This is a genomic window from Spirillospora sp. NPDC047418, assembly GCF_040643275.1.
Lineage (GTDB): Bacteria > Actinomycetota > Actinomycetes > Streptosporangiales > Streptosporangiaceae > Spirillospora.
Window position 1 is genome coordinate 1 of the sequence record NZ_JBEYTW010000063.1, and the last position, 50659, is coordinate 50659.

Genomic DNA, 50659 nt, shown 5'->3' on the forward strand with positions numbered 1-50659 from the left:
GGGGCGTGGGGGGCCGTGGCGGAACGCCGATCGGGGGGGGGTTGACAGACCCGAAACTAATAACATCACTTCGAACTCGTCGCGGGGGGCGTGCGCGCCGGGGGGGGCCATACGCGGCCCCCGCGGGCGCGGGGCGAGCGGTCGGGGGTTATGGAATTGTTGTGTCCCGGTCAGCCGGCCACGGCGGTGAAATCGCGTGCACCGATGAACGCGGGGCGGGGCGCGGGCGCCGAGAACGGCTCGACGCACGTGTTCTCCACGCTGTTGAACACGATGAACACGTTGGAGCGCGGGAAGGGGGTGATGTTGCCGTTCGAGCCGTGCATGCAGTTGCAGTCGAACATGGTCGCGGAGCCCGCGGTTCCGGTGAACAGCTCAATCCCGTGCTTGTCCGCGAGGATCGAGAGGCTGTTCGGGTCGGGCGTACCGATCTCCTGGCCGCGCAGGGACTCCTTGTAGTGGTCGTCGGGGGTCTCTCCCACGCACGCCACGAACGTCTTGTGCGAGCCAGGCATAATCATTAGCCCGCCATTGTGCACGAAATTCTCCGTGAGCGCTATGGAAATGCTCACCGCGCGCATCCGCGGCATGCCGTCCTCGGCGTGCCAGGTCTCGAAGTCGGAGTGCCAGAAGAAGTCCTTGCCGGTGAAGCCCGGCTTGTAGTTGACGCGGCTCTGGTGCACGTACACGTCGGAGCCGAGGATCTGCCGCGCCCGGCCGACCACGCGGGGGTCGCGGACGAGGGCGGCGAAGACCTCACTGGTCTTGTGCACCTCGAAGATGGAGCGGACCTCGTTCGAGCCGCGCTCGGTGACCGTGCGCTCGTCGGCCAGGACCTCCGGGTCGGACGACAGCCGGCGCAGCTCGGCGCGGTAGTCCTCGACCTCCTCCGGCGCGAGCAGCTGGTCGACGGTCAGGAAGCCGTTGGACTCGAACGCGTCGAGGGTGGCGTCGTCGATCGGCCCGTCCTGCGGCCCGCCGTACACGACCGGGTCCTGCCGGTACAGCAGCGCCGCCTCGGCGGCCTTCCGGGTGGGGTAGGCGTCGTCGATCGTCGGATGGGACTCGATGATGCTCATGCGTCCTCCTCAGTCAGCAGCGGGTAGACACCGTTCTCGTCATGGACCTCCCGACCGGTGCAGGGGGGGTTGAAGACGCAGACGGTCCTGACGTCCGTGTGCGCGCGCAGGGTGTGGTGCTCGTGGCCGTCGAGCAGGTACATCACGCCGGGGCGGATCTCGTGCTTCTCACCGGTCTCGTCGTTGGTGAGCTCGCCCTCGCCCCCGATGCAGTAGACGGCCTCGATGTGGTTCGCGTACCACATCTTCGTCTCGGTCCCCGCGTAGAGGATCGTCTCGTGCAGCGAGAAGCCGACGCCCTCCTTGGCGAGCACGAACCGCCGGCTGCACCAGGTGGGCGCCTGGACGTCGCGCTCGGTGCCGACGATCTCGTCAAGGGAACGAACGATCATTGATCTCCTCTTTCCGTGTGCGGTCGGCCCGGTTCAGACCGTGACCTTCGTGCGGACGGCCTCGACCGAGTCCGCGATGATCTCCAGGCCGCGGCTCAGCTCGGCCTCCGTCGTGGTGAGCGGCGGCAGCAGCTTGACGACCTCGCCCTCGGGGCCGGAGGTCTCCATCAGCAGGCCGCGGGCGAACGCCTCGCCGCACACCTTCGGCGCGATCTCGGCGTCCTTCATCACCAGGCCCCAGGCGAGGCCGCGGCCGCGGACGGAGTCGACGGCGCCGGCGTGCGCGAGCGCGATCTCCTCCAGCGCCGCCTGGACCTGCTGGCCCTTGGCGAGCGTCTGCTTCTCGAAGTCGTCGCCGGTCCAGTAGTCCTCCAGCGCGGCGACGGCGGTGACGAACGCGGGGTTGAATCCGCGGAACGTGCCGTTGTGCTCTCCCGGGTCCCACACGTCCAGCTCGCGCTTCATCAGCGTGACCGCGAAGGGCAGCCCGTAGCCGCTGAGGGACTTGGACAGGCAAACGATGTCCGGGGTGATCCCGGCCTCCTCGAAGCTGAAGAACGACCCCGTGCGGCCGCAGCCCATCTGCACGTCGTCGACGATGAGGAGGATGTCGTGCCGGCGGCACAGGTCCTGCAGGCCCCGCAGCCACTCGGCGGTGGCGACGTTGATGCCGCCCTCGCCCTGCACGGTCTCCACGATGACGGCGGCGGGCTTGTCCAGGCCGCTGCCGCTGTCGTCCAGCATCGTGTCGAACAGCAGGAAGTCGGGCGTGCGCCCGTCGAGGTAGTTGTCGTAGGGCATCGCGACGCCGTGGCCGAGCGGCACGCCCGCGCCGGTCCGCTTCATCGAGTTGCCGGTGACGGCGAGCGCGCCGAGCGTCATCCCGTGGAAGGCGTTGGTGAAGCTGACGACGGTCTCGCGGCCGGTGTACTTGCGCGCGAGTTTCAGCGCGGCCTCGACCGAGTTGTTGCCCGCGGGGCCGGGGAACTGGACCTTGTAGTCCAGGCTCCGCGGCTCCAGCACGTACTCGTTGAAGCGTTCCAGGAACTCCCGCTTGGCGGTGGTGTACATGTCGAGGCTGTGCACGATCGCGTCACTGGCGAGATAGTCCAGCAGCCGGCGTTTCAGCTGCGGGTTGTTGTGCCCGTAGTTGAGCGTCCCGGCGCCGGCGAAGAAATCGAGATACGTTTTACCGTGCTCGTCGGTCATATGGCTGCCCTGCGCGGTGGCGAACACCGTGGGCCAGCCTCGGCAGTAGCCGCGGACTTCCGATTCCATGCGGGCGAAAACGTCCATGTCTGCCTCCCAGGCAGGTCGGGGTGGGGAGCGGATGAGGGACTGCGGTGGTCAGTTCGCGGCGGCGATCGGGCCGATCCTGAAGAGCACCTCGGGCTCGTGTCCCCCCTCGGGGAAGTGCTCCGCGCCGAACAGCGGGCTGCGGGCGAGCTCGCACCCGCGGTCCCGGGCGAACGAGGCGAACATCGCGGTGGACGCGGCGTTGTCCGGCGTGACCGTGGCCTCCATGTACCGGTGCCCGCGGGGGGCGAGCCGGTCGGCGAGGCGGTCGAGCATGCGGCGGGCCAGGCCCTGTCCGCGGTGGGCGCGGTCGACGGCGACCTGCCAGACGAAGAAGGTGTCCGGCCGGGCCGGGCGGACGTAGCCGGTGATGAAGCCGCACGGGCCGGCCCCGTCACGCGCGACTACGGAAGTGTCCCCGAAATCGCGGCACCAAAGCGTGTAGCTGTACGGCGAGTTGACGTCCAGGACCTGTGAGTCCCGGGCGAGCCGCCATAGCTCCGGGCCATCGGAGAGGCTCGGCTCCTGGAGTTGCACTTCCGCGTTCGTCTCGTTCGGTTCGGGGCGTCGGGTCGGTGATTCCAGGGGTTGCGCTGCCATGTCCAGGCAACTTAGCGAATCTCGCACCGTGATCGCACATAGATGTTATCTGCGAGATGTTTAGCCCCGCTTGGCCCTGGGTAGGGTTAAGGGCTTTGCCGAATTCGGTGCAATTTCATTCGGACTTGAACGGGCGGTCCTCCGCCTTTCCCGGTGATACGCAGGAGGTACGGGCGGGTGCGCCGGAGAGGGCGCCGGGACGTTTCCTGAACGCAACCTTAATGTTTTGACATCGCTTGGCGATGCGTTCTGTGTATCGGTTGTGTGAGGTAAGTCACTCGGATCCGGTGTCAACTCCGCCGGTGCGGCGGGCGTCACGTCGCGTCGCGCGAGGTCGTCCGGGCGCGGGCGCCGTGGGACGGGTGGGGGACGCGGAATTCAGGCGGGTTCTGAGGGCCCGCACTTGCTTGCCTTCAAGGGGCAGGTTCACTCACGGCGAGGTAAGGCTCTGGTTGCCGGATAGTAAGAAAAATGGGAATTTCGGTCCGGGGCGGGCCGACCGGGCCCGCCGCCGGCACCGAAAGCCGTCCGGGTTGTGGCCGTACTCGTTATCGCGTTATGACGCGTCCGATTCTCCGGCGAACCGGTCGGTCGCCTCGATCAGATGGTGGAGTATGCCCGGTTCGCTGAACGCGTGGCCCGCGTCGTCCACGATATGGAAGTCGGCCTCCGGCCACGCGCGGTGCAGGTCCCACGCCGTCGCCGCCGGGGTGCAGACGTCGTAGCGGCCCTGCACGATCACCGCCGGGATGTCGCGGATCTTGTCCACGTCCCGGATGAGCTGCTCGTCCTCGAAGAAGCCCCCGTTGACGAAGTAGTGGTTCTCGATGCGGGCGAACGCCACCGCGTAGTCCGGCTCGCCGAACCCGCCGGCCAGCTCCGGGTCCGGCCGCAGCGTGATCGTCGAGCCCTCCCAGGTAGCCCACGCCCTCGCCGCCGCGATCCGCACGTCCCGGTCCGCGGAGTTGAGCCGCTCGTGGAACGCGGAGATGAGGTCCTCCCGCTCGTCCTCGGGGATCGGCTCGACGTACTTCTCCCACAGATCGGGGAACAGCAGCGACGCCCCCTCCTGGTAGAACCAGTACAGCTCGAACGGCCGCAGCGTGAAGATGCCGCGCAGCACCAGCCCGGTCACCCGCCCGGGGTGGGTCTGCGCGTACGCCAGCGACAGCGCGCTGCCCCAGCTCCCGCCGAACACCAGCCAGCGCTCGACGCCCAGGTGCTCGCGCAGCCGCTCCATGTCCGCGACGAGGTTCCAGGTGGTGTTCGCCTCCAGCGACACCTCCGGGTCCTTCGCGTGCGGCAGGCTGCGCCCGCAGTTGCGCTGGTCGAACAGGACGATCCGGTACGCCTCGGGGTCGAACTGCCGGCGGTGCGCCGGGCTGCAGCCGGCCCCCGGCCCGCCGTGCACCATGACCGCGGGCCTGCCCGCGGGGTTGCCGCAGACCTCCCAGTAGATCTGATCTCCATCGCCGACGTCGAGCAGCCCGGAGTCGTACGGCTCGATCGGCGGATACAGGGTGCGAAGCTCCATGGAGCGGGATTGTCCCACCCGCGGCGCCCGCCGGCCGGATGTGACCCGCGGCACCGTCCCGCGGCCCGCCGCGCGGCCCATAGCGGCCGCCACCAGGCGTCCTGCGTGCGGGAACGCCGCGCGGGCGGCGAGAAAGTAAACCCCAAACTGGGCAAACGCTCCGCTGGTCGGGACTAGAGTGCCTTCAGTGAGCGAAGCGAGGGCCCGCAGGGCCGGGTGCGGAGCGAGCGAGATGTGCACAACGACCCCCGCGAACGCGGCCGCGCGCCGCCGGGCGAGGAGACACGTGAGCGAAGTGACGAGCCGTCCGAGGAAAGCGGCGAGCAGGATGGGCGGCGCCATGCCGGTCACCGGGCTCCCGGCCGTGAGGCGAGGAGAACGGTGAGCGAGCTGAACGGATCGGGCGGCAACCGCGGCGTCCCGGACGCGGCGGCGCCCTGGCCCGCCATGGGCCGCGACCCCGGCCGCGCGCCCGAGGCGCCCGCCCTGCCGGCCGCCCAGCAGCCGATCCAGATGGCCAAGCCCGGTCAGCCGGGCCAGCCCGGGCAACCGGGTCAGCACGGCCAGCCCGCGCAGGGCGGCCAGCACGGTCAGCCCGGCCAGCACGGCAGGCACGGCGGCGGCGAGTTGGTGCTCGCCTCCGAGGAGCAGCCCGGGGCCCAGCCGTGGGACATCGTCGAGCGGCTCCGCCAGATGGCCGACCTCATCGGCGACGCGCTCGCCGCCGGGGAGCGCAAGGTCAACGAGGCGCAGAGCGAGATCACCTCGCAGGTCGCCGCGGTCCAGCAGGAGAAGGAGTCGGCGCAGCGCGACGCGGCCGCCGCCTGGGGCGAGGTGCAGCGCGCCCGCGGCCAGGCCGAGCAGGCCGACCGCCGCGCCGTGGAGGCCGAGCGGCGCTTCGCCGAGGCCCAGAACGAGACGGCCGCGCAGGTCGCGGCCGTACAGCAGGAGAAGGAGACCGCGCAGCGCGACGCCGCGGCCGCCTGGGGCGAGGTGCAGCGCGCCCGCGGCCAGGCCGAGCAGGCCGACCGCCGCGCCGTGGAGGCCGAGCGGCAGGCCGCCGACGCCGAGCGGCGCGCCGCGGAGGTCCAGAACGAGGCGGTCACGCAGATCGCCGCGCTTCAGACCGAGAAGGAGAACGCGCAGCGGGACGCCGCCGCCGCGTGGAACCAGGCCCAGCAGGGGCGCGTGCAGGCCGACCAGGCCCGCGCCCAGGCCGACCAGGCGCGCGCGCAGATGGAGCAGGTGCAGGCCCAGGTCGAGCAGGCCGAGCGCCGCGTCGCCGAGGCCGAGGCCACCGTCCGGCAGGCGATCCAGCAGCGCGACGCCATGAGCGAGGCCCGCGACGACGCCCTGCGCGCCGTCGAGGACGCCGCCGGCGCCCGCCGCTCCGCCGAGGCCGAGCGCGACCGGGTCGCCGAGCAGGCCGCGGAGCTGTCGCGGGCGCTGGAGACCGCGCACGGCGAGCTGGCGCAGATGCGCGCCAAGCTCACCGACGCCGAGATGACGGCGCAGAACCTGCAGCACGCGGTCGTCGGCGCCGGCAAGGAGGCCGACGAGTCCCGGCGCCGCGCCGAGGTCGCCGAGCGCCGCGCGCAGGAGAACGAGCGCCGCGCCCAGGAGGCCGAGCGCCGGGCGCAGGACGCCGAGCGCCGCGTCCAGGAGGCCGCCGTCCGCGCCGACGCCGCCGAGGCCGAGCGCCAGCAGGCCCTCGACACGGCGGGCCAGTCGCTGGAGGCCGCCAAGAAGGCCGAGCGGGAGCGCGACGGGAGCGCCAAGGCCCGGGAGGCCGCCGAGCGGACCCGCGAGGCCGCCGTCCAGGCGCAGGCCCGCGCCGAGTCCGAGCTGACCCTCGCCCGGGGCCGCGCCGACCAGGCCGGCCGCGAGCGCGACAAGGCGGTGACCGGGATGCGGCAGATGGCCGCCGAACGCGACGCCGTCGCCGAGAAGCTCGCCGAACGCGACCAGTGGGTCGACCAGCTGGCCCAGGCGGTCACCGAGCAGCGCGCGCAGATCGCCGAGCTGTCCCAGGAGCGCGACGCCGCGCGGCAGGCCGCCGACCAGGCCCGCTCCCTGATCGACGAGCTGACCCGCCAGCTCCGCACCATCATGCCCAGCGCCGCGACGCCCCGCCTGTAGTGCGGTGGCGGCCGCGGCGGCCGGGGATGTCGCGGGGCGGGTCCGGTCCGCCGGATTCAGTTGTTATCCTGGTGGCCCGTGGACGGTGAGACTCGTCCGCCTCATCACGACCACGGGAGCGCCTTCTTGCCATCGGCAGCCATTGGTAGATCACGTCCTACCAAGCATCTCTTCGTCACCGGCGGTGTCGCCTCCAGCCTCGGCAAGGGACTGACGGCGTCCAGCCTGGGGCGGCTTCTGACGCTTCGCGGCCTCCGGGTCACCATGCAGAAGCTCGACCCCTACCTCAATGTCGACCCCGGCACGATGAACCCGTTCCAGCACGGCGAGGTGTTCGTCACCGACGACGGCGCCGAGACCGACCTGGACATCGGGCACTACGAGCGGTTCCTGGACACCGAGCTGCACGGGTCGGCGAACGTCACCACCGGGCAGGTCTACTCCAACGTGATCGCCAAGGAGCGGCGCGGGGAGTACCTCGGCGACACCGTCCAGGTGATCCCGCACATCACCAACGAGATCAAGGACCGGATCCGCGGGATGGCGGACGACACCGAGGTCGACATCGTCATCACCGAGGTGGGCGGGACGGTCGGCGACATCGAGTCGCTGCCGTTCCTGGAGTCGGTCCGCCAGATCCGGCACGAGATCGGCCGGGAGAACTGCTTCTTCCTGCACGTGTCGCTGCTGCCCTACATCGGCCCGTCCGGGGAGCTGAAGACCAAGCCGACGCAGCACTCGGTCGCCGCGCTGCGCTCCATCGGCATCCAGCCCGACGCGATCGTGTGCCGGTCGGACCGGCCGATCACCGACGGGCTCAAGCACAAGATCAGCCTGATGTGCGACGTGGACCGCGAGGCCGTCGTGTCGGCGGTGGACGCGGCGTCCATCTACGACATCCCGAAGGTCCTGCATTCCGAGGGCCTGGACGCCTATGTGGTGCGGCGGCTGGACCTGCCGTTCCGCGACGTCGACTGGGGCGCCTGGGACGAGCTGCTCCGGCGCGTCCACAAGCCGGCCCGCGAGGTCACGATCGCGCTGGTCGGCAAGTACATCGACCTGCCGGACGCGTACCTGTCGGTGACCGAGGCGCTGCGGCACGGCGGGTTCGGCAACGACGCCAAGGTGCGCATCCGCTGGGTGAAGAGCGACGACTGCGAGACCCCCGAGGGCGCCAAGCGGGAGCTGGACGGGGTCGACGGCGTGCTCGTCCCCGGCGGGTTCGGGGTCCGCGGCATCGAGGGCAAGCTCGGCGCCGTCCGGCACGCCCGGGAGAACCGGGTCCCGCTGCTCGGCATCTGCCTCGGCCTGCAGTGCATGGTCATCGAGGCGGCGCGGACGCTCGGCGGGCTCGCCGACGCGGGCAGCGCCGAGTTCGACGCGAGCACCGCCCACCCGGTCGTCGCGACGATGTCCGACCAGCTCGACGTCGTCGCCGGGGAGCGCGACATGGGCGGCACGATGCGGCTCGGCATGTACCCGGCCGACCTCGCCGACGGCTCCATCGTGCGGGAGCTGTACGGGGAGGCGAAGGTGTCCGAGCGGCACCGGCACCGCTACGAGGTCAACAACGCCTACCGCGACCGGCTGGAGGAGGCGGGGCTGCGGTTCTCCGGCCTGTCCCCGGACGGGCGGCTCGTCGAGTACGTCGAGCTGCCCCGCGAGCGGCACCCGTTCTTCGTCGGCACGCAGGCGCACCCGGAGTTCCGGTCCCGCCCGACGCGCCCGCACCCGCTGTTCACCGGCCTCGTCACCGCCGCGCTGGACTACGCCGAGCAGCGCGGGTCGGGCGCGTGAGCGCCGGGCCCGGCGTCGGGGACGTCCGCGACCGGCCGGAGCACTGGCCGGTCGTGGAGAGCTCCACGGCCTTCACCGGACCGGTGTTCGGCGTCCGGCACGACCGGGTGGAGATGCCGGCGGGCGGCGGCACCGAGGTCGTCGGCCGCGACGTGGTCGAGCACCTCGGCGCCGTCGGCGTCCTCGCCCTCGACGACCGCGGCCGGGTGCTGATGCTGCGCCAGTACCGGCACCCGGTGCGGCGGATGCTGTGGGAGGCGCCGGCCGGGCTGCGGGACGTGGACGGCGAGCCGCTGCACGAGCTCGCCGCCCGCGAGCTGCTGGAGGAGGCCGGCTACCGCGCCGGGCGCTGGGACACGCTGGTCGACGTGTTCACCTCGCCCGGCATGGCGGACGAGCGCGTCCGGATCTTCCTGGCCCGCGACCTCGCCGAGGTGCCCGCCGACCAGATCGACTTCGAGCGGGTCCACGAGGAGGCCGACATGCCGGTCGTGTGGGTGCCGCTGGACGAGGCGGTCCGCAAGGTGCTGGCCGGCGACCTGCACAACATGATCGTCTGCATGGGGGTGCTCGCGGCGCGGGCGGCCCGCGACGCCGGCTTCGCGGGGCTGCGGCCCGCCGACGCGCCCGAGGACTGAGCCCGATCAGGCCCCCCTCCGGCGGGCGGAGGGGGCATGATGGGCGGGTCCCCGCAGCCCCCGGCCGGAAGAGGTGCCGCACTGTCCCCGAGCACGTCCCCCCGGAGCACCGCCCCGGACGCGGGCACGGGTTCCGCGCTCGACTCCGCCGTGCGGGCGTACCTGGCGCATCTCGCCGTCGAGCGGGGCCTGGCCGCCAACACGCTCAGCTCCTACCGCCGCGACCTGCGCCGCTACGCGCAGGTGCAGGACGCCCGGGGCCGCGCGGCGCTCGGCGAGATCACCGAGGACGACGTCCGCGCGTTCCTGGTGGGCCTGCGGGAGGGCGGCGAGGGGCGGCCGCCGCTGTCGGCGGGGTCGGCGGCGCGGGCGCTCGTCGCCGTGCGGGGCCTGCACCGGTTCGCGCTGCGGGAGGGCCTGGCCGTCGGCGATCCCGCCCACGGCGTCAAGCCGCCGACGCCGCCGCGGCGGCTGCCGAAGGCCATCTCGCTGGAGGACGTGGAGCGGCTCCTCACCGCGGCCGGGGCGTCCGGCGACACCGCGCGCGGCCTGCGCGACCGGGCGCTGCTGGAACTGCTCTACGGGTCCGGCGCGCGCATCTCCGAGGCGGTCGGGCTGGACGTCGACGACCTCGACCTGCGCGACGGGTTCGCCCGCGTCGCCGGCAAGGGCGGCAAGGCGCGGGTGGTGCCCATCGGCGACTACGCCCGCGAGGCCGTCGACGCCTACCTGGTGCGGGCCCGGCCCGAGCTGGCCGGGACGGGCCGCGGCGGCCCGGCGCTGTTCCTGAACGCGCGCGGCGGGCGGCTGTCGCGGCAGGGCGCGTGGATGGTGCTGCGCGCCGCCGCCGACCGGGCGCGGCTGTCGGAGGTGTCGCCGCACACGCTGCGGCACTCGTTCGCGACCCATCTGCTGGACGGCGGAGCCGACGTCCGCGTCGTCCAGGAACTGCTCGGGCACGCGTCGGTGACGACGACGCAGGTGTACACGCTGGTGACGGTGCGGCTACTGCGCGAGGTGTACGCGACCTCGCATCCGCGGGCGCGGAACTGACCGCGGGGCGGGCGGGACACGGGCGCACACAGGGACGAATGGGACGGACAGGCCGCTGTACAAATCCCGACGTTCGGCGCGCGTCGGCTTGTGGCCCGGGGTGGACGGCCCTAGAGTCCCCGTTCTGGATGGCATTTCCGGGCCGCCGGGGAGGGATCTGGTGACCAGCACTAACGGCGCGGACGGAGTCCTTTCCTCCGCCGCCATAGAGACCGACCCGAGCCGCGCCCTCGGGCCCACGCAGCGCCCCGTTCCGGTGTTCCCGGAGCCGGAGCCGCTGGCCGGGCACGGCCCCGCGCGGATCGTGGCCGTCTGCAACCAGAAGGGCGGCGTCGGCAAGACCACCACGACGATCAACCTGGGCGCGGCGCTCGCCGAGTACGGCCGCCGCGTGCTGCTCGTCGACTTCGACCCGCAGGGCGCCCTGTCGGTCGGGCTCGGCAAGGGCGACCCGCGCCAGCTCGACGTGACGATCCACAACCTGCTGCTCGAGCACGACACCGAGTGGGAGGACGTCGTCATCGAGACCGGCGTCGACGGGATGGACCTGCTGCCGAGCAACATCGACCTGTCCGGCGCGGAGGTCCAGCTCGTCCACGAGGTCGGGCGCGAGTACATCCTGCAGGGCACGCTGAAGTCGGCCGTCCCGCACTACGACTACATCCTCATCGACTGCCAGCCGTCGCTCGGCCTGCTCACCGTCAACGCGCTGGCCGCCGCCGAGGGCGTGCTGATCCCGCTGGAGTGCGAGTACTTCGCGATGCGCGGCGTCGCGCTGCTGATGGAGACCATCGAGAAGGTGCAGGGCCGGATCAACCCGGAACTCGTCATCGACGGCGTCCTCGGCACCATGTACGACTCGCGGACGCTGCACACCCGCGAGGTCCTCGGCCGCATCGTCGAGGCGTTCGGCGAGCAGGTCTTCCACACCGTCATCAACCGGACGGTCCGGTTCCCGGACGCGACCGTCGCCGGTGAGCCGATCACGTTCTTCGATCCGAACTCGATGGGCGCGAACGCGTACCGGAGCCTGGCGCGGGAGGTCCTCCTGCGGTGGGCCGAGACCGATTGAGGCCGTCCGGCGGCCCCCGCACCGGTTGACCGGGCGGTAGCGGCCGCCCGCCGGACGCGCCGTCACCGCTCGTGATCGCCGGTGGCGCGAAGCGCGCCCGGGGCATGGGACGATGGGGCCGGTGAGCACAGCGCGGGAGGAGCACTCCGCTACCGTGAGCGACGTGGACCAGACGTCGCCGGAGCCCGAGCGGGGGCCGGAGCAGGAGGGCGAGCAGGAGCAGGGCTTCCGCGTCCACCTGGACAACTTCGAGGGCCCGTTCGACCTGCTGCTCGGCCTGATCTCCAAGCACAAGCTCGACATCACCGAGGTGTCGCTGCACAAGGTCACCGACGACTTCATCGCGCACATCCGCTCCTACGGCCGCGACTGGGACCTCGACCAGGCCAGCCACTTCCTGCTGGTCGCCGCGACCCTGCTGGACCTGAAGGCCGCGCGGCTGCTGCCGTCCGGCGAGGTCGACGACGAGGACGACCTGGCGCTGCTGGAGGCCCGCGACCTGCTGTTCGCGCGGCTGCTGCAGTACCGCGCCTACAAGGAGGTCGCGCGGGTCCTCGCCGCGCGGATCGCGGACGCGAGCCGGCGGTTCCCGCGCCTCGTGCCGATGGAGCCGAAGTTCGCGAACCTGCTGCCGGAGGTGCTGCTCGGCCTCGGCCCGGAGGAGTTCGCGCGGCTCGCCGCCAGGGCCCTCGCGCCGAAGGCGCCGCCCGCGGTGTCGGTCGAGCACATGTACCAGCCGAAGGCCAGCGTCAAGGAGCAGGCCGCGATCGTCGTGGCGATGCTCCGCCGGCTGCGCCGGACGACGTTCCGCGTCCTCGCGGCCGACGCGGAGGGCACCTACGAGGTCGTCGCGCGGTTCCTGGCGCTGCTGGAGCTGTACCGGGAGCAGGCCGTCACGTTCGAGCAGGACGAGCCCCTCGGCGAGCTGCACGTCACCTGGACCGGCACCGACGACGGGGACGTCTCCGTCGGCGACGACTACGAGGGCGCCCCGAAGAAGGACCCGGCCGAGAGCGGCGGGGCGGGGGAGAAGGGCGAGGGGGACGATGACTGAGGAACCCGGCGCGGCCGCGCCGGAACTCCCGGGGCTGCGCGCCTCGATCGAGGCGATCCTGCTCGTCGTGGACGAGCCGGTCACCGTGCTGATGCTGGCGCAGCTGCTGGAGCGGCCCCGCGGCGAGGTCGCGGAGACGCTGCGGGAGCTGGCCGCGGAATACACCGGGCAGGGCCGCGGGTTCGACCTCAGGGAGGTCGCCGGCGGCTGGCGGTTCTACACCCGGGACGTGTGCGCCCCGGTCGTGGAGCGGTTCGTCACCGACGGGCAGCAGGCGCGGCTGACGCAGGCCGCGCTGGAGACGCTCGCCGTCGTCGCCTACCGGCAGCCGGTGAGCCGCGCCCGCGTGTCGGCGATCCGCGGGGTCAACAGCGACGGCGTCATGCGGACGCTGACGCTGCGCGGCCTGATCGAGGACGCCGGGCAGGAGCCGGAGTCGCAGGCGCACCTGTACCGCACCACCGGGTACTTCCTGGAGCGCCTCGGCCTCCGCGACCTCGACGAGCTGCCCGAGCTCGCCCCCTACCTGCCCGATGACCTGCCAGAAGACATAGTGGATAGCTGAGGACACGTGAGCGACAACGAGGGCGTGCGGCTGCAGAAGGTGCTGGCCGAGGCCGGGATCGGCAGCCGCCGCCACTGCGAGGAGCTGATCGGCGAGGGCCGCGTCACGGTGGACGGGAAGAAGGTGTTCCGGTTCGGTGAGCGCGTCGACCCGCGCAGCGCCGTCATCCACGTGGACGGCAGGCGCGTCGAGACCCGCGCCGAGATGCGCTACTACGCGATCAACAAGCCGCGCGGCGTGGTGTCGACGATGTCGGACGAGCGGGGCCGCAAGTCCCTCGCCGACTACGTGGAGGTCCCCGAGCGGCTGTTCCACGTCGGCCGGCTCGACACCGACACCGAGGGCCTGATCCTGCTCACCAACGACGGGGAGCTGTCGCACCGCCTCACCCACCCGTCCTACGGGGTCTACAAGACCTACCTGGCGGAGATCCACGGCCCGATCCCGCGCGACCTCGGCAGGCGGCTGAAGGCCGGGGTGACGCTCGACGACGGGCCCGCCAAGGCCGACAAGTTCCGCATCTTCGACCAGGTCGGCCGGCGCGTCCTGGTGGAGATCACCCTGCACGAGGGGCGCAAGCACATCGTCCGGCGGCTGCTGAAGGAGACCGGGTTCCCCGTCCAGCAGCTCGCCCGCATAGAGTTCGGGCCGATCAAGCTGGGGTCGCTGCAGCCGGGCGGGATGCGCGCGCTGACCGTGCGCGAGGTCGGCGAGCTGTACAAGGCCGTCGGCCTGTAGGGACGCCCGGGGCGAGAAGGCCCGGCACGAGGAGGGGAGACGACTGTGGCGGTACGCGCGGTCCGTGGGGCGACGCAGATCGACGCCGACGACCGGGACCAGATCCTGGCGGCGACGACCGAGCTCGTCTCCGCGGTGATGGCCCGCAACGAGCTGAGCACCGACGACGTGATCAGCGTCATCTTCACGGTGACGCCGGACCTGACGGCGGAGTTCCCGGCGCTCGCCGCCCGCAAGCTCGGCTTCCACGAGGTGCCGCTGCTGTGCGCGACCGAGATCGGCGTGCCCGGTGCGCTGCCCCGGGTGATCCGGCTGATGGCGCACATCGAGACCGGCCGCCCCCGCTCCGGCGTCCAGCACGTCTACCTGCGCGGCGCGACGGCCCTGCGGCTGGACATCGCGCAGTAGGGTTCTGGCGTGAGTGAGGATGCGGTGGTGCGGCGGATCGTCGTGGTCGGGACGGGCCTGATCGGGACGTCGATCGCGCTGGCGATGCGCGAGCGCGGCGCCGAGGTGCTGCTGACCGACCGGGACGCGGCGGCGCTGTCGCTGGCGGTGGAGCTGGGCGCGGGGGAGGCGCTGCCGGACGGTGCGCGCGCGGAGCCCGCCGACCTGGCGGTGCTGGCGGTGCCACCGGCGGCGGTGGCGGTGACGCTGCTGGACGCGCAGAAGCGCGGCCTCGCCGCGGCCTACACCGATGTGGCGAGCGTGAAGGCGCTGCCGCTGGCGCAGGCGGCGGAGCTCGGCTGCGACCTGACGACGTTCGTGGCGGGGCACCCGCTCGCGGGCAGCGAGCGGTCCGGGCCGAGCGCGGCGCGCGCCGACCTGTTCCTCGGCCGGCCGTGGGCGCTGTGCGCGACCCCGGAGGCGACACCGGAGACCGTCGAGGTCGTGACGGGGCTGGCGAGGGCGTGCGGGGCGATGCCCGTCCAGGTGGACGCGGCCGAGCACGACCGGGCGGTCGCGCTCGTCTCGCACGGCCCGCACGTGGTGTCGGCGGCCGTCGCGGCCCGGCTGACCGGCGCGGACGAGGTGGCGCTGGGCCTGTCCGGGCAGGGCGTCCGGGACGTGACACGGATCGCGGCGAGCGACCCGCGGCTGTGGATCGGCATCCTGTCGGCGAACTCCCAGCCCGTCGCGGACGTGCTGGAGGCGGTCGCGACCGATCTCGCGGTGGCCGCGTCGCTGCTGCGCGACGGCAGCGAGGAGGCCGCCGCGCACGTCGCGGACCTGCTGCTGCGCGGGAACGCGGGCCGGTCCCGGATCCCCGGCAAGCACGGCGGCGACCAGCCCGCCTACGCGACCGTCCAGGTGGTCATCCCGGACCGTCCCGGCGAGCTGGCGATGATCTTCCAGGCGGCGGGGATCGCGGGGGTCAACATCGAGGACGTGACGATCGAGCATTCGCCGGGCCGCCCGCTCGGCGTGCTGGAGCTGTCGGTGGTCCCGGAGGCCGCCGAGCGGCTGGCGGCGGAGCTGCGCGCCCGCGGCTGGTCCGTGCCCGGCTGACCGGCGACCGGACCGGAGCGCCGCCCGAGCGGCGAGCGGCCCCCGGTCCCCGTGCCGGGGGCGAGGACCGCCGGAGTGACGCGTGCGCGGCGGCCGGGGCCGCTCGCCGGGGGCGGGGACGTCTGCCGGAGTGACGCGTGCGCGGCGGGGGACCGGTAGCCTTGTACGTCGGGGCTTGTCCGGGGGGATCCCGTGCCGGGGCGGCGATGGGCCGCCGCCCGCTCCGCCCGCCGATCCGTGGTCGGCGGGTGCTCCGACGAAGAAGAGAGGGAGCGATCGTGTCGCTCGTCATCGCCATGGACGGACCCTCCGGTTCGGGCAAGTCCAGCGCGTCCAAGGGGGTCGCCCGCGCGCTCGGGCTGCGCTACCTGGACACCGGTGCGATGTACCGCGCCATGACGTGGTGGATGCTGGAGAACGGCGTCCCGGTCGAGGACGGCGCCGCCGTCGCGGCCCGCGCGCTCGACCCGGAGATCGCCTGCGGCACCAACCCGGACGCACCCGCGATCATGGTGGACGGCACGGACGTGTCCGGCCCGATCCGCACCCGCGAGGTGACGAACGCGGTCAGCGCGGTCAGCGCCGTCCCGGCGGTCCGCGCCCGGCTCGTGGAGCTGCAGCGGGAGGTCATCGGTGCCGGCGGCATCGTGGTAGAGGGCCGCGACATCGGCACGGTCGTCGCGCCGGACGCGCCCGTGAAGGTGTACCTGACGGCCAGCGAGGAGGCGCGCGCCGCGCGCCGCGCGAAGGACCTGGCCGCCGACCCGGGCGCGTCGGTGACGGTGACCCGGGCCGAGCAGGCGCGGCGGGACCGGCTCGACTCCACCCGGAAGGCGTCGCCGCTGACGAAGGCGGCCGGCGCGCACGAGATCGACTCGACGGGGCTGAGCCTCGCCGAGGTCATCGAGGCGGTCGTCCGCCTCGCCAAAGAGCATGAGTGAGCGTGTGAGCGATTACGAGATCGAGACGGTCGAGGCCGTCGAGGACGTCGCCGCGGATGCGGGCCCGGCGCCGGTCGTGGCGGTGGTGGGGCGGCCGAACGTCGGCAAGTCCACCCTGGTCAACCGGATCCTCGGCCGCCGCGAGGCCGTCGTGGAGGACGTCCCCGGCGTGACCCGCGACCGGGTCGCCTACGACGCGGCGTGGAGCGGGCGGCGGTTCACCGTCGTCGACACCGGCGGCTGGCTGCCCGACTCGTCCGGCCTGGCCGCGGCGATCGCCGAGCAGGCCCGGCTGGCGGTCGACCTGGCGGACGTGGTGATGTTCGTGGTCGACGCGACCGTGGGCGCCACCGACGTCGACGAGGCGGTGGTGGAGATCCTGCGCCGGTCCGGCAAGCCGGTGGTGCTGGTCGCCAACAAGGTCGACAACATGGGCACCGAGGCGGACGCGGCGGCGCTGTGGTCGCTCGGCATCGGCGAGCCGCACCCGGTCAGCGCGCTGCACGGGCGCGGCAGCGGCGACCTGCTCGACGCGGTGCTGGAGGCGCTGCCCGAGGAGCCGCCGGCGGAGTCGTTCGTGCCGGAGGGCGGGCCGCGCCGGGTGGCGCTGCTCGGCCGTCCGAACGTCGGCAAGTCGAGCCTGCTGAACAAGCTGGCGGGGGAGGAGCGCGCCGTCGTCGACTCGGTGGCGGGCACGACCCGCGACCCGGTCGACGAGCTGATCGAGCTCGGCGGCCGGACGTGGCGGTTCATCGACACGGCGGGGATCCGGCGGCGGCACCGGGAGAACCAGGGCGCCGACTTCTACGCGACCCTGCGCACCCAGTCGGCGCTGGAGCGCGCCGAGGTCGCGGTGGTGCTGGTGGACGCCGACCAGCCGCTGGCCGAACAGGACCTGCGGATCATCTCGATGGTGGTCGAGTCGGGCCGCTCGCTGGTGATCGCCTACAACAAGTGGGACCTGCTGGACGAGGAGCGCCGCCACTACCTGGACCGCGAGATCGACCGGCAGCTGCACAACGCGCGCTGGGCGCCGCGGGTGAACATCTCCGCGAAGACCGGCCGGCACGTGGAGAAGCTGGTGCCCGGCATCGAGACCGCGCTGGAGGGCTGGGGCACCCGCGTTCCGACGTCCAAGCTGAACCAGTTCTTCGCCGACCTGGTGAACTCCCACCCGCACCCGGTGCGGGGCGGCAAGCAGCCGCGCGTGCTGTTCGCCACGCAGGCGGGGGTGCGGCCGCCGCGGTTCGTGCTGTTCACGTCCGGGTTCCTGGAGGAGGGCTACCGGCGGTTCATCGAACGGCGGCTGCGCGAGGAGTTCGGCTTCGACGGGACCCCGCTGGACATCGCGATGAAGATCCGCGAGAAGCGCGGCAAGGGCCGCAAGTAGCGGAATCGGGCCGCGGCATGTCAGGATGCCCTCTACGGGACGCGGGTAAGTCTTCCATTACTCGCTGATCCCGGATGGACACCGGTTTCGTCCGGAGGGCCTGCCCTCCGGGCATCAGGGCGCGGGTCGAGGGGTGCGACGTGAAGCTCTTGCTACTGCTCTCCGTGGCCGCCGTATGCGTGGCGCTCAGCTTCGCCTGGCGGGAGCCGTGGATCGGCGGAGTGGGCCTGCTGATCGCCTTCGTGGCCATGTTCACCGACCGCGACGACGTCCGGACGGACGACGAGCGCGGCAGTTACGAGACCACCAAGGCCGTCCGCAACATGCGGTCCCGCGACCGCAAGTGACGCCGGCGGACGGCCCCGGCGGCCGTCAGCGGTCGTAGCGCGGTTCGCCCGCGACGTGCTGGTCGCCGGGCCGCGGCGGCGGCGGCCCCTGCCGGCCCTCCCGCGCGTAGCGTCCGTGCACGATCGGCTGGGTGGTGCCGGCCGGTGCGGGTTCGGCCGGCGGCGCCGGTTCCCGCGCGCCGACGACGGCGAACCTGCCGAGCGCGAACGCGGCGAGGAACACGATCACAATGCCGAGCCCGGTGGACCCGGAGAGCCGCTCGGCCAGGATCTGGCCCTCGGTGGTGCCGAGCGGCGCGCCGATGCCGGGCACGTCCCACAGCGTGGCGAGGGGCGGGCCGACGGCGAACCAGGCGCCGCCGAGGGCGGCCAGCCAGCCGCCGAACATCGCGAGGGCGCGGTTGGCGCTGGAGAGCAGGATCAGCCCGCCGAGCACGGCCGCGGCGGCGGGCGCGACGCTCAGTTCGAGCCGGTCGGTGGTGTACACCCAGGTGTCGTCGGGCGCGAAGCCGAAGCCGAAGTAGGGGCCGGCGAAGGGCAGCAGGCCGCCCCACAGCCCCAGCAGGATCAGCAGGACTCCACTGAGGACGCCGCGGGTGCGCGGTGCTCGCATGGTCCCAGTCATGATCATTCCTCCTGACCGGGCGTCCGAATTCTGTTTTGAGACTCCGTTTACCCGGAGCCGCGCGATCCACACGGTCAGCAGACCCGCCCGTGGCCAAAAAGGGGAGCATTTTCATGAAAAGCGACAGGGAGCTCGGCGTCGCTGAATGAGGTGCCGACTCGCAGCTGCGAGCCCGAAGAAGCGTTGATGCTTGCAGGTTCTCGGATCAATGCCTTCTTCTGCTCGCATCTGCGGTCGGCTACGCTGGGCCGGTGACCACGTTCAGGATCAGTGAGGCGGCCGCGCTGCTCGGGGTCAGCGCGGACACCGTCCGCCGCTGGGTGGACGGCGGGCGGCTCCCGGCGTCCCGCGACGAGCACGGGCACCGGCTCGTCCCCGGCGCCGAACTCGCCGCCTTCGTGCGCGACCAGGCGCGCGGGGCCGCGCCGCCCGACCAGCCCGAGCGGTTCTCCTCGGCGCGCAACCGGCTGCGGGGCATCGTCACCGACGTGGTCAGGGACGGGGTGATGGCGCAGGTGGAGATCCAGGCGGGGCCGTTCCGGGTCGTGTCGCTGATGAGCCGGGAGGCCGCCGACGACCTCGGCCTCCAGGTGGGCGTGGTCGCCGAGGCGGTCGTGAAGTCGACGAACGTCGTGGTCGAGGTCGCGGAACCGGGAGCGTCATGATCAGGCGCGCGGCGGTGGCGGCGGCCCTCCTGCTCGCGGCGGCGGGCTGCGGCGATGTCGGGAACGGCCCGTCCGGGGCGGGCGGCGGCCGGGACGGCGGCGGCGCGACGCTGACGGTGTTCGCGGCGGCGTCGCTGACCGAGACGTTCACCGCGCTCGGGAAGGCGTTCGAGGGCTCGCACCCCGGCGTGGCGGTCCGGTTCAACTTCGGCGGCAGTTCGACGCTCGCGCAGCAGATCACGCAGGGCGCGCCGGCGGACGTGTTCGCGTCCGCGAACCCGGCCACGATGAAGACCGTGACCGACGCGGGCGACGCGTCCGGGCGGCCGCGCGTGTTCACTAGGAACCGCCTGGTCATCGCCGTCCCCAAGGACAATCCCGGCAAGGTGGCCACGGTCGGGGACCTGGCGCGGCCCGGCCTGAAGGTGGTCCTGTGCGCCGTGCAGGTGCCGTGCGGGTCCGCCGCGAAGGCCGCGCTCGACGCGGCCGGGGTCGAGGTCGAGCCCGCGTCCAGGGAGAGGGACGTCAAGGCCGTCCTGACCAAGGTCGGGCTCGGCGAGGCCGACGCCGGACTCGTCTACCGCACCGACGTGAAGGCCGCGGACGGGAGGGTCCGGGGGATCGAGTTCCCCGAGGCGGCGAAGGCCGTCAACGACTACCCGATCGTGCGGGTCGCCAAGGCCCCGAACGCCGCCCTCGCCGCGGACTTCATCGAGCTGGTGCTCGGCGGGCAGGGCGAGGCGGCGCTGACCCGGGCGGGCTTCGAAGCGCCATGAGACCGGACGCGGTGCCGGGCGGGCGGCCGCCGTGGGTCCTGCTGCTGCCCGCGCTGATCGGGCTGGCGTTCCTGGTGCTGCCCCTGTTCGGGCTGCTCGTCCGGGCGCCCTGGTCGACGCTCGGCACCCGGCTCGCCGAGCCGCAGGTGCTGGACGCGCTGCGCCTGTCGCTGCTCACCGCCACCCTCGCCACCTGCCTGTGCGTGCTGTTCGGCGTTCCGCTGGCCTGGACGCTGGCGCGCGTCCCGTTCCCCGGCGTCCGGCTGGTCCGCGCGCTGGTGACGGTGCCGCTGGTGCTGCCGCCGGTCGTCGGCGGCGTCGCGCTGCTGCTCGTGCTCGGCCGCCGCGGCCTCGTCGGCGGCTGGCTGGACTCCGCGTTCGGGATCACGTTCCCGTTCACCACCGCCGGCGTCGTGCTGGCCGAGACGTTCGTGGCGATGCCGTTCCTGGTGATCAGCGTGGAGGGCGCGCTGCGCGCCGCCGACCTGCGCTACGAGGAGGCCGCCGCCACCCTCGGCGCCGGCCGCTGGACGGTCTTCCGCCGCGTCACGCTGCCGCTCGTCGCGCCCGGCGTCGCGGCCGGCGCCGTGCTGTGCTGGGCGCGGGCGCTCGGCGAGTTCGGCGCGACGATCACTTTCGCGGGCAACTTCCCGGGCCGCACGCAGACGATGCCGCTCGCCGTCTACCTGGCGCTGGAGACCGATCCGGAGGCCGCGATCGTGCTCAGCCTCGTCCTGCTCGCCGTCTCGGTCGTCGTCCTGGCGGCCCTCCGCGACCGGTGGGTGGGCGGCACGTGAGCGCGGGGCTGGAGGCCCATCTCGTCGTGCGGCGGGCGGGGTTCGACCTCGATCTGGCGCTCACCGCCGCGCCGGGCGAGGTCGTGGCGCTGCTCGGCCCGAACGGCGCCGGGAAGAGCACCGCGCTGCGGGCGCTGGCCGGGCTCGTCCCGATGGCGGGCGGGCACGTCCGGGTGGAGGGCGAGGACCTGCGCCCGCTGCCGCCCGACCGCCGCCGCATCGGCATGGTCTTCCAGGACTACCTGCTGTTCCCGCACCTCAGCGCGCTGGAGAACGTCGCGTTCGGGCCGCGCTGCCGGGGCGCCGGACGCCGCGCCGCCCGCCGCGTGGCCGCCGGATGGCTGGACCGCGTCGGGCTCGGGGAGTACGCGTCGGCCCGGCCGCGCGCGCTGTCGGGCGGGCAGGCGCAGCGGGTGGCGCTCGCCCGCGCGCTGGCCGTCGATCCGGGCCTGCTCCTGCTCGACGAGCCGCTCGCCGCCCTCGACGCCCACACGAGGCTGGAGATCCGGGCCGCGCTGCGCCGCCACCTCGCCGGGTTCGCGGGAGCGGCCGTGCTCGTCACCCACGATCCGCTGGACGCCATGGTGCTGGCCGACCGCATCGTGGTGGTCGAGGGCGGCCGGCTCGTCCAGGAGGGGACGCCGGCGGACGTCGCCCGCCGGCCCCGCACCGACTACGTGGCGCGGCTCGTCGGGCTGAACCTGTACCGGGGCAGGGCCGAGGGCGGGACCGTGGTGATCGCCGACGGCGCCGGGACCCTGGACACGGTGGACTCACCCGAGGGTGAGGTGTTCATAGCCTTCGCGCCATCGTCGGTGGCGCTGTACCGGACGCGTCCCGACGGCAGCCCGCGCAACCTCTGGCGCGCCCGCGTGGCGGCGGTGGAACGGCAGGGCGACCGTGTCCGGATCCGGCTGTCCGGGCCGCCTTTCGACGCCGTCGCGGACGTGACTCCGGCCGCCGTCGCGGAACTCCAATTGTCGGAGGGCAGCGCGATCTGGGCGGCCGTGAAGGCCACCGAGACCCACGTTTATCCAGCTTGAGGTGCCCGTACCGAACCACGCCGGGGTGGCGGGCGTCACGTCCGTCGCCGCGTGAGAACAATCACAAATCGGGCAAGAAGCCTCAAATGCGGACGGGATTGGTCCAGACCAAATGGCAAAAACGACGGGTCTTGTTCATCATGCAAACATCCTGCGAACAGCTGAAGGAGTAGCCCGTGTCCATCCAGGTCCCCGGCCTCGACCAGGCCCCAACCGGCCACACCGAACTGATTGAGTGGGTACGCGGGATCGCCGAGCTGACCAAGCCGGACCGCGTCGAGTGGTGCGACGGCTCGGACGAGGAGTGGGAGCGGCTCACCGGCCTCCTCGTCGAGCAGGGCACGCTCACGCGGCTCGACCCGGCCAAACGGCCGAACAGCTTCCACGCCGCGTCCGACCCCACCGACGTCGCCCGCGTCGAGGACCGCACGTTCATCTGCTCCGAGCAGGAGCAGGACGCCGGTCCCACCAACAACTGGGTCGCCCCCGCCGAGATGAAGGAGACCCTGGCCGGCCTCTTCGACGGCTGCATGAAGGGCCGCACCATGTACGTGGTGCCGTTCTGCATGGGCCCGCTCGGCGGCACCATCTCCCAGCTCGGGGTCGAGATCACCGACTCCGCCTACGTGGCGGTGTCCATGAAGATCATGACGCGGATGGGCGCGGGCGCGCTGCGGCTGATCGAGGAGCGCGGCTCGTTCGTCAGGGCCGTCCACTCCGTCGGCGCGCCGCTGGAGCCCGGCCGGGCGGACGTCAAGTGGCCCTGCAACTCCACCAAGTACATCACCCACTTCCCCGAGACCCGGGAGATCTGGTCGTACGGCTCCGGCTACGGCGGCAACGCCCTGCTGGGCAAGAAGTGCTACGCGCTGCGCATCGCCTCGACGATGGCGCGCGACGAGGGCTGGATGGCCGAGCACATGCTCGTCCTCAAGCTCACCCCGCCGGAGGGCGAGACCCGCTACGTCGCCGCCGCCTTCCCGTCGGCGTGCGGCAAGACCAACCTCGCGATGCTGGAGCCGACCATCCCCGGCTGGAAGGTCGAGACCATCGGCGACGACATCGCCTGGATGCGGTTCGGCGACGACGGCCGCCTCTACGCGATCAACCCGGAGGCCGGCTTCTTCGGCGTCGCCCCCGGCACCGGCGAGAGCACCAACGCCAACGCCGTGAAGACGCTGTGGGGCAACAGCATCTTCACCAACGTCGCGCTCACCGACGACGGCGACGTGTGGTGGGAGGGCCTCACCGACGAGCCGCCCGCGCACCTCACCGACTGGAAGGGCAACGACTGGACGCCGGAGTCGCCGGCCCCGGCCGCCCACCCGAACGCCCGCTTCACCACCCCGGCCGGGCAGTGCCCGATCATCGCCGACGAGTGGGAGGACCCGAAGGGCGTCCCGATCTCGGCGATCCTGTTCGGCGGCCGGCGCGCCTCCGCGGTCCCGCTCGTCACCGAGTCGTTCGACTGGCAGCAGGGCGTGTTCCTCGGCGCCAACATCGCGTCCGAGAAGACCGCCGCCGCCGAGGGCGCCGTCGGCGAGCTGCGCCGCGACCCGTTCGCCATGCTGCCGTTCTGCGGCTACAACATGGGCGACTACTTCGGCCACTGGCTCGACATCGGCAAGGCCACCGACGCCGAGAAGCTGCCGCGGATCTACTACGTCAACTGGTTCCGCAAGAACGCCGACGGCACGTTCATCTGGCCCGGCTTCGGCGAGAACAGCCGCGTCCTGAAGTGGATCGTCGAGCGGTTGAACGGCAAGGCCGACGCCGCCAAGTCCCCGATCGGGCACCTGCCGACGCGGGACGCGCTCGACACCGACGGCCTCACCATCGACGACGCCGACCTGGAGACGCTCCTGTCGGTCGACACCGAGGTGTGGAAGCAGGAGGCCGCGCTCGTGCCGGAGTTCTTCGAGAAGTTCGGCGACCACCTGCCGAAGCCGCTGTGGGACGAGTACCACGACCTGGTGCGCCGCCTGGAGCACTGAGCCGGAGCGCCGGCCCGCCGCACGGCGTGAGCCCGCAGGCCGGTCGCGGACTTTGCGGAGTCCGCGACCGGCCTTGGCGTTGCCGGGACCGAACACGGGCCATCACTTGGGGAAGTTCCCGACCCAGGAGGCCCGGCATGCTCGATCTGATGACGCGGCACTGGTGGGTGCTGGCGCTGCGCGGCGCGTTCGCGATCCTGTTCGGGATCGTCGCGCTGGTGTGGCCCGGCATCACCGTCTTCGCGCTGGTGCTGCTGTTCGGCGCGTACGCGCTCGCGGACGGGGTCGTCGCGGTGACGCAGGCGGTCCGCGGCACGACCGGCGGCCCGCGCGGCCTGCTCGCGCTGTCCGGGATCGCCGGGATCGCGCTCGGCATCGCCGCGCTGGTGTGGCCGGGCATCACCGCGTTCATCCTGCTGATGCTGATCGCCGCGTGGGCGGTCGCGACCGGCCTGCTGGAGATCATCGTCGCGGTCGCGCTGCGCCGCGAGCTGCGCGGCGAATGGGTCTACGTGCTGACCGGGGCGATCTCGCTGATCTTCGGGATCCTGCTGTTCGCCTGGCCGGTCTCGGGGGCGATCGCGGTGGTCTGGCTGATCGGCCTGCTCGCGCTGCTGTTCGGCGCCGCGATGCTCGGCGTCGCGTTCCGGCTGCGCCGGCTCGGCCGGACCGCCGAGCGGCGGCACGGGGTGCGCGCCGCCCCCGGCCCGTGAGGGCGGCAGACCTCAACCGGAGTTGAGGTCGCGTAGGATGCGGGCCATGACGCGGCTGGAGCACCGGGTGCACGAACTGACCGTCGGGCAGCTCGCCGAGCGGAGCGGCGTGGCCGTCTCGGCGCTGCACTTCTACGAGGCCAAGGGGCTGATCGGCAGCCGCCGGACCGCCGGGAACCAGCGCCGGTTCACCCGCGACACGCTCCGCCGGGTCGCCTTCATCAAGGTGTCGCAGCGCGTCGGGATCCCGCTCGGCGCCATCCGCGACGCGCTCGCCACCCTGCCCGAGGAGCGCACCCCCACGGTCGCGGACTGGGCCCGGCTGTCGGAGACGTGGCGCGGCGAGCTCGACGACCGCATCCGCCAGCTGGAGAGGCTCCGCGACGACCTCACCGACTGCATCGGCTGCGGCTGCCTGTCGATCAGCAGGTGCGCGCTGGCCAACCCCTACGACCGGCTCGGCGACGAGGGCCCCGGCCCGCGCAGGCTCCTCGCCGACCGGACCCGCCGGACCGGCGGGTCTGGGGCGGCCGGCGGGACCGGGGCGACCGCGTTGACCGGCGGGACCGGGGTGACCGGGGCGGCCGGCGGGTCTGGGGCGGCCGGGGTTCCCGCGGAATGCGCGGCTCCCTGCGCGCCGGGCGACTGAGCGCCCGCTAGCGGCGGAGCGGGCCGCGGATGTGCGGTTCGAAGCGGCGCGGCGCCGGTTCGCGGCCCGGCGGCTGCGTCGGCGCCGGACGCGCCTGGATCGGCTCGATCGGCAGCTCCACCGGCGCGTCGTCGCCGAGCGTGAACTTCTCGCCGTGGTGCCACAGCGCGAGGCCCGGCCCGTCCAGCAGCTCGTAGCGGGCCTCCTCCGCGGCCACCCCGACCTTGATCAGGCTGCCCCGGTAGCGCATCCGGAACGCCAGCCGGCTGATCCCGCCCGGCAGCCGCGGCGCGAACCGCAGCTCGCCCCGGCGGGCCCGCATCCCGCCGAACCCGGCGACCAGGCCGCTCCACGCCCCCGCCATCGAGGCGATGTGCAGCCCGTCGCGGGTGTTGTGGTTGAGGTCGTGCAGGTCCATCAGCGCGGTCTCGCCGAGGTAGTCGTGCGCGAGGTCGAGCTGGCCGACCTCGGCCGCGACGACCGCCTGCGTCTGCGCCGACAGCGAGGAGTCCCGGACGGTCAGCCCCTCGTAGTAGGCGAAGTTGCGCTCCTTCTGCTCCTCGGTGAACGCCTCCCCGCACAGGTGCAGGGCGAGGACGAGGTCGGCCTGCTTCACGACCTGCTTGCGGTAGAGGTCGAAGTAGGGGAAGTTCAGCAGCAGCGGGTAGTGGTCCGGCTTGGTGGCCGCGAAGTCCCAGCGGGCGTGGTTGGTGAAGCTCTCGCTCTGCGGGTGCACGCCGAGCCGGTCGTCGTAGGGGATCAGCATGGCGGCCGCCGCGTCCCGCCACGACGCCGCCTCCTCGGCGTTCACCCCGAGCCGGTCGGCGACGTCCGGATGGCGCATCGCCATCTCGGCGGCCTCCTGCAGGTTCCGGCGCGCCATCAGGTTGGTGTAGACGTTGTTGTCGACGATCGCGCTGTACTCGTCCGGGCCGGTGACGCCGTCGATGCGGAACACGCCGCCGACGTCGTGGTGGCCGAGGCTGCGCCACAGCCGCGCCGTCTGCACCAGGATCTCCAGGCCGATCTCCCGCTCGAACTGCTCGTCCCGCGTCGCGTCCAGGTAGCGGAGGATGGCGTCTGAGATGTCGGCGTTGATGTGGAATGCCGCGGTTCCGGCGGGCCAGTACCCCGAGGCCTCCTGGCCGCGGATCGTCCGCCACGGGAACGTGGCGCCGTTCAGGCCGAGCTGCCGGGCGCGCTCGCAGGCCAGCGGCAGCGTCATGTGCCGCCAGGCGAGCGCGTCCGCCGCCGCGCCGGGGGACGTGTAGGTCAGCACGGGCAGCACGAACGTCTCGGTGTCCCAGAAGGTGTGCCCGTCGTAGCCGGGACCCGTCAGCCCCTTGGCGGGGATCATGCGGCGCTCCGCGCGCGCGCCCGCCTGCAGGACGTGGAAGAGCCCGAACCGGACGGCCTGCTGGATCTCCGCGTCGCCCTCGACCTCGACGTCCGCGCCCTCCCAGAACTCGTCGAGGTAGGCGCGCTGCTCGGCCAGCAGGCCGTCCCAGCCGGTCTGCCGCGCGCCCGCCAGCGCCCCGACCACCTGGTCGTGCAGCGCGGGCCGCGACCGCCGGCTCGACCACCCGTAGGCGATGTACTTGACGAGCCGCAGCTTCTGCCCCGGCTCCAGCCGGGTCGCGACCGTCAGCCGCCCGACGTCCGGGGCGCTCTCGGTCTCCACCCGCATCGACTCGGGGCCCTCGATGTCGTGCGACATGCCGGCGCCCATCCGCAGCCCGCTGCGCCGCGTCCGGTGCAGCAGCAGCACCTTGGTGCCGTTGGCGAAGTGCTCCTCGCTGACCAGGGGGCAGTCCAGGATCGCCGACGCGCGCGGGTCCTTGCCGCCGCCGGGCAGCGCCTCGTTGGCCACCAGCTCCGACTGGGCGACCACCCGGACCGCCTCGTCCACCGGCTCGACCTCGTAGCAGACGGCCGCGATGGCCCGCTGGGTCAGCGACACCAGCCGCACCGACGTCACCTTGATCGTCTTGTCGGCGGGGGAGGTCCACTCCACGTGCCGGGTCAGCGTGCCCGCCCGCATGTCCAGCACGCGCTCGTGGTGGTGGACGCGCCCGTAGCGCACGTCGAGCGGCTCGTCGTCCACCAGCAGCCGGATCACCTTGCCGTTGGTGACGTTGATGACCGTCTGCCCCGACTCGGGATACCCGTAGGCGGTCTCGGCGTGCGGCAGCGGACGCTGCTCGTAGAACGAGTTCAGATACGTGCCCGGCAGGCCGTGCGGCTCCCCCTCGTCGAGGTTGGCGCGCATGCCGAGATGCCCGTTGGACAGCGCGAACACCGATTCGCTCTGCGCCAGCCGGTCCAGCCGCAGCTCCGGCTCCCGGACGCACCAGGGCTCCACCAGGAACACCGGCCGGTCGACGGCGCTCTCCCGCTCCTTCACGCACCCTCCAGCAGTTCGGACAGGTCGTCGACCACCACGTCCGCGCCGTGCTCGGCGAGCGCCTTGGCGTGCGCCTCGCCCACCCGGTTCACGCCCACCACGTAGGCGAACCCGCCGGCGCGGCCGGCCTGGACGCCGGCGAGCGCGTCCTCGAACACCACGGCCCTCGCCGGCGGGACGTCCAGTTCCTGCGCGCCCGCGAGGAACATGTCCGGGGCCGGCTTGCCCGGCAGGTGCCGGTCGGCCGCGACGACGCCGTCCACCCGCGCGTCGAACAGGCCGGTGATGCCGACCGTGCGCAGCACCTGGACGGTGTTCGCGCTCGACGACACCACCGCCGTCTTCAGGCCCGCCTTCCGCGCCGCGCGGACGTAGTCGATCGAGTCGTCGAACGTCTCGACGCCCTTCTCCTCGATGAGCTTCAGCACCAGCGCGTTCTTGCGGTTGCCGAGGCCGCGGACCGTCTCGGCCTCCGGCGGGTCGTCCGGGTCGCCCTCGGGCAGCGTGATGCCGCGCGACCGCAGGAACGAGCGCGTCCCGTCCTCGCGCTTCTTGCCGTCCACGTAGCGGCCGTAGTCGCCGACGGGATCGAACTCGGTGAACGTGCCGCCCGTCCGTTCGGAACGTTCCCTCAGGTAGCCGTCGAACATCTCCTTCCACGCCGCCGCGTGGACGGACGCCGTCCGGGTCAGCACCCCGTCGAGATCGAAGAGACACGCCGCCGCCTCGTCCGGCAGTCCCAGCATCCGCACCCCCTGGAATGTCACCATCGAAGTGAAGGTTGTCGATGATCTATACCCGCGCGACCCGTTCCCCGCGCCGGGCACGGCCAACCGCCCCCGGCGCTCGAACAAGGGGATCATGGCCCGCGTACAACCCCTTGGTCAGGGTCGCACACGAGGAGGAGTGAGCCAATGGACAAGGCGCGAATCGGTGTCACCGGGCTGGCGGTGATGGGCCGGAACCTGGCCCGCAACCTCGCCCGGCACGGGCATCCCGTCGCCGTGCACAACCGCACGTCCAGCCGGACCAAGGCGCTGGTGGAGGAGTTCGGCGACGAGGGGACGTTCCTGCCCGCCGAGACGCCGGAGCAGTTCGTGGCGTCGCTGGAGCGGCCCCGGCGCCTGGTCGTCATGGTGAAGGCGGGCGGCCCGACCGACGCCGTCATCGACGAGTTCGCCCCGCTGCTGGAGCCCGGCGACATGATCGTGGACGGCGGCAACGCCAACTTCGCCGACACCCGGCGCCGCGAGGCCGCGCTCCGCGAACGCGGCCTGCACTTCGTCGGCGCCGGCATCTCCGGCGGCGAGGAGGGCGCGCTGCACGGCCCGAGCATCATGCCGGGCGGGTCCGCCGAGTCCTACGCGGCGCTCGGGCCGCTGCTGGAGGACATCTCCGCCAAGGTGGACGGGACGCCCTGCTGCGTCCACGTCGGCCCCGACGGCGCCGGGCACTTCGTGAAGATGGTGCACAACGGCATCGAGTACGCCGACATGCAGCTGATCGCCGAGGCCTACGACCTGCTCCGGCACGCCGCCGGCCTCGCGCCCGCCGAGATCGCCGAGGTGTTCCGCACCTGGAACACCGGTCGGCTGGAGTCCTACCTCATCGAGATCACCGCCGAGGTCCTCGCGCACACCGACGCGTCCACCGGCACGCCGTTCGTGGACGTCGTCCTCGACCAGGCCGAGCAGAAGGGCACCGGCCGCTGGACCGTGCAGACCGCGCTCGACCTGGGGGTTCCCGTCGGCGGCATCGCCGAGGCGGTCTTCGCCCGCTCGGTCTCCGGCCACGCCGCGCTCCGCGAGGCCGCGCGGAACCTGCCGGGCCCGTCCCGCGCCGCCACCGCCGGCCCGGGCTTCGCCGACGCGGTCGAGAAGGCCCTCTACGCGTCCAAGATCGTCGCCTACGCGCAGGGCTTCCACGAGATCCAGGCGGGCAGCGCCGAGTACGGCTGGGACATCGACCTCGGCGCGATGGCCACCATCTGGCGCGGCGGCTGCATCATCCGCGCCCAGTTCCTGGACCGCATCCGCGCCGCCTACGAGGCCGACCCGCACACGCCCACCCTGCTGACCGACGACCACTTCGCCGAAGCCGTCGGCGACGCCCAGGACGCCTGGCGCGACGTCGTCGCCACCGCCGCCCGCCTCGGCATCCCCGCGCCCGGCTTCTCCACGGCCCTGGCCTACTACGACTCGCTGCGCGCCGACCGCCTGCCGGCCGCGCTCACCCAGGGGCAGCGCGACTTCTTCGGCGCGCACACCTACCGCCGCGTCGACCGCGAAGGCTCCTTCCACACCCTCTGGGGCGCCGACCGGACCGAAGTGACCGCCTGAGGCCCATCCCTCCCGGGATCCGTACGGGAGCCGCGCGTTCATCTTCCCCGGGGCCGCCCAAGGGAACGTGAACCGGCGGGTGCGTACCCCGGGAGGGTGAGTGCTCCCGGGGGCACGGGCATGTCCGGGCGGCGTCAATAGACTCGCGGGATGCGGGTTCCGGGGGACGACGAGATTCGGGCCCTGCACCGGAGGCACGCGCCGGGGCGGGAGGCGTTCGACCTCGTCTGGACGCACTGCGTCATCGTGTGCGAGATCGCCGAGCAGATCATGGGACGCGGCGGGCCCGACGTCGACCGGGATCTCGTGCGGGCCGGATGCCTGCTGCACGACATCGGGGTCTACCGGCTCTACGACGCGACCGGGAGAATCGACTTCAAGCAGTACGTGCGGCACGGAGTGCTCGGACATGAACTGCTGCGCGAGGAGGGGTTCCCCGAGGAGATCTGCCGGTTCTGCTCCTGCCATACGGGAATGGGACTGACGCGGGACGACATCGAGCGGCAGGGCCTGCCCATGCCGCCGGGCGACTACGTGGCCGAGAGCGGCGAGGAGCGGCTCGTCATGTACGCCGACAAGTTCCACAGCAAGACCAATCCGCCGACGTTCGTGTCCGCGCAGACCTATGCCGTGCATGTGCGGCGGTTCGGTGACGAGAAGGCCGCGGCGTTCGCGGCGATGCGCGAGATGTTCGGGGAGCCCGATCTCGCGCCGCTCGCGGCCGGGCACGGCCACGCCCTGGTCTGACCCCGGGCGCGGCCGGGCGCGGCCGGGCGTCCCTTCCGTGCACGGGTGCTCGGGAGAAGGGGCAGGATGGAGGAGTGAGTCTTATCGATGAGCTTCCCTCCGGAAATGACGCCGACGCCGATTCGCTGTTCGAGGGGTTCGAGCGGTGGGTGTCGGGGCGCGGGATCACGCTGTATCCCGCGCAGGAGGAAGCGCTCATCGAGGTGGTCTCCGGTGCGAACGTGATCCTTTCCACGCCGACCGGGTCCGGAAAGAGCCTGGTCGCGGCGGGGGCGCTGTTCGCGGCGCTCGGAAAGGACCAGGTCGGTTTCTACACGGCGCCGATCAAGGCGCTGGTGTCGGAGAAGTTCTTCGACCTGTGCGAGATGTTCGGGCGCGACAACGTCGGGATGATGACCGGCGACGCGAGCGTGAACGCGGACGCGCCCATCGTCTGCTGCACGGCGGAGGTGCTCGCGAACATCGCGCTGCGGGACGGGGCCGACGCCGACATCGGCGTCGTGGTGATGGACGAGTTCCACTTCTACGCCGAGCCCGAGCGGGGGTGGGCGTGGCAGATCCCCCTGCTGGAGCTGCCGCAGGTCCAGTTCCTGCTGATGTCGGCCACCCTGGGGGACGTCGGGTTCTTCCAGAAGGACCTCGCGCGGCGGACGGGGCGGCCGACCGCGCTGGTGACGTCGGCGGAGCGGCCCGTCCCGCTGATCTACGACTACCGGGTGACGCCGCTGCACGAGACGATCGAGGAGCTGCTGGCCGAGCAGAAGGCGCCGATCTACCTGGTGCACTTCACCCAGGCGGCGGCGATCGAGCGGGCCCAGTCGCTGATGAGCATCAACGTCTGCACGAAGGCGGAGAAGGCGCGGATCGCGGACCTGATCGGCAACTTCCGGTTCACCACGAAGTTCGGGCGCAACCTCTCGCGGTTCGTCCGGCACGGCATCGGGGTGCACCACGCGGGGATGCTGCCCAAGTACCGGCGGCTGGTGGAGCGGCTCGCGCAGGCCGGTCTGCTCAAGGTCATCTGCGGGACCGACACCCTGGGCGTCGGGGTGAACGTCCCGATCAGGACCGTCGTCTTCACCGCGCTGAGCAAGTACGACGGGCACCGGGTGCGGCGGCTGCGGGCGCGGGAGTTCCACCAGATCGCCGGGCGGGCCGGGCGGGCCGGGTTCGACACCGTCGGGTTCGTGGTCGCGCAGGCGCCCGAGCACGTGGTGGAGAACGAGAAGGCGCTCGCCAAGGCCGGCGACGACCCGAAGAAGCGGCGGAAGGTGCAGCGCAAGAAGCCGCCCGAGGGGTTCGTCGGCTGGGACGAGGACGTCTTCGCCAAGCTGCAGGAGGCCGAGCCGGAGCTGCTCCGGTCCCGGTTCCAGGTCAGCCACGCGATGCTGCTGTCGGTGATCGCGCGGCCGGGCAACGCGTTCCAGGCGATGAAGCGGCTGCTGACCGACAACCACGAGGAGCCCGCGGCGCGGCGGCGGCACATCTCGCGGGCGATCGCCATCTACCGGTCGCTGCTCGCGGGCGGCGTCGTGGAGGTGCTGCCGGAGCCCGACGACCTCGGCCGGTACGCGCGGATCACCGTCGACCTGCAGGAGGACTTCGCGCTCAACCAGGCGCTGTCGACGTTCGCGCTGGCGGCGTTCGAGGTGCTCGACCCGGCGTCGCCGTCCTACGCGCTGGACGTCCTGTCGGTGATCGAGGCGACGCTGGAGGACCCCCGGCAGATCCTCGCGGCGCAGGTCAACCGGGCGCGGGGCGAGGCCGTCCAGGAGATGAAGGCCGAGGGCATCGAGTACGAGGAGCGGATGGAGCTGCTCCAGGACGTCGATCATCCGAAGCCGCTGGAGGACGAGCTCGACGCCGCCTACGAGATCTACCGGGCCGGGCACCCGTGGGTCGGCGACCATCCGCTGCGCCCCAAGTCGATCGTCCGCGACATGTACGAGCGGGCGATGACGTTCACCGAGTACATCGGGTACTACGAGCTGGCGCGGACCGAGGGACTCGTCCTGCGGTACCTGTCGGGGGCGTACAAGGCGCTGCAGCAGACCGTCCCGGAGTCGATCAAGACCGACGACCTGATCGACCTGATCGAGTGGCTGGGCGAGCTGGTCCGGCAGGTCGACTCCAGCCTGCTGGACGAGTGGGAGCAGCTCGCGAACCCCTCCGACGAGGGCGTCGACGAGCCGATCGAGGAGCGGGTCACCCGGGTGACCGCGAACCCGCGGGCGTTCCGGGTGCTGGTCCGCAACGCGATGTTCCGGCGGGTGGAGATGGCCGCGCTGGAGCGGTACCGCGACCTGGGCGACCTGGATCCCGATTTCGGCGCCGCTGCCTGGGAAGACGCCATGGACGGCTACTTCGCCGAGCACGAGGAGCTGCTCACCGGCCCCGACGCGCGCGGGCCGAAGCTGCTGCAGATCGAGGAGGTCCCGGAGGACGCGCTGTGGCGGGTCCGGCAGGTGTTCGACGACCCGGAGGGGCACCACGACTGGGGGGTGACCGCCGAGGTCGACCTCGCCGGCTCCGACCAGGAGGGCGAGGCCGTGATCCGGGTGACCGGCGTCGACCGGATGTAGCCGGCCAGAGGCAGGGGAGGCGGCAGATGGTGCAGGTCGCGGTCGCGCAGTTCGCGCCCGGCGTCAACAAGGACGAGAACCTCGCGGCGATCGGCGACCTCGCCGGGGCCGCGGCGGCGCGCGGCGCGCAGGTCGTGGTGTTCCCCGAGTTCGCCATGTTCACCGCGCCGCGGATGGACGGCCGGTTCGTCGACTCGGCCGAGCCGCTGGACGGCCCGTTCACGGGCGGGCTCGGCGACCTCGCCCGGCGGCACGGCGTGCACATCGTCGCCGGGATGAACGAGCGGCGGGACGACCCCGACGGTCCCCCCGCCCGCCGCCAATCAATGGACGAGCTCCGCTCGGGGCCTCGCATCTCCAACACGCTCATCGCCGTGAGCCCCACCGGGGAGATCGTCGCCGAGTACCGCAAGCTCCACCTGTACGACGCGTTCGGGTACCGGGAGTCCGACATCGTCCAGGCGGGGGAGATCGGCACCCCGGACACGTTCACCGCCGGCGGCGTCACGTTCGGCATGCAGACCTGCTACGACATCCGGTTCCCCGAGGTGACGCGGCGGATCGTGGACGCGGGCGCCGACGTGCTGGCGCTGCCCGCCGAATGGGTGCCGGGCCCGCTCAAGGAGGACCACTGGCGGACGCTGGTCCGGGCCCGCGCGATCGAGAACACGATCTACGTGGCGGCGGCCGACCAGTGCGCCCCGACGGGCGCCGGCAACAGCATGATCGTCGACCCGATGGGCGTCGTCGTCGCGGGGCTGGGGGAGGGGCCGGGCATCGCGTGCGGGGAGGTCTCGCCCGAGCGGGTCGCCGCCGTCCGGGAGAAGAACCCGTCGCTCCGCCTGCGCCGCTTCACCGTCGCCCAGGCCGACTAGACCCGCGCCGGCCGGGCCGGCCTGTGTATCAAGGTGGCAACGGTCGGACATTCTCCGTGTCCGAGCGGGTGCCGAGCGTGACGATCGGGGTGTGCGCCTCTCCTCCAGCCTGCCGCCCGCCGGATTCACCCGCGCCGAGCCCAGACCGCCCCGGCGCCTTGTGCTCCGGCTGCCGCTCCTGCCCGTGCTGGCCCTCGCCCTGGCCGCCGGGGTGGTCCTCGCCGTCGGCTACGGGACGGCGCGGACGGCGCCCGCCCGCGTAGTCACGCCGGACGCCGCGACGCCGTCACCGTCCGCGAACCCGCCCGCGCCGTCCACGGAACGGTCCGAGCCGAAGGGCGTGGCGTCCGCCGCGCGTTCGAAGCGGCGGACACCCCGTCGCCCGCCCTCCGTACGGACGCCCGCGCATCGGCGCCCGGCCGTCCCGCGCGGGCCGGGCCCCCGCCCGCCCGCGAAGCACAAGCCGCGCACCGCACGCCCCGCGTCCCCGGCCTGGATCACCGCGGAGTGCCGGCGGCGCTTCCCGCACGATGCCTTCCGCAGGCGGGCCTGCGCCGCCGTCCTCACCGACCAGTTCGGGCGCTGATCAGGCGGCCTCGAAGATGAGCAGTCGCTCGATGCCGGCGCGCAGATCGCCGGCGTCCACTCCCGCCTCGGTCACCAGCCGTACCGCCATGAACTCCTTGTCGTGCAGCACGCCGAGCAGGATGTGCCCGCTCGCGATGTGCTTCTGCTTGAGGCGGATCGCGTGCCGCAGGCTGAGCTCCAGCGACTTCTTCGCCCTCGGGGTGAACGGGATGTGCCCCCGCCCGGCGCGCCGGGAGTCCGCCGGGGAGTCCAGGGCGCCCTCGCCGAAGCTCTGCTCCGTGGCCTCGCGGACGGCGTCCAGGTCGATGCCGATGCTCTTCAGCGCCTCGGCGTCGAGCGGCGTCCGGCCCATGGCGGCCAGGCGGGCGCGCAGGTCGGCCGCCGCCAGCCCGTGCTCGCCCAGGGTCCGCGCCGCGGCGTCGCCGCCCGCCAGGACGGCGATCAGCAGGTGCTCGGTGCCGATGAAGGGCGCGCCCAGCTCCCGCGCCTCCGCCTGGGCGCCGGTGACCGCACTCCGCGCGCTCTCGGTGAAACGCTCGAACATCTCGCTACTGCTCCTTCTGTGTCGTTCCGAGGGGGGACGACCCCCCACGCCCCCCGCCCGACTTCGTCGGGAGTGAGATGCGGCGCCCGCCGCCGTGCTTCTTGTGGACGGCCTGCCGGCTCACGCCGAGGCAGACCGCGATCTCCTGCCAGGACCAGCCCTGGTCGCGGGCGCCGGCGACCTGCAGCGCCTCCAGCCGCTCGGCCAGCTCGCGCAGGGCGCGCACGGCCCGCAGACCCACCGCCGGATCCCGGCTGCTCGCCTCCTGGGCGAGCTTCACTCCATCGCTCATGCTGTCAATGTAGGTTGACGTCGTCGCCATGTCAACCAACATTGACACTGTTCGGGACTCAGCGGACGGTCAGCAGCGTGGTGAGCAGGTCGTCCAGGCTGACCAGCCCGGCGATGCCGCCGTCCGGGGCGATGGCCAGCCCCAGGTGGCTGTGGTGCGACTTCAGGATCGCGACGGCCTCGCCGACCGGGGTGCCGACCGGCATCGCCGGGACCGGGTGCGCCAGCTCCCCGGCCGGGCTCGCGGCGCCCCGCGCCCGCGCCAGGTAGGCGTCGCGGACGTGCACCATGCGGGCGGTGCCCGGCCGGGCCGCGCCGCGCAGCATGAGCCGGGTGTGCCCGGTGCGGGCGGCCGTGTCGACGACCTCCTGCGGGGACGCCGCCGCCGGCACCGACACGATGTCGGGGACCGGGACGACGAGGCCGGCCAGCGGGGCGCGCGGCGCGTCCAGCGCGGTGGTGAGCAGCGTCAGCTCGTTCTCGTCGATCAGCCCGAGCCGCCGCGACTCCTGCGCGATGCTGCGCAGCTGCTCCGGGGTGCGCGCCACCTCCCGCGACTCGGCGGGCCGGACGCCCACGGCGCGCAGCAGCAGGTTCGTCGCGCCGTTCAGGGCCGCCAGCACCGGGCGGGAGACGGTCGCGAACGCGCGGAACGGCAGCGCGAGCACGGTCGCGGAGCGCTCCGGGTCGGCGATCGCCCACGACTTCGGCGCCATCTCGCCGACGACCATGTGCAGGAACGTCACCAGCGCCAGGGCCAGCACGAACGCGACCGCGTGCGCCGCCCCGCCGGGCAGCCCGGCGGAGTGGAACAGCGGGGTCAGCGCCCCCGCGAACACCGGCTCGGACACGAGGCCGAGGCCGAGCGAGCACATCGTGATGCCGAGCTGCGCGCCCGCGAGCGTCAGCGACAGCTCGTCGATCCCGGCGACGGCGGCGCCCGCGGCCCGCCCGCCGCGCGCCGCGGCGCGCTCCAGCCGCGGCCGCCGCGCCGCGACCAGGGCGAACTCGGTGGCGACGAAGAAGCCGTTGCCGGCCAGCAGCGCCAGCGTGACGAGCGCGCCGAGAGCGGGGCTCACGTGTCCTCCCGGGCGGTCTCGACGGTGCGGACGCGGATCAGCTCGGGCACGTGCCGGTGGATCGTCAGGACCTCGATCACGGCCGTGCGGGGCGGCTCGTCCAGCCGTTCCGGGGGGATGTCGACGCGCACCACGTCGCCGGGCCGCGCGACCCGGCCGAGCCGCTTCAGCAGCAGCCCCGCCACGGTCTCGTAGTCGCCGTCGGGCAGCCGGACGCCGGTCTCGTGGGCGACCTCGTCCATCCGCAGCCCGGCGTCGGTCGTCCACCACTCGCCGCTGCGGATCGCGAGCTCCTCGCCCGGCTCGTTCTCGTCGGCGATCTCGCCGACCAGCTCCTCGGCGACGTCCTCCCAGGTGACGATGCCGGCGAAGCCGCCGTACTCGTCCACCACGCAGGCCATCGGCTCGCCGGCGCCGCGCAGCCGGCGCACCACGTCCGGCAGCGGCAGCGAGGACGGGAGCAGCAGCGGCGGCCGGGCGATCTCGCCGACCGCCGTCCGCCCGGCCCGCGCCGGGTCCAGCGTGATCAGCTCCGCCAGCCCGACGACGCCGACGACGTCGTCCACGCCCGCGCCGAGCACGGGATAGCGGGTGTGCCCGCTCGCCGAGACGACGTCGCTCAGCTCGGCGGCGCGCGCGGACGCCGGCACGGTCACCACGTCCACCCGGGGCACCATCACCTCCGCCGCGTCGCGCTCGGCGAAGACCAGGGCGCGTTCCAGCAGGTCGACCTGCCCTTCCGGCAGCTGCTCACCGGACTCGCCGATGATGTGCCCGAGCTCCTCCAGCGTCGCGCCGTGGTGCAGCTCCTCCACCGGTTCGATGCCGACCGCGCGGACGAGGCGGTTCGCGGACGCGTCGAACAGCCTGATCAGCGGCCCCGCCACCGCCAGGTAGACCAGGGTGGAGCCGGCCAGCGCGCCGGCCAGCGACTCGGCCCTGGCCAGCGCGAAGTTCTTGGGGAACAGCTCGCCCAGCACCATCTGGACCACGGTGGCGAGGACGAACCCGGCCGCGACCGCCACGCCGGCGGCCGCCGCGTCCGGGACGCCGGCGGCGCGCACCGCCGGGTCCAGCAGGTCGGCCAGCGCCGGCTTCGCGATGAAGCCCACGACCAGCGCGGTGACCGTGATCCCGAGCTGGGCGCCGGACAGCATGAACGACAGCCGCCCCATCACCCGCACCGCCCGCGCCGCCGCCCGGTCGCCCTCGGCCGCCCGCTGGTCGAGGGCGGGCCGGTCCGCGGTGACGAACGCGAACTCCTGCGCCACGAAGTAGCCGGTCGCGGCCGTCAGCACCAGGACGGCCAGCAGCCCCAGCGCGCCGTTCACCCGCACTCCCTCCGCCGCGCCCCCGGCGGTCCGCACCGGGCCCGCCGTTCACGATCCTGCTTACCCCGGCGGGACGGTGTCTCTCGCGATTCCGGCACGGTTATCGACCGCTCTGCGTGGAATGAACCCAGGCACGGCCACAACGCGGCCGCGGCCACCGGCGCGAGGGGGCGCCGGGGGCCGTGGGTCATGACGCGGTGGGGAGCAGGCGATGAACGAGCAGCACCGTCCCCGTCCGGTGTTCGATCCCGCCCTCGGCGGCGGCGACCGCGCGCTGCTGGCGGCGGCGCCCGGACGGCTCGCCGCGGCGTGCGCGCCGGCGCCCCCGGCGCCGCGGCTGCGCCCCGCCACCGTCCTCGCGCGGCTGCTGTGGATCCCCGCCTTCGCGGTCTTCTACGGCGTCCTGCCCGGCGGCTGGCTGCGGCTCTGCCTGCTCGGCTCGCTGGACGAGGACGAGCTGGTCGGCGGCGCGGCGCGGTGGGGCCGGCTGCCCGTCCTCGCGATGATGCTCACCCCCGCCGTGCAGATCCTGCTGGTGCTGCTCGGCCAGGTCGGGGCCGCCGCGGTCCTGGCCGCGGTGAGCTTCACCGGCTGGGTGCTCGGCGCGCTGCGGCACGTACGGGAGCCCGCCGCCGCCCGCGCCGCCCGCGAGCACCACGGCCGCTACCTGCTGCCCGCGGACTTCGACCGGCCCGCCGCGGGGCTGCTCGTCCGCGCGCAGCGGGCCGTCGACGCCGTCCTCGGGTCGCGGGCGCACGGCGCCGGGCTGCTGGACGACGTCAACAACACCGTCGTGCTGCCCCGGCAGGAGTGGTCGATCGCGAGCGCCCTCGCCGAGCACACCCGGCTGCGCCGCGAGCGCGCCGCCCAGCGGCCCGAGCGGCTCTCGCCGCGCGTCCGGGCGCTGCTGGAGCCGCAGGACCGCGCGCTGGAGCTGTCGGTCCGCTCGGTCACCGGGCGCGTCGAGGCGCTGGAGGCGTACGCCCGGCGCGCCGGCGAGGTCGGCGACGCCTACCACGAGTCGCTGGTGGTGCAGGCCCTGCCCGAGCAGAACGCCCGCTACCGGGACCTGCTGGCGAGCACCGCCGGGGACGAGCCGGCCGGCGCGGAGATCCACGCCCTGGCCGAGGACGCGCGGCGCGCCGAGACCGCCCTGCGCGCGTGCGTGACGAGCGCGCTGCGGGCCGGCCGGGGCCTCGCCCCGCCGTCCGCCCCGCCGTCCGCCCCGCCGTCCGCCCCGCCGTCGGCCCCGCCGTCGGCCGGGCCGGGGGTCAGTTCTCGGCGAGCACGATGACGCGGTCGTCGGCCGCCAGCGTGAGCGGCGCCGCCTTGTCCGGGTTGAGGACCACGCCGTAGCCGGGCGGTTCGTGGAACCGCGCGGTCAGCCGGTAGCCGAGCGCCACCTCCCCGCGCCGCCGCGCCGACTCGATCAGCGTCGCGAAGTTCGCCTCCGCGCCGGGCACCAGGTAGTCGCCGGCGGGCTTGAGGTAGATCTCCGAGCCGGCCGGGTCGAGCAGGTCCACGAACACGTCGTACAGGTGCCGGTTCTCGCTCAGCTGGGTCAGCATGAGGCTGATCAGCTTCTCGCTGACGATGAAGTCGTCGGCCTTGGTGACCTGCGCGATCTCCCGGTTGGCGTCGTCGTTGATCTCGCTGACGATCGCGAACGGGTCGCCCAGGGGCGCCCCCGGGCTGGTCAGGGCGTCCTCCATGTCGCGCAGGTGCAGCAGCGTGACCAGGGTGCGGGCGTCGGCGTGGTCGGCATCGTGGCCGGCGTCCGACAGCACGATGACCTTCTGGTACGTCCCCACGTCGAGGGACTCCAGGGACGGCCGCTCGGTCGGCTCCGCCCGGACGAAGTCGATCTTGAGGTTGGCGGGAGGCGGGAGACCGGTGGTGGGGTCCTCGCGCGGCGCGGCCACCACCAGCTCCGACCCGGCGGCGAGGAACTCGTCCAGCAGCTCGATGATCTTCGGGGCGCGGTGGTTCCAGCCGAGCACCAGCGTCCGCTCGGGCACCGGCTCCCGCGCGACCGCCGTGCTGATCGCCTCCTCCCGGACGGGCGGGGCCTGGCCGCCCGCGAGCCTGATCAGCAGATCGTCCTCGGCCAGGATGATGACCTCGTCGTCGGCGCGCAGCACGGTGTCCATCGGCGGGTTGAGCAGCACGGCCCCGTCGGCGCGCCGCAGCCCGCCGGGGACGCCGAGGTCGTAGGCCGACAGCGACTCCCCGAACGGCCGGCCCGCCAGGGACGGCTCGGGCCGCATGTAGAACTCGTGGCCGACGAAGTCGAGCAGCTCGGTGCAGACCTGCGAGAGGCCCGACTGGCGGTGCGACTGCACGATCAGCCGGATCGCGACGTCGTCGGCGTCGATGACGTGCGCGCGCTCCCCGCCGGCCAGCCGGGCGGCGGGCAGGTTCGCCGAGTCGTGCACCGCGGCGACGACGTGCGGGCCGTGCTCGCCCCAGTTGCGGGCGCCGAGCGCCAGCAGCACCTTGATGACGCGGGTGTCGGCGTCGGCCAGCTCCGGCGTCACGATGAGGATGGACCGCGCGGTGCCGGGGCTGACCAGCTCCACGTCGGCGACCTTCAGCGGGTCGCCGGTGCGGCACACGATCCGGGTGCGGCCGAGGTCGCCGACCCGGGCGCGGATCGCGTCCTCCATCTCGACCTTGTCGCGGTCGGCGAGGATCGCCACGCACGAGCGGCGCCTGCTCTGGTTGGCCTCGACCAGCTCGCCGACCACGGTGAAGACCTGGTCGGACCAGCCGAGCAGGACGGTGTGGCCGTGCTCGACGATCCGCGACCGGCCCTTGCGCAGCTCCCCGATCTTGGCCTCCAGGCCGGTGGTGAGCACGCCGATCAGCGAGCTGACGATGAAGATCCCGCCGATGGTGGAGACCAGCATCAGCGCGAGGAACGGCCCCGTGCCGGTGTCGTCGCCCATCGTCCCCGGGTCCAGCGTGCGCAGCAGGCTGCGCCACACCATGCCGGGCCAGTGGCCGTTCTCCTCGCTGTCGCGCGGCGCGAGCAGGACGGCCGCGGACGCCACCACGACCACCAGCGCCACCGAGGCGAGGCCGAGCCAGCCGATGAGCGCGGGCGTCCCTTTCGACATCGTCCGGTCGAACCAGTACCGCATCCGGTCCCGCCGCCTCACAGGTGCCAACCGGCCCGCCCTCCTCGCCGTTGCCCGCCGCCGCTATTGCGGTGCCTCACCCCATTACCGGGCATTATCCCCTAAAAGCGATTTGCCCGGTGCGCACGTAAGGGGCCGGGGTGTGAGAATTCCACCCCGGCCCCTCGGTGCCGTGCCGGAACGCCGCCGGCCGCGCGACCGCTAGTGCGCGGCCTCGTACTGCTCGATCACATTGGCGGGGATACGCCCCCGCTCATTGACCTTGATGCCGCGGTTCTTCGCCCACTCGCGAATCTCGGCGGAGCGCTCGCGGCTGCCGGCGGTGCGCGACCCGCGGCCGGTGCGGCCGACGGGCTTGCGCGCCTTGCGGGCGCTCGCCACGAACGGCTCCAGGCCGTTGCGCAGCTTGGCGGCGTTCTTCTTGCTCAGGTCGATCTCATATGCGGTGCCATCGAGGGAAAAGCTGACGGTCTCGTCAGCCTCTCCGCCGTCGATGTCGTCCACGAGAAGGACTTCGACCTTCTGTGCCATGCGGGGACTCCCTCTAGCTATGCGTCCGGCTTGGCGTCCGGATGTGCCTCGATGAATGCAGCATAGACCTCATCCGATATCTTGCCACGTTCGGAGACTTCGATGTCCTGACGCAATGCCCACTCGCGGACATCGCCGTTCGTGTAGCCCTTGATCTTCGCGGTGCGGGACTTGCGGCCCTTCCCGGCGGCCTTCACCTCGACGGCGTTCTCGATGAAGGGCGCGAGCGCGTCCAGCATCTCGTTCAGCCGCTTGTAGTTGTCATCGCTCAAGTCGATCGTGAACGTCCGACCCAAGACTTCGAAGTCTCGCTTTACGACGTCGTCGCCTTCGGAGCCGTCGATGTCGTCCACGCGAATGACCTTCTCGGCCATGTGCTCTGTGTCTTCCTTCCCCTGGCCGGCGCGGCGCCCCTCGCCTGCGCGGCGAACCCGACCGTAGCGGATTCCGGGACGTCCATGGACGGGACACAGGGGAGACGCAGGGCAGAGGGCGTGCCGGGATCAGCCGCCGTGGCGCTGGATCCAGGTGTGCAGGAGCAGCATCATCTCCAGCCGGATCTCCGGGTCCTCGATGTCGAAGTCGAACATCTCGTGCAGCTGCCCCAGCCGGTAGCGGACGGTCTGCGGGTGCACGCACAGGACCTCGGCGGCGCCGGTGGCGTTGAAGCCGTGCTTCATGCACTCCAGCAGCGTCACCGCGAGCCGCGCGCCCTGCCGCGCCCCGGCCGCGTCCAGCGGGGCCAGCCGCCGGGCCGCGACGATCGCGGCGAGCGTCCCGCCCTCGCGCAGCAGCAGGCTCGGCAGGTGCTCCTCGGCGCGGACCAGCGCCCCGCCGCGCCGCGCGCCGCGGCCGGCCGGCGCGGCGGGCGCGAGGTCGAGCGCGCGCCGCGCCCACAGCAGCGACGTCCCGGCCTGCTCCACCGGGACCGACGGGCCGACCGCGCCGGTCCAGCCGGCGAGCGTCGCGGTCAGCTCCTCGATCCGCCCGGGGCCGTCGGGGTCGGGCATGACCAGGCAGGGGCGGCCGTGGTCCAGCCCGCTCAGCAGGGACGGCGGCAGCCCGGCCGGGCCCTCGCCGCCGCTGCCCGGCCGCGGCCGCAGCACGATCACCGCGAGGCGCCGCGGCAGCGGCCAGCCGGCCCGCGCGGACTGCTCGCGGGCGACCTCGGGCGGGGCCGGCGGGTCCGACAGCAGCAGCGACAGCAGCCGGCCGCGGCGCTGCTCGCGCTCCCCGGCCGCCTTCTCCCGGGCCCGCGCGTAGCCGTGCGCCGCCGCGGACGCCAGCGCGTCCAGGTAGGCGAAGTTCGCCTCGGCGAGCAGGCTGATCAGCGCGCGGGGGCGGCCGAGCCGCTCGGCCTCGACCGCGAGGTGCCGCCAGGCGATCCGCGACCCGACGCGCATCGCGTTCTGCAGGTGCTCCAGGCTGCGGCCCTCGACGGCCTCCCCGTAGCCGACGTCGAAGAAGACCTGGTACACCTCCTTCCACGAGGCGTCCGGGTCGGCGATCATGTGCACGAAGTGCTCCATCGCGTGCGCGACGGCGGCCTCGGCGACCCGCCAGTAGGCCGCGTCGCCCGGCCGGTCGTACTCCGGGACGTGCCGCAGCACGCCCTTCACCATCACGCCGAGCAGGTCCGGCAGGCGGGGCCGCATCCAGCGGGCCTCCTCCGCCGGGACGTCCCGCCACGGCTCCTCCGTCAGGCCCTCCAGGACCGGTGATCCGGAGTGCGCGTCCTCGTACGCCGCGGTCACGGTGCCACCTCCCGATCGCCTTACGCGAAAGCGTCGCCCGGGCGGTCGGGCGGCCCGGTCGCCTCAACCTAGGCGCGCCGCGCGGTCCGCGACACTCAGCCGCCCTCACCGTGTCGGGCGCCGTTTGTCAGCGCACTGACAAGGATTCTCCGCCGGGGGGAGCGGGCGGCGAGCGGAACGGAAACGCCCCACCGGACTCAAGTTCCCGTCAAACAGCGCATACCGGCTTGAGCGCGGGGTAGCCGCCGGGCATGCCCATTCACCGTTGAGGGAGTTGCATGATGGCCGATCCCGCCGGACGCGAGGATCCGAAACAGGAGCAGATGGCCGGCCGGCGGGTGAGCCCGGACGGAACGGAGCTCACCACCGATCACGGACTCCGGGTCGACGACACCGACAACTCGCTTTCCGCGGGCGAGCGCGGCCCGTCCCTGCTGGAGGACTTCCATCTCCGCGAGAAGATCACCCATTTCGACCACGAGCGGATTCCCGAGCGGGTGGTGCACGCGCGCGGCTCGGGCGCGTACGGGCATTTCACGCTGCACGAGTCGCTCGCCGAGTACACCACCGCCGAGTTCCTCACCGACACCTCGCTGACGACGCCGGTGTTCGTGCGGTTCTCCACCGTCGCCGGATCGCGCGGCTCGGCCGACACCGTCCGCGACGTGCGGGGCTTCGCGACGAAGTTCTACACGCGGCAGGGCAACTTCGACCTCGTCGGCAACAACATGCCGGTGTTCTTCATCCAGGACGGCATCAAGTTCCCCGATTTCGTCCACGCGGTGAAGCCGGAGCCGATGAACGAGATCCCGCAGGCGCAGTCGGCGCACGACACGCTGTGGGACTTCGTCCAGCTCCAGCCCGAGACCATGCACATGATGATGTGGCTCATGTCGGACCGGGCGATCCCGCGCAGCTACGCGATGATGCAGGGGTTCGGCGTCCACACGTTCCGCCTCGTCGACGCCGAGGGCCGCGGGACGTTCGTGAAGTTCCACTGGAGGCCGAAGCTCGGCACCCACTCGCTCGCCTGGGACGAGACCCAGAAGATCGGCGGCAAGGACCCCGACTTCAACCGGCGCGACCTGTGGGACCGCATCGCCGGCGGCGACTTCCCCGAGTACGAGTTCGGGGTCCAGCTGGTGCCGGAGGAGGACGAGCACAAGTTCGGGTTCGACCTGCTCGACGCGACCAAGATCATCCCGGAGGAGGAGGTCCCGGTGCGGCCGGTCGGCACGATGGTGCTGGACCGCAACCCGGAGAACTTCTTCGCCGAGACCGAGCAGGTCGCCTTCCACCTCGGCAACGTCGTGCCCGGCATCGACTTCACCGACGACCCGCTGCTGCAGGGGCGGCTGTTCTCCTACCTGGACACGCAGCTGATCCGGCTCGGCGGGCCGAACTTCCCGCAGATCCCGGTGAACCGGCCGATCGCGCCGGTCCGCAACCACCACCGCGACGGCTACCACCAGATGGACGTCCACCCGGCGCAGGCGAGCTACCACAAGAACTCGCTGTCGGGCGGCTGCCCGGCGGTCGGCGGCGCGGGCTCGTTCACCCACTACCGGGAGCGGGTGGACGGGCACAAGATCCGCAAGCGGAGCGAGAGCTTCGCCGACCACTACTCGCAGGCGACGCTGTTCTGGAACAGCATGGCGGACTGGGAGAAGGAGCACATCGTCGGCGCGTTCCGGTTCGAGCTCGGCAAGTGCGACCACATGCACGTCCGGGAGGGCGTCGTCGCGCACCTTAACCACGTCGACCACGACCTCGCCGTCCGGGTCGCCGAGGGCATCGGCGTGGCGCCGCCCGAGGCGGCCGTGACCGCCAACCACGGCCGCGTCTCGCCCGCGCTGAGCCAGGCCGACACGCCGGCCGACTCCGTCCAGGGCCGCAAGATCGCGGTCCTGGTCGCGGACGGCGTCGACTCGGGCGCCGTCACCGCGGTCGCGGACGCGCTCACCGGGGCGGGCGCGGTCTGCGAGGTCCTCGCCGCCAGGGACGGCCACGTCGAGGCGGCCGGCGGCGGGCGGGTCGAGGTCACCCGGGCCATGCCGACCGTCGCGTCCGTGCTCTACGACGCGGTGGTCGTGCCGGGCGGCGAGGAGAGCGTCCGGACCCTCGCGCAGGACGGCGACGCCGTGCACTTCGTCGCCGAGGCGTTCGTGCACTGCAAGGCGGTCGGCGCCCTCGACGCCGGCATCGGGCTGCTGGAGCGGGCCGGGATCACGAGCGTGCAGTTCGCCGACGGGAACGTCGTCAGCGACGGCGGGGTCGTCACCGGCGAGGGGGCGTCCGCGCAGGCGGAGCTCCCCGCCAAGCTGATCGAGGCCGTCGCGGCGCACCGGCACTGGACGCGCGACAAGGCGCACGTGCCCGCCTGACGGCGGGACGCGCCCCGCCGGGGGAGCGGGGCGGATCGGGGACGGGGCCCGGTCCGGCGGACGAGGCGAGCCGCCGGACCGGGCCCCGCCGCATGGCCGCATTCTGCCAATTATCTGTGGGCAACCTCACAGGCCGTGGTGTATCCGTCCTAATTTGAACGAAATTGTGAAAATATATCTTGTGCGACCGGGACGCTAAAACGGTCGGGCCGGCGCGCCGAAACGCGCGCTTATCGGTCCGCATTGCGGCCGGATGACGTGCGCGGTCGGCCCTCCCGGCCGCCGCACCCCGCCCTGCAAGTGGACGCTGACATGCGGTTTCCATCCCGCGACGCCCCCGCGCGGCGGCCGTCCCGGGGACGCCCGGTTGCCGGACTGGGCAGCCCGGCGGACCGCGGACTGCCCAGGGGTGCAGTTCATCGACGCGCATTTCTGTAGCAGGATGACGCCCGTCCGGTCGGCTTATCCGCCCTTCCCGGAAGGGCACCCGATGCCGGTTTCCGGCAGGCGGATCCGGGGAGCCCGGGGCCGGTAATTGGAGGGAGCGCGCATGACCGCGTCCGTTATCGAACGATTCGGCGAGCTGGTCGTCGACGAGTCCGACCCCTTCTACTTCGACCACCCCCTCGACCACGTGCCGGGCATGCTGCTGTTCAGCGGCCTGCTGGAGCTGGCCGCCCGCGCCGACGGGCTGCGGGCGGGCGGCCGGGCGCCGGCCCGGGTCGTCGCCGGGCTCGACTTCACCCGGTTCTGCGAGCTGGACCGCGGCACCACGCTGTCCTGCCGCCCCGTCCCCGGCCGCAACCGCGCCTGGACGGTCGCCGCGCGGCAGTCCGGCCGGGAGGTGTGCGGCGGCTCCATCGCGTTCGCCGACGGGGACCCCGCGCCGCCCGCCGCACCCCGCCCGCCGGCCCCGGCGCGGCCCGCGCCCGCCCGCCTCGTGCACCGGCACCGCCCCGGCAACGTCCTGGTCGGCGCGCCGGTGCGGCGCGGCACGGGAGTGGTCGAGTGCGCGGTCCTGCAGCCGGCGGGGGCGCGGCCCGGCGAGCCCCGCGGGCCCGTGGAGATCGTGGAGGCGGGGCGGCAGTTCGCCACGATGCTGGAGCACGAGGAGCACGGCCGCCCCCTGGACGCGACGCTGCTGTGGGCGATGCTGCGGCTGGACGTCCCGTACCGCGTCGGCCGCGACGTGCCGCTCGTGCTGCGCTGGCTCACCGCCCGCGCGTCCGGGCGCCGCTCCCGCTGCGCCGCCCGGCTCGCGGACGCCGGCACTGCCGCCGATCTCGGCTCGCTCACCTACGAGGCGTACGCCGTGGACCCCGAGCAGTACGCGCGCACCCGGGCGCGGTGAACGCCGCGATGAGGTCCGTGACGCTCGCCCCGCGCCTCCTGCTCGTGCTGGGCGTCGGGGTGCTGACCTGCGGGATCGTCCTGAACGCGGGGCGGGACGGCGCGGCGGGGACGCTCGCGGCGGTGCTGCTGGCGGCCTATCTCGGCTGGCTGCTCCTGGAGGCCCCGGTCACCTTCCGCCGCGCGCCCGCCCCGCCCGCCGACACCCGCACGCTGCTCCCGTACGGACTGGCCCGCCTCCTGCTGGTCACCGGCGCGTCGCTGCGGCCCCCGCCCTGGGACCGCTGGACGCCGTGGCTGCTCGTCCCCTGCGCCGTGTTCGCCGCGGGCGTCGTGCTGCGGCGGGCGTCGATCCGCGCGCTCGGCCGGTTCTACTCGCATCACGTGGCGCGGCAGGACGGCCACCGGGTCGTCACGGGCGGGCCGTACGGGACGGTCCGGCACCCGGCGTACGCGGGCATGCTGCTCGCCAACCTCGGCTTCACGGCGTTCTTCCCTCATCCGGTGACCATCGCGGCGCTGCTCCTGCTGGCGTGCGCCGTGGCCTGGCGGATCCGGGTGGAGGAACGGTCGCTCCTCGATGTTCCGGGCTATGCGCAGTACGCCGCCGGAAGGCCGCGCCTGCTGCCGGGAGTGTGGTGACGATGGGCGAGATCGGGCACAAGTTCGCGCGGCTGGACGCGCTGCGCGCGGCGGGGCTCCCCGTCCCCGTCCTGTTCTGCCTGCCGGCGGGCGAGTTCGACCGGGCGCTCGGCGCGCTGCGCCTCCCGCCCGCCGAGGCGGTGCCGGCCGCCGACTGGTGCGCCGCGGCGGCGTCCGCGCTGGCGGAGGCCGTCCCGGACGGGGACCTCGCCGCCGCGCTGCTGGACGCCTTCGACGAGCGCATCGGCCCCGGCGGCATGGCGGCCGTGCGCGCGTGCGCCGTGCCGGGGCGCGACGGCGGGGGAGGCGGGGGAGAGGACTCCGCGGACGACCCGTTCGCCGGGATGAGCGACAGCTTCCTGTACGTCCGGCGGGACGGCCTGCTGGAGGCGGTGGCGCGCTGCTGGGCGTCGGCCTTCAAGGCCGGTGCCGTCGCCTACCGCGCGCACAAGGGCCTCGACCCGACCGCCGCGCGGGTCGCGGTGGGCGTCCAGCGCATGGTGCCGGGGACCCGCTCGTTCGTCGCGTTCACCCGCGATCCCCGTGACGGGACGCGGCATCACATCATCGCCGCCGCGTACGGGATCGGTGAGGGCGTCGTCCAGGAGAAGGCCGACATCGACCACTTCTTCGTCGATCCGGTGACGGGCACCGTCCGGGCCGAGGTCGTGCCCAAGCGGCGCATGGTCGGCCCGCCCGCGGACGGCGAGACGGACCCGCGCGTGGCCGAGGTGCCGGAGGGGCTCCGCGGCGTCCCCGTGCTGACCGACGACGAGGCCCGGCACGTGGCCGGCCTGGCCGCCCGCGTGGAGGAGCACTTCGGCCGCCCGCAGGACATCGAGGGCGCGTTCACCGCGGACGGCGCCGTGCACCTCCTCCAGGCGAGACCCCTCGCGGAGGGCGCGCGGGACGACGGACCCCGCGTCCACTGGGGGAACCACAACATCACCGAGAGTTTCCCGGGTGTCTCGGGCGCGCTCACCTACTCCCAGGCGCGCATGTTCTACGAGCTGGCCTTCACCGACCTGTACCGGCGGATGGGCGTGCCCGCGCGGCGGCTCCGCGTGGACGCGCACCGGCTGCCGCGCATGGTCGGGCACCTCGACGGCCGCGTCTACTACCGGCTGGACGACTGGCAGGAGCTGCACGGCCGGCTGCCCGTGTTCGACCTGATCCGCTCCGGCTGGGAGGAGAGCATGGGCATCACCGGCGACGCCCGCGCGGCGCGCCGCCGGTCGCGGGTCCGGGCCGCCGCGGCCCTGCCCGCGCTCGCCCGGCGCGCGGCCGGGCACCCGCGGGCCGCCGCGCGCTTCCTGCGCTGGTGGGACGGCGTGATGGCGCAGGTCGACGACCCGGCGGCCCGGCCGCTCGCCGAACGGCCGGCCGACGAGCTGATCGCCCTGTACCGGCGGGTGTGGGCGGAGGCGTCGGTGCGCTGGGGCGTCACGCTCGCCAACAGCGTCTACGGCCTGCTCGCGCTGCGCGCCGGGACCGCGCTGCTGCGCCGCTGGGCGGACGCCGGGCCCGAACTGCTCGCAGCCCTGCTGTGCGGCGGCCGCGAGAACCGCTCGCTCGCCGCCGCCCGCGCCGCCATCGCCCTCGCCGAGCACGCCGCCGCGATCCCGGACCTGAAGGCCGCCCTGCTCGCCGCCGATCCCGCCGGTCCCCCGGGCGAGGACGGCCTGCGCGCGGTGTGGGACGACATCGCGGCGGGCCGGTACGGCTCGCACCTGGCCGCCGAGGCCCGCGCCCACCTGCGCCGCTACGGCGACCGCGCGGTCCACGACCTCAAACTCGACGCGCCCACGCCCCGGCAGCGGCCCTGGATGCTCGCGGAGGCGCTCGTCCCGCTCGTCCGGCAGGGCGCCACGGTCGCAGGCAGCCGCGCCGCCGAGGAGCGCGCGGCGGCCGACGCGCGGCGGCGGCTGCGGTCGGCCTGCCGCGGCCCGGTCCGCCGCGCCGTGCTGACCGCGCTGCTGGCCGTCATGCGCCGGCTCGTCCGGACCCGGGAGGACACCCGGTTCTGCCGCACCCAGCTGTTCGGGCTGTCCCGCGCGGTCCTGTGGCGGCTCGGCGCCGACCTCGCGGAGGCGGGCGCCCTCGACGACCCGAGGGACGTCCTCGACCTGACCGTGGAGGAGGTCCTCGGAGCGTTCGACGGCACCCTGCCCGGCTCCGGCCCGCGCGGGCTGCGCGGCCTCGCCGCGGTGCGGCGCGCCGAGCGCGACCGCCACCGGGACGCGCCGCCGCCGCCCGCGCTGCTGTCGCTGCCCGCCGGGCGTCCCGTCGCGGCGGCCCTCGCCCGCGCCCGCCCGGCCGGCGTCCCCGCGGACCGGGGCGGGGACGTGCTGCGCGGGCTCGGGTCCAGCGGCGGGACCGTCCGGGGCCGCGCCAAGGTCGTCCTCGACCCCGGCGTCCCGCCCGGCGACTGCGCCGGCCGGATCCTCGTCGCCAGGGAGACCGACCCCGGCTGGCTCTCCCTCATGATCGCCGCGTCCGGCCTGGTCGTCGAGCGCGGCACCCTGCTCTCGCACACCGCCGTCACCGGACGGCTGCTCGGCGTGCCGGCCGCGGTCGCGGTCGGCGGCGTCGCGGTCGCGGCGAGTTCCTCGACGGTCTGGTGCTGGAAGACGTCGCGGGGCGTGATGACCAGGCCGGACTGGCGGGCGCGG

Annotated in this window: 45 protein-coding genes and 1 pseudogene; 30 read left to right on the forward strand and 16 right to left on the reverse strand. The window is 73.4% G+C overall.

Annotated elements, in window-relative coordinates; all coding sequences use genetic code 11:
* Nucleotides 1-170: 170 nt before the first annotated feature.
* From thpD to pip, 5 genes are all read right to left on the reverse strand, one after another.
* Entirely contained in the window at nucleotides 171-1079 is a 909-nt protein-coding gene (gene thpD / locus ABZ806_RS30605; protein ID WP_500220899.1) for an ectoine hydroxylase, read from the reverse strand.
* Nucleotides 1076-1471: an ectoine synthase gene (locus ABZ806_RS30610; RefSeq protein WP_346048275.1), complete on the reverse strand. Its 396-nt coding sequence runs from the start codon at nucleotides 1469-1471 to the stop codon at nucleotides 1076-1078. The genes thpD and ABZ806_RS30610 overlap by 4 nt, the downstream gene beginning before the upstream one ends.
* Before the next feature lie 33 nt (nucleotides 1472-1504).
* On the reverse strand, nucleotides 1505-2767 hold the full coding sequence (gene ectB / locus ABZ806_RS30615; RefSeq protein WP_500220900.1) for a diaminobutyrate--2-oxoglutarate transaminase: 1263 nt from the start codon (nucleotides 2765-2767) through the stop codon (nucleotides 1505-1507).
* A gap of 51 nt (nucleotides 2768-2818) precedes the next feature.
* Nucleotides 2819-3367, reverse strand: coding sequence for a diaminobutyrate acetyltransferase (ectA, locus tag ABZ806_RS30620; RefSeq protein WP_500220901.1), 549 nt, complete (start codon nucleotides 3365-3367; stop codon nucleotides 2819-2821).
* Nucleotides 3368-3923: 556 nt separating this feature from the next.
* A complete protein-coding gene (gene pip / locus ABZ806_RS30625) occupies nucleotides 3924-4901 on the reverse strand; it encodes a prolyl aminopeptidase (RefSeq protein WP_500220902.1) in 978 nt (325 codons plus the stop codon).
* A 381-nt stretch (nucleotides 4902-5282) separates the two neighbouring features.
* On the opposite strand from pip, the gene ABZ806_RS30630 reads away from it, so the two are divergent.
* The 13 genes from ABZ806_RS30630 (at nucleotide 5283) to ABZ806_RS30690 (ending at nucleotide 18144) form a co-directional block, all read left to right on the forward strand.
* Nucleotides 5283-7040, forward strand: a complete 1758-nt coding sequence (locus ABZ806_RS30630) for a hypothetical protein (protein WP_500220903.1) — start codon at nucleotides 5283-5285, stop codon at nucleotides 7038-7040.
* A gap of 126 nt (nucleotides 7041-7166) precedes the next feature.
* A complete protein-coding gene (gene pyrG, locus ABZ806_RS30635) occupies nucleotides 7167-8837 on the forward strand; it encodes a CTP synthase (RefSeq protein ID WP_500220938.1) in 1671 nt (556 codons plus the stop codon).
* Nucleotides 8834-9475, forward strand: a complete 642-nt coding sequence (locus tag ABZ806_RS30640; protein WP_500220904.1) for an NUDIX domain-containing protein — start codon at nucleotides 8834-8836, stop codon at nucleotides 9473-9475. Before pyrG ends, ABZ806_RS30640 begins: the two co-directional genes overlap by 4 nt.
* Nucleotides 9476-9511: 36 nt before the next feature.
* Nucleotides 9512-10528, forward strand: a complete 1017-nt coding sequence (locus tag ABZ806_RS30645) for a site-specific tyrosine recombinase XerD (protein ID WP_500220905.1) — start codon at nucleotides 9512-9514, stop codon at nucleotides 10526-10528.
* A gap of 205 nt (nucleotides 10529-10733) precedes the next feature.
* Nucleotides 10734-11600: a ParA family protein gene (locus ABZ806_RS30650; protein ID WP_500220939.1), complete on the forward strand. Its 867-nt coding sequence runs from the start codon at nucleotides 10734-10736 to the stop codon at nucleotides 11598-11600.
* Nucleotides 11601-11763: 163 nt separating this feature from the next.
* A complete protein-coding gene (locus ABZ806_RS30655) occupies nucleotides 11764-12654 on the forward strand; it encodes a segregation and condensation protein A (protein ID WP_500220940.1) in 891 nt (296 codons plus the stop codon).
* Nucleotides 12647-13219 carry an SMC-Scp complex subunit ScpB gene (gene scpB / locus ABZ806_RS30660; protein WP_500220906.1) on the forward strand — a complete coding sequence of 191 codons (573 nt, stop codon included), beginning with the start codon at nucleotides 12647-12649 and terminating at the stop codon, nucleotides 13217-13219. The genes ABZ806_RS30655 and scpB overlap by 8 nt, the downstream gene beginning before the upstream one ends.
* 6 nt (nucleotides 13220-13225) lie before the next feature.
* Nucleotides 13226-13957: a pseudouridine synthase gene (locus ABZ806_RS30665; RefSeq protein WP_500220907.1), complete on the forward strand. Its 732-nt coding sequence runs from the start codon at nucleotides 13226-13228 to the stop codon at nucleotides 13955-13957.
* Between the two features lie 45 nt (nucleotides 13958-14002).
* Nucleotides 14003-14365, forward strand: a complete 363-nt coding sequence (gene aroH, locus ABZ806_RS30670; RefSeq protein ID WP_500220908.1) for a chorismate mutase — start codon at nucleotides 14003-14005, stop codon at nucleotides 14363-14365.
* 9 nt (nucleotides 14366-14374) lie between these two features.
* The gene (locus ABZ806_RS30675) at nucleotides 14375-15466 is read left to right on the forward strand and encodes a prephenate dehydrogenase (RefSeq protein WP_500220909.1); all 1092 of its coding nucleotides are present in this window, start codon (nucleotides 14375-14377) and stop codon (nucleotides 15464-15466) included.
* 278 nt (nucleotides 15467-15744) lie between these two features.
* Nucleotides 15745-16407 (forward strand): (d)CMP kinase, encoded by a 663-nt coding sequence (gene cmk, locus ABZ806_RS30680; RefSeq protein ID WP_500220910.1) that lies wholly within the window; start codon nucleotides 15745-15747, stop codon nucleotides 16405-16407.
* Nucleotides 16408-16411: 4 nt separating this feature from the next.
* On the forward strand, nucleotides 16412-17797 hold the full coding sequence (gene der, locus ABZ806_RS30685) for a ribosome biogenesis GTPase Der (RefSeq protein ID WP_500220911.1): 1386 nt from the start codon (nucleotides 16412-16414) through the stop codon (nucleotides 17795-17797).
* A 140-nt stretch (nucleotides 17798-17937) separates the two neighbouring features.
* Nucleotides 17938-18144: a hypothetical protein gene (locus ABZ806_RS30690; protein ID WP_500220912.1), complete on the forward strand. Its 207-nt coding sequence runs from the start codon at nucleotides 17938-17940 to the stop codon at nucleotides 18142-18144.
* A 25-nt stretch (nucleotides 18145-18169) separates the two neighbouring features.
* On the opposite strand, the gene ABZ806_RS30695 is transcribed toward ABZ806_RS30690, so the two are convergent.
* A complete protein-coding gene (locus ABZ806_RS30695) occupies nucleotides 18170-18769 on the reverse strand; it encodes a hypothetical protein (RefSeq protein ID WP_500220913.1) in 600 nt (199 codons plus the stop codon).
* A 251-nt stretch (nucleotides 18770-19020) separates the two neighbouring features.
* Between ABZ806_RS30695 and ABZ806_RS30700 the strand changes: the two genes are divergently transcribed.
* The 7 genes and pseudogenes from ABZ806_RS30700 to soxR all read left to right on the forward strand — a co-directional run.
* Nucleotides 19021-19434 carry a TOBE domain-containing protein gene (locus tag ABZ806_RS30700; RefSeq protein ID WP_500220914.1) on the forward strand — a complete coding sequence of 138 codons (414 nt, stop codon included), beginning with the start codon at nucleotides 19021-19023 and terminating at the stop codon, nucleotides 19432-19434.
* Nucleotides 19431-20210: a molybdate ABC transporter substrate-binding protein gene (modA, locus tag ABZ806_RS30705; RefSeq protein ID WP_500220915.1), complete on the forward strand. Its 780-nt coding sequence runs from the start codon at nucleotides 19431-19433 to the stop codon at nucleotides 20208-20210. Before ABZ806_RS30700 ends, modA begins: the two co-directional genes overlap by 4 nt.
* Entirely contained in the window at nucleotides 20207-21007 is an 801-nt protein-coding gene (locus ABZ806_RS30710; RefSeq protein WP_500220916.1) for an ABC transporter permease, read from the forward strand. The genes modA and ABZ806_RS30710 overlap by 4 nt, the downstream gene beginning before the upstream one ends.
* Entirely contained in the window at nucleotides 21004-22050 is a 1047-nt protein-coding gene (locus tag ABZ806_RS30715; protein ID WP_500220917.1) for an ABC transporter ATP-binding protein, read from the forward strand. Before ABZ806_RS30710 ends, ABZ806_RS30715 begins: the two co-directional genes overlap by 4 nt.
* A gap of 176 nt (nucleotides 22051-22226) precedes the next feature.
* Complete coding sequence (locus ABZ806_RS30720) at nucleotides 22227-24044, forward strand: phosphoenolpyruvate carboxykinase (GTP) (RefSeq protein ID WP_500220918.1); 1818 nt, start codon at nucleotides 22227-22229, stop codon at nucleotides 24042-24044.
* Between the two features lie 137 nt (nucleotides 24045-24181).
* A complete protein-coding gene (locus ABZ806_RS30725) occupies nucleotides 24182-24757 on the forward strand; it encodes an HdeD family acid-resistance protein (protein WP_500220919.1) in 576 nt (191 codons plus the stop codon).
* A 46-nt stretch (nucleotides 24758-24803) separates the two neighbouring features.
* A pseudogene (gene soxR / locus ABZ806_RS30730) lies at nucleotides 24804-25250 on the forward strand (redox-sensitive transcriptional activator SoxR); the annotation flags it as partial.
* Nucleotides 25251-25413: 163 nt separating this feature from the next.
* Here soxR and ABZ806_RS30735 read toward each other — a convergent pair.
* Both ABZ806_RS30735 and ABZ806_RS30740 read right to left on the reverse strand, forming a co-directional pair.
* Nucleotides 25414-27810: a glycoside hydrolase family 65 protein gene (locus ABZ806_RS30735; protein WP_500220920.1), complete on the reverse strand. Its 2397-nt coding sequence runs from the start codon at nucleotides 27808-27810 to the stop codon at nucleotides 25414-25416.
* Nucleotides 27807-28580 carry an HAD family hydrolase gene (locus ABZ806_RS30740; protein ID WP_500220921.1) on the reverse strand — a complete coding sequence of 258 codons (774 nt, stop codon included), beginning with the start codon at nucleotides 28578-28580 and terminating at the stop codon, nucleotides 27807-27809. The genes ABZ806_RS30735 and ABZ806_RS30740 overlap by 4 nt, the downstream gene beginning before the upstream one ends.
* Nucleotides 28581-28724: 144 nt before the next feature.
* Between ABZ806_RS30740 and gnd the strand changes: the two genes are divergently transcribed.
* From gnd to ABZ806_RS30765, 5 genes are all read left to right on the forward strand, one after another.
* Entirely contained in the window at nucleotides 28725-30149 is a 1425-nt protein-coding gene (gene gnd, locus ABZ806_RS30745) for an NADP-dependent phosphogluconate dehydrogenase (RefSeq protein WP_500220922.1), read from the forward strand.
* Between the two features lie 150 nt (nucleotides 30150-30299).
* Entirely contained in the window at nucleotides 30300-30896 is a 597-nt protein-coding gene (locus tag ABZ806_RS30750; protein WP_500220923.1) for an HD domain-containing protein, read from the forward strand.
* 74 nt (nucleotides 30897-30970) lie between these two features.
* Nucleotides 30971-33478, forward strand: coding sequence for a DEAD/DEAH box helicase (locus ABZ806_RS30755; protein WP_500220924.1), 2508 nt, complete (start codon nucleotides 30971-30973; stop codon nucleotides 33476-33478).
* 26 nt (nucleotides 33479-33504) lie between these two features.
* Nucleotides 33505-34353: a carbon-nitrogen hydrolase family protein gene (locus ABZ806_RS30760; protein ID WP_500220925.1), complete on the forward strand. Its 849-nt coding sequence runs from the start codon at nucleotides 33505-33507 to the stop codon at nucleotides 34351-34353.
* A gap of 91 nt (nucleotides 34354-34444) precedes the next feature.
* The gene (locus ABZ806_RS30765) at nucleotides 34445-34939 is read left to right on the forward strand and encodes a hypothetical protein (protein WP_500220926.1); all 495 of its coding nucleotides are present in this window, start codon (nucleotides 34445-34447) and stop codon (nucleotides 34937-34939) included.
* On the opposite strand, the gene ABZ806_RS30770 is transcribed toward ABZ806_RS30765, so the two are convergent.
* The 4 genes from ABZ806_RS30770 to ABZ806_RS30785 are packed head-to-tail and all read right to left on the reverse strand — an operon-like array spanning nucleotide 34940 to nucleotide 38186.
* A complete protein-coding gene (locus ABZ806_RS30770; protein ID WP_500220927.1) occupies nucleotides 34940-35485 on the reverse strand; it encodes a Clp protease N-terminal domain-containing protein in 546 nt (181 codons plus the stop codon).
* A 4-nt stretch (nucleotides 35486-35489) separates the two neighbouring features.
* A complete protein-coding gene (locus ABZ806_RS30775) occupies nucleotides 35490-35777 on the reverse strand; it encodes a helix-turn-helix domain-containing protein (RefSeq protein ID WP_500220928.1) in 288 nt (95 codons plus the stop codon).
* Nucleotides 35778-35835: 58 nt separating this feature from the next.
* The gene (locus ABZ806_RS30780) at nucleotides 35836-36855 is read right to left on the reverse strand and encodes a hemolysin family protein (protein ID WP_500220929.1); all 1020 of its coding nucleotides are present in this window, start codon (nucleotides 36853-36855) and stop codon (nucleotides 35836-35838) included.
* Nucleotides 36852-38186, reverse strand: coding sequence for a hemolysin family protein (locus ABZ806_RS30785; RefSeq protein ID WP_500220930.1), 1335 nt, complete (start codon nucleotides 38184-38186; stop codon nucleotides 36852-36854). The genes ABZ806_RS30780 and ABZ806_RS30785 overlap by 4 nt, the downstream gene beginning before the upstream one ends.
* A 211-nt stretch (nucleotides 38187-38397) precedes the next feature.
* Between ABZ806_RS30785 and ABZ806_RS30790 the strand changes: the two genes are divergently transcribed.
* Nucleotides 38398-39480, forward strand: coding sequence for a hypothetical protein (locus ABZ806_RS30790; RefSeq protein WP_500220931.1), 1083 nt, complete (start codon nucleotides 38398-38400; stop codon nucleotides 39478-39480).
* Here ABZ806_RS30790 and ABZ806_RS30795 read toward each other — a convergent pair.
* The 4 genes from ABZ806_RS30795 to ABZ806_RS30810 form a co-directional block, all read right to left on the reverse strand.
* Entirely contained in the window at nucleotides 39458-41356 is a 1899-nt protein-coding gene (locus ABZ806_RS30795) for a CASTOR/POLLUX-related putative ion channel (RefSeq protein WP_500220932.1), read from the reverse strand. The genes ABZ806_RS30790 and ABZ806_RS30795 overlap by 23 nt on opposite strands.
* Nucleotides 41357-41527: 171 nt before the next feature.
* Nucleotides 41528-41857, reverse strand: coding sequence for a histone-like nucleoid-structuring protein Lsr2 (locus ABZ806_RS30800; protein ID WP_500220933.1), 330 nt, complete (start codon nucleotides 41855-41857; stop codon nucleotides 41528-41530).
* Nucleotides 41858-41874: 17 nt separating this feature from the next.
* Nucleotides 41875-42231 (reverse strand): histone-like nucleoid-structuring protein Lsr2, encoded by a 357-nt coding sequence (locus ABZ806_RS30805; protein ID WP_163060795.1) that lies wholly within the window; start codon nucleotides 42229-42231, stop codon nucleotides 41875-41877.
* A 129-nt stretch (nucleotides 42232-42360) separates the two neighbouring features.
* Nucleotides 42361-43611, reverse strand: a complete 1251-nt coding sequence (locus ABZ806_RS30810; protein ID WP_500220934.1) for a PucR family transcriptional regulator — start codon at nucleotides 43609-43611, stop codon at nucleotides 42361-42363.
* Between the two features lie 323 nt (nucleotides 43612-43934).
* Here ABZ806_RS30810 and ABZ806_RS30815 point away from each other — a divergent pair, with 323 nt between their 5' ends.
* From ABZ806_RS30815 to ABZ806_RS30830, 4 genes are all read left to right on the forward strand, one after another.
* Entirely contained in the window at nucleotides 43935-45995 is a 2061-nt protein-coding gene (locus ABZ806_RS30815) for a catalase (protein WP_500220941.1), read from the forward strand.
* Between the two features lie 550 nt (nucleotides 45996-46545).
* Nucleotides 46546-47346 carry an AfsA-related hotdog domain-containing protein gene (locus tag ABZ806_RS30820; RefSeq protein ID WP_500220935.1) on the forward strand — a complete coding sequence of 267 codons (801 nt, stop codon included), beginning with the start codon at nucleotides 46546-46548 and terminating at the stop codon, nucleotides 47344-47346.
* A 17-nt stretch (nucleotides 47347-47363) separates the two neighbouring features.
* The gene (locus tag ABZ806_RS30825; RefSeq protein ID WP_500220936.1) at nucleotides 47364-47987 is read left to right on the forward strand and encodes a methyltransferase family protein; all 624 of its coding nucleotides are present in this window, start codon (nucleotides 47364-47366) and stop codon (nucleotides 47985-47987) included.
* Between the two features lie 2 nt (nucleotides 47988-47989).
* Nucleotides 47990-50659: PEP/pyruvate-binding domain-containing protein (locus tag ABZ806_RS30830; RefSeq protein WP_500220937.1), on the forward strand; the 2670-nt coding region annotated here is incomplete at its 3' end.

Excerpts from the sequence above, each read along its gene's own strand:
- ABZ806_RS30770 (WP_500220927.1), bottom strand. The coding sequence starts at position 35,485 with ATGTTCGAGCGTTTCACCGAGAGCGCGCGGAGTGCGGTCACCGGCGCC.
- ABZ806_RS30820 (WP_500220935.1), top strand. The coding sequence starts at position 46,546 with ATGACCGCGTCCGTTATCGAACGATTCGGCGAGCTGGTCGTCGACGAG.
- ABZ806_RS30750 (WP_500220923.1), top strand. The coding sequence starts at position 30,300 with ATGCGGGTTCCGGGGGACGACGAGATTCGGGCCCTGCACCGGAGGCAC.
- gnd (WP_500220922.1), top strand. The coding sequence starts at position 28,725 with ATGGACAAGGCGCGAATCGGTGTCACCGGGCTGGCGGTGATGGGCCGG.
- ABZ806_RS30815 (WP_500220941.1), top strand. The coding sequence starts at position 43,935 with ATGGCCGGCCGGCGGGTGAGCCCGGACGGAACGGAGCTCACCACCGAT.
- ABZ806_RS30645 (WP_500220905.1), top strand. The coding sequence starts at position 9,512 with ATGATGGGCGGGTCCCCGCAGCCCCCGGCCGGAAGAGGTGCCGCACTG.
- ectB (WP_500220900.1), bottom strand. The coding sequence starts at position 2,767 with ATGGACGTTTTCGCCCGCATGGAATCGGAAGTCCGCGGCTACTGCCGA.
- ABZ806_RS30740 (WP_500220921.1), bottom strand. The coding sequence starts at position 28,580 with ATGGTGACATTCCAGGGGGTGCGGATGCTGGGACTGCCGGACGAGGCG.
- modA (WP_500220915.1), top strand. The coding sequence starts at position 19,431 with ATGATCAGGCGCGCGGCGGTGGCGGCGGCCCTCCTGCTCGCGGCGGCG.
- ectA (WP_500220901.1), bottom strand. The coding sequence starts at position 3,367 with ATGGCAGCGCAACCCCTGGAATCACCGACCCGACGCCCCGAACCGAAC.
- ABZ806_RS30610 (WP_346048275.1), bottom strand. The coding sequence starts at position 1,471 with ATGATCGTTCGTTCCCTTGACGAGATCGTCGGCACCGAGCGCGACGTC.
- ABZ806_RS30760 (WP_500220925.1), top strand. The coding sequence starts at position 33,505 with ATGGTGCAGGTCGCGGTCGCGCAGTTCGCGCCCGGCGTCAACAAGGAC.
- ABZ806_RS30775 (WP_500220928.1), bottom strand. The coding sequence starts at position 35,777 with ATGAGCGATGGAGTGAAGCTCGCCCAGGAGGCGAGCAGCCGGGATCCG.
- ABZ806_RS30725 (WP_500220919.1), top strand. The coding sequence starts at position 24,182 with ATGCTCGATCTGATGACGCGGCACTGGTGGGTGCTGGCGCTGCGCGGC.
- thpD (WP_500220899.1), bottom strand. The coding sequence starts at position 1,079 with ATGAGCATCATCGAGTCCCATCCGACGATCGACGACGCCTACCCCACC.
- ABZ806_RS30800 (WP_500220933.1), bottom strand. The coding sequence starts at position 41,857 with ATGGCACAGAAGGTCGAAGTCCTTCTCGTGGACGACATCGACGGCGGA.
- scpB (WP_500220906.1), top strand. The coding sequence starts at position 12,647 with ATGACTGAGGAACCCGGCGCGGCCGCGCCGGAACTCCCGGGGCTGCGC.
- ABZ806_RS30790 (WP_500220931.1), top strand. The coding sequence starts at position 38,398 with ATGAACGAGCAGCACCGTCCCCGTCCGGTGTTCGATCCCGCCCTCGGC.
- ABZ806_RS30805 (WP_163060795.1), bottom strand. The coding sequence starts at position 42,231 with ATGGCCGAGAAGGTCATTCGCGTGGACGACATCGACGGCTCCGAAGGC.
- pip (WP_500220902.1), bottom strand. The coding sequence starts at position 4,901 with ATGGAGCTTCGCACCCTGTATCCGCCGATCGAGCCGTACGACTCCGGG.
- ABZ806_RS30695 (WP_500220913.1), bottom strand. The coding sequence starts at position 18,769 with ATGACTGGGACCATGCGAGCACCGCGCACCCGCGGCGTCCTCAGTGGA.
- ABZ806_RS30710 (WP_500220916.1), top strand. The coding sequence starts at position 20,207 with ATGAGACCGGACGCGGTGCCGGGCGGGCGGCCGCCGTGGGTCCTGCTG.